The 43850-nt window shown below is 58.9% G+C and carries 33 protein-coding genes and 2 rRNA genes; 31 read left to right on the plus strand and 4 right to left on the minus strand.

The genetic code is table 11. The features are described from left to right. From AB5Z20_RS07740 to uvrB, 5 genes are all read left to right on the plus strand, one after another. Positions 1–128 (plus strand): 23S ribosomal RNA (locus tag AB5Z20_RS07740); the annotation flags it as partial. Between the two features lie 148 nt (positions 129–276). Next, a 5S ribosomal RNA gene (gene rrf, locus AB5Z20_RS07745) occupies positions 277–392 on the plus strand. Between the two features lie 193 nt (positions 393–585). Next, positions 586–1227 (plus strand): dephospho-CoA kinase, encoded by a 642-nt coding sequence (gene coaE, locus AB5Z20_RS07750; protein WP_368156860.1) that lies wholly within the window; start codon positions 586–588, stop codon positions 1225–1227. Then, positions 1220–1801, plus strand: a complete 582-nt coding sequence (locus AB5Z20_RS07755; RefSeq protein ID WP_368156861.1) for a lytic transglycosylase domain-containing protein — start codon at positions 1220–1222, stop codon at positions 1799–1801. The genes coaE and AB5Z20_RS07755 overlap by 8 nt, the downstream gene beginning before the upstream one ends. 51 nt (positions 1802–1852) lie before the next feature. Next, positions 1853–4093, plus strand: a complete 2241-nt coding sequence (gene uvrB, locus AB5Z20_RS07760; protein ID WP_368156862.1) for an excinuclease ABC subunit UvrB — start codon at positions 1853–1855, stop codon at positions 4091–4093. Positions 4094–4158: 65 nt separating this feature from the next. Here the strand turns inward: uvrB and AB5Z20_RS07765 are convergent, their stop codons facing one another. The 4 genes from AB5Z20_RS07765 to AB5Z20_RS07780 all read right to left on the minus strand — a co-directional run bounded on the left by AB5Z20_RS07765 (position 4159) and on the right by AB5Z20_RS07780 (position 10475). Beyond that, entirely contained in the window at positions 4159–5799 is a 1641-nt protein-coding gene (locus AB5Z20_RS07765) for an NAD(P)/FAD-dependent oxidoreductase (RefSeq protein WP_138375034.1), read from the minus strand. 79 nt (positions 5800–5878) lie between these two features. Continuing rightward, the gene (locus AB5Z20_RS07770; RefSeq protein ID WP_138375033.1) at positions 5879–7150 is read right to left on the minus strand and encodes an NAD(P)/FAD-dependent oxidoreductase; all 1272 of its coding nucleotides are present in this window, start codon (positions 7148–7150) and stop codon (positions 5879–5881) included. Then, on the minus strand, positions 7151–7981 hold the full coding sequence (locus AB5Z20_RS07775; protein WP_138375032.1) for an Mrp/NBP35 family ATP-binding protein: 831 nt from the start codon (positions 7979–7981) through the stop codon (positions 7151–7153). It abuts the gene before it with no gap. Positions 7982–8126: 145 nt separating this feature from the next. Continuing rightward, complete coding sequence (locus AB5Z20_RS07780) at positions 8127–10475, minus strand: LTA synthase family protein (protein WP_368156863.1); 2349 nt, start codon at positions 10473–10475, stop codon at positions 8127–8129. Here AB5Z20_RS07780 and uvrA point away from each other — a divergent pair. From uvrA to AB5Z20_RS07910, 26 genes are all read left to right on the plus strand, one after another. Further along, on the plus strand, positions 10474–13353 hold the full coding sequence (gene uvrA, locus AB5Z20_RS07785; protein WP_368156864.1) for an excinuclease ABC subunit UvrA: 2880 nt from the start codon (positions 10474–10476) through the stop codon (positions 13351–13353). The two genes, AB5Z20_RS07780 and uvrA, sit on opposite strands and share 2 nt — an antisense overlap. Before the next feature lie 133 nt (positions 13354–13486). Further along, positions 13487–13987, plus strand: coding sequence for a Cys-tRNA(Pro) deacylase (gene ybaK, locus AB5Z20_RS07790; protein ID WP_368156865.1), 501 nt, complete (start codon positions 13487–13489; stop codon positions 13985–13987). Between the two features lie 3 nt (positions 13988–13990). Then, positions 13991–16294 (plus strand): murein biosynthesis integral membrane protein MurJ, encoded by a 2304-nt coding sequence (locus AB5Z20_RS07795; protein ID WP_368156866.1) that lies wholly within the window; start codon positions 13991–13993, stop codon positions 16292–16294. A gap of 6 nt (positions 16295–16300) precedes the next feature. Continuing rightward, positions 16301–18241 (plus strand): excinuclease ABC subunit UvrC, encoded by a 1941-nt coding sequence (uvrC, locus tag AB5Z20_RS07800; protein ID WP_368156867.1) that lies wholly within the window; start codon positions 16301–16303, stop codon positions 18239–18241. Between the two features lie 365 nt (positions 18242–18606). After that, a complete protein-coding gene (locus AB5Z20_RS07805; RefSeq protein ID WP_368156868.1) occupies positions 18607–20220 on the plus strand; it encodes an ABC transporter substrate-binding protein in 1614 nt (537 codons plus the stop codon). Positions 20221–20375: 155 nt separating this feature from the next. After that, positions 20376–21332 (plus strand): ABC transporter permease, encoded by a 957-nt coding sequence (locus tag AB5Z20_RS07810; RefSeq protein WP_022094871.1) that lies wholly within the window; start codon positions 20376–20378, stop codon positions 21330–21332. A 3-nt stretch (positions 21333–21335) separates the two neighbouring features. Beyond that, complete coding sequence (locus tag AB5Z20_RS07815; protein ID WP_022094872.1) at positions 21336–23351, plus strand: dipeptide/oligopeptide/nickel ABC transporter permease/ATP-binding protein; 2016 nt, start codon at positions 21336–21338, stop codon at positions 23349–23351. Further along, positions 23352–24179: an ABC transporter ATP-binding protein gene (locus AB5Z20_RS07820; RefSeq protein WP_006236159.1), complete on the plus strand. Its 828-nt coding sequence runs from the start codon at positions 23352–23354 to the stop codon at positions 24177–24179. An 80-nt stretch (positions 24180–24259) separates the two neighbouring features. Next, complete coding sequence (locus AB5Z20_RS07825; RefSeq protein WP_368156869.1) at positions 24260–25237, plus strand: acetylxylan esterase; 978 nt, start codon at positions 24260–24262, stop codon at positions 25235–25237. Continuing rightward, positions 25230–26081: an acetylxylan esterase gene (locus tag AB5Z20_RS07830; protein ID WP_368156870.1), complete on the plus strand. Its 852-nt coding sequence runs from the start codon at positions 25230–25232 to the stop codon at positions 26079–26081. Before AB5Z20_RS07825 ends, AB5Z20_RS07830 begins: the two co-directional genes overlap by 8 nt. Before the next feature lie 68 nt (positions 26082–26149). After that, positions 26150–27070 carry a dihydrodipicolinate synthase family protein gene (locus AB5Z20_RS07835; RefSeq protein WP_138375023.1) on the plus strand — a complete coding sequence of 307 codons (921 nt, stop codon included), beginning with the start codon at positions 26150–26152 and terminating at the stop codon, positions 27068–27070. 168 nt (positions 27071–27238) lie between these two features. Further along, the gene (locus tag AB5Z20_RS07840; RefSeq protein WP_138375022.1) at positions 27239–28204 is read left to right on the plus strand and encodes an ROK family protein; all 966 of its coding nucleotides are present in this window, start codon (positions 27239–27241) and stop codon (positions 28202–28204) included. A 140-nt stretch (positions 28205–28344) separates the two neighbouring features. Then, the gene (locus tag AB5Z20_RS07845; protein ID WP_006236154.1) at positions 28345–29031 is read left to right on the plus strand and encodes an N-acetylmannosamine-6-phosphate 2-epimerase; all 687 of its coding nucleotides are present in this window, start codon (positions 28345–28347) and stop codon (positions 29029–29031) included. A gap of 98 nt (positions 29032–29129) precedes the next feature. Continuing rightward, positions 29130–30050 (plus strand): RNase adapter RapZ, encoded by a 921-nt coding sequence (gene rapZ, locus AB5Z20_RS07850; protein ID WP_022094878.1) that lies wholly within the window; start codon positions 29130–29132, stop codon positions 30048–30050. A gap of 6 nt (positions 30051–30056) precedes the next feature. Then, on the plus strand, positions 30057–30986 hold the full coding sequence (gene whiA, locus AB5Z20_RS07855; protein ID WP_368156871.1) for a DNA-binding protein WhiA: 930 nt from the start codon (positions 30057–30059) through the stop codon (positions 30984–30986). 193 nt (positions 30987–31179) lie between these two features. Next, positions 31180–32205: a type I glyceraldehyde-3-phosphate dehydrogenase gene (gene gap / locus AB5Z20_RS07860; protein ID WP_006236151.1), complete on the plus strand. Its 1026-nt coding sequence runs from the start codon at positions 31180–31182 to the stop codon at positions 32203–32205. A gap of 140 nt (positions 32206–32345) precedes the next feature. Next, entirely contained in the window at positions 32346–33536 is a 1191-nt protein-coding gene (locus tag AB5Z20_RS07865) for a phosphoglycerate kinase (protein WP_368156872.1), read from the plus strand. Continuing rightward, a complete protein-coding gene (gene tpiA, locus AB5Z20_RS07870) occupies positions 33529–34296 on the plus strand; it encodes a triose-phosphate isomerase (protein WP_368156873.1) in 768 nt (255 codons plus the stop codon). Before AB5Z20_RS07865 ends, tpiA begins: the two co-directional genes overlap by 8 nt. Positions 34297–34301: 5 nt before the next feature. After that, positions 34302–35855: a 2,3-bisphosphoglycerate-independent phosphoglycerate mutase gene (gene gpmI, locus AB5Z20_RS07875; protein ID WP_368156874.1), complete on the plus strand. Its 1554-nt coding sequence runs from the start codon at positions 34302–34304 to the stop codon at positions 35853–35855. Between the two features lie 282 nt (positions 35856–36137). Further along, a complete protein-coding gene (locus tag AB5Z20_RS07880; protein ID WP_368156877.1) occupies positions 36138–36839 on the plus strand; it encodes a transposase in 702 nt (233 codons plus the stop codon). Between the two features lie 119 nt (positions 36840–36958). Continuing rightward, on the plus strand, positions 36959–37213 hold the full coding sequence (gene secG, locus AB5Z20_RS07885; RefSeq protein WP_368156875.1) for a preprotein translocase subunit SecG: 255 nt from the start codon (positions 36959–36961) through the stop codon (positions 37211–37213). Positions 37214–37508: 295 nt separating this feature from the next. Beyond that, positions 37509–39185 (plus strand): peptide ABC transporter substrate-binding protein, encoded by a 1677-nt coding sequence (locus AB5Z20_RS07890; protein WP_320677802.1) that lies wholly within the window; start codon positions 37509–37511, stop codon positions 39183–39185. Between the two features lie 156 nt (positions 39186–39341). Then, complete coding sequence (locus AB5Z20_RS07895) at positions 39342–40379, plus strand: ABC transporter permease (protein ID WP_368156876.1); 1038 nt, start codon at positions 39342–39344, stop codon at positions 40377–40379. 14 nt (positions 40380–40393) lie between these two features. After that, a complete protein-coding gene (locus AB5Z20_RS07900; RefSeq protein ID WP_022094886.1) occupies positions 40394–41329 on the plus strand; it encodes an ABC transporter permease in 936 nt (311 codons plus the stop codon). 2 nt (positions 41330–41331) lie between these two features. Next, the gene (locus AB5Z20_RS07905) at positions 41332–42423 is read left to right on the plus strand and encodes an ABC transporter ATP-binding protein (protein WP_055251840.1); all 1092 of its coding nucleotides are present in this window, start codon (positions 41332–41334) and stop codon (positions 42421–42423) included. After that, on the plus strand, positions 42423–43451 hold the full coding sequence (locus AB5Z20_RS07910; protein WP_022094888.1) for an ABC transporter ATP-binding protein: 1029 nt from the start codon (positions 42423–42425) through the stop codon (positions 43449–43451). Before AB5Z20_RS07905 ends, AB5Z20_RS07910 begins: the two co-directional genes overlap by 1 nt. The last annotated feature ends 399 nt before the right edge of the window (positions 43452–43850 follow it).

Consider the following 43850-nt stretch of genomic DNA (forward strand, 5'->3'; position numbering starts at 1 on the left):
AAGCCGTTCCAGGGATTAGTTCTCCTTCCGGTAAGGGCCCAGGTAGACTACCTGGTCGATAGACGGCAGGTGCAAGGGCGGCGACGTCCTCAGCCGAGCCGCACTAATCGCCCGAGCTCTTCCGGAACCGCACCTCGCGGCCCGCGGGACATGCGCTCATAGGCGCGGTCCGGGCACGAGGATGCCCCCGAGTCACTCCTCCTATGCGCCATGCGGCCCCCAGGGCACGCAGATATCGACCCAGGACACCGAAGATACGGTGGGCGCCGCCCACCGGTCAGCGGCCAGAGCATGGGGGGCACGCCCGGTCCCGTTCCGAACCCGGAAGCTAAGCCCCATCGCGCCGAGAGTACTGCGGGGTCAGCCCGTGGGAGGCCAGGGCGCCGCTGACCGGTGGACGGCACCGAGCCGTCATCGAGATTGAAGAAGGGGGAGGCCTCGCGGCCTCCCCCTTTTTTGCGTTTAATAGAGAGCTGTAATACAAGAACTCGACTTCGTTTAGCTTGTCTTACTGTTTGGCTGTATTTTGAGTCCTTCTTTTGTATTTGCGCGATAATAACTCCCATTGGCGTTAGGGAGGACTTGATGTTTACCGTTTTTGTCTTGGGCAATATTGCTTCGGGTAAGTCGACTGCCTGCCGTTATCTCAAATCTCATGGCGCCATGCTTATCGATCTGGATGAGCTTGCCAAATCGCTGTATGTGCCAGGCTCCGATATCGTCAATGCCCTCGCGGAAGAATTCGGTTGGGACATTCTGGACGGGGAGGGCGGCATTCGCCGCAATGTCCTCGCCGCTCGAGCTTTCGCCTCTCCTGATACAGTTGCGCGGCTCAATGGCATCGTTCATCCGGTTCTCATCGAACAGCTGTCACTGAGGATTCTCGATCCTGTCTGCTGCGCGGTTTCGTCCCCCCGTTATCCCTTTGCGGTTGTCGAGGTTTCTGCCCCGACTGGTTTTGAGGATGCCTTTGGCCTGGCTGATGAAATTCTGGTTATCAGCGCTCCTTTAGCAGTTCGTCGCGAGCGTGCCATTCATCGTGGTATGGAGTCCTCTGATTTTGATGCGCGCTCTGCATGCCAACCTGATGAGGCTTCGCTTTGCAATCTCGCTACGACGGTAATCGATAATGCGGCGGGCGACAACTCGCTCTTTGAACAACTGGACGCATGGCTTGAGCGCCATGGCTTTGGGGATGTAGTGGATAAGGAGGAGGCCGATGCCTAAGACACGTTTCTTTACGTGGTATCGCGTGGCGCCACTTGCCGTCGTGTTCGTCTTCGGTCTTATTTCGCTCGTCTACTCGTATGCTCCTGCTGCCTTCTTTAAGCCTTTGTATCCGATTGACTACGAGGCGTACGTAAAGCAGTCGAGTATTTCGCACAATCTTGATCCGTATCTGGTGTGTGCTGTCATAAAGTCGGAATCGAATTGGGATCCTGAGGCGGAGTCGAATCAAGGCGCTCAGGGATTGATGCAGCTGATGCCCGAGACTGCCCAGGATATGATTGCCAAGGGTCTTGTCGATGGTAGCGAGTATTCGGCTGACAACCTTAACGATCCCGCTACGAACATCGAGTTTGGCTGTGCGTATCTTTCGTATCTTCTAACGTATTTTAACGGGTCGACTGACAGTGCCATTGCCGCCTATAACGCCGGCATGGGCAATGTCGACGGATGGGCGCAGCAGAGCACGTCGCTTCATAATGCAATCACCTTTCCCGAGACGCAGGCGTATCTGATTCGTGTCAATAATGCCTGGGCTCGCTATAAGACCCTCTATCCCGATTGGTTCGTATAGGACTATGCCTGCCGCCTGCGTATACTGCAGATATATGAGTTAGGAGTATCCATGGCGGAATTTGAAGTTGAGCGTGTTGGAGGAGAGCTCAAACGTTTTGGCGTTGAGGGCTCTGAGGTGCCGTTTAAGGTCGTGTCTCCATACGAGCCCGCTGGTTCCCAGCCTAAGGCCATTGAGTCGCTTGTGCAGGGCGTGAGGGACGGAGATCGCTATCAGGTTTTGCTGGGCGTGACTGGTTCGGGCAAGACCTTCACGATGGCTAAGACTATTGAGGCCCTGGGGAAGCCGACGCTGGTCATGGCTCCCAACAAAACGCTTGCCGCTCAGCTCGCGAGCGAGCTCAAGGAGTTCTTCCCTGACAACGCCGTGGTCTATTTTGTGTCGTACTACGATTACTATCAGCCCGAAGCGTATGTGCCGCAAAGCGATACGTATATCGAGAAGGATTCCTCGATTAACGAAGAGGTCGAGATGCTGCGTCATCAGGCGACTGCATCGCTGCTATCTCGACGCGATGTGATCGTCGTCGCATCGGTCTCGTGTATCTATGGCATTGGCTCTCCCGAGGACTATGCTGGCCTAGCTCCGAACGTCGACAAGAAGGTGCCGCTCGAGCGCGATGACTTTATCCATGCGCTTATCGATATCCAGTACGATCGCAATGACTATGATTTGGCACGTGGCACTTTCCGCGTGCGCGGCGATGTCGTCGACGTGTATCCGCCCTATGCCGAGCATCCGTTGCGGTTTGAGTTCTTTGGCGACGAGGTCGAGCTGATTGCCGAGATCGATGAGGTCACTGGCGAGATGCTGCGTGAGTACGAGGCCATTCCCGTGTGGCCGGCCTCGCACTACGTGACTGAGAAGCCTAAGGTCAAAGCGGCTCTAAAATCAATCAGTGAAGAGTGCGAGAAGCGTGTGGCCGAGCTCAAGGCGACTGATAAGCTGCTCGAGGCACAGCGTCTGCAGCAGCGCACCGATTATGATCTCGAGATGCTCGAGACCATGGGTTTTTGTAACGGTATCGAGAACTACTCGCGTCATCTGGACGGTCGAAAACCGGGCGAGCCGCCGTTTACCCTGATCGATTACTTTCCTAAGGACATGCTCTGCATCATTGATGAGAGCCATGTGACGGTACCGCAGATCCGCGGCATGCACGAAGGTGACCGCTCGCGTAAGGTGACGCTGGTGGAGCATGGTTTTCGTCTGCCTTCGGCACTCGATAACCGCCCACTTCGTTTCGATGAGTTTGAGGCGAGGATTCCCCAGTTCATCTACGTTTCGGCCACGCCGGGCGACTATGAGCTGCGGGTTAGCCAGAACGACGTTGAGCAGATCATTCGTCCGACCGGCCTGCTCGATCCAAAGATTGACGTGCGGCCGGTCCGAGGCCAGATTGACGATCTTGAGGACGAGATTCGCGAGCGCGTGGCCCGCAAGGAGCGCGTGCTGGTGACCACGCTCACCAAGCGCATGGCCGAGGATCTGACCGATCACCTGCTCGACGCTGGCATTAAGGTCAACTACATGCATTCCGATACAGCTACGATGGACCGTGTCGAGATCCTGCGAACGCTGCGCGAGGGAAAGATCGATGTTCTCGTTGGCATCAACCTGCTCCGCGAGGGTCTAGACCTTCCCGAGGTCTCGCTGGTGGCAATTCTCGACGCCGACAAGGAAGGTTTCTTGCGCAATCGCCGTTCGTTGATTCAGACGATTGGCCGTGCGGCCCGTAATGCCGGCGGCGAGGTCATCATGTATGCAGATGTTGTGACCGATTCGATGAAAGAAGCCATCGAGGAGACGCAGCGCCGTCGCGAGATTCAGATGGCATATAACGAAGAGCATGGCATTGTGCCCAAGACAGTCCGCAAGGCCATTAACGACATTTCGAGCTTTATTGCCGAGGCCGAAAAGACTGTGGGCTCGAAGGGGCGCTCGAGAGGCGATTCGCTGGGTCACGGTGCGTTCTATACGCCCGACGAAAACGGCGAGGGCGCCGCGCCGGAGACGGTGGCGCCCGAGCAGACGCTTGCCGAGCAGCTGGAAGGGCTGCCGCATGACGAGCTCGTGCGGATCGTCGAGACCATGGAGGAAGACATGCGTAACGCTTCCGCCGCCATGGACTTTGAGGAGGCGGCACGTCTGCGCGATGCTGTCGTTCAGATTCGGGCGATGCTTGAGGGCGCATCTGAGGACGAAACGATCGAGCGTTTGCGTTCGCAGGCTCGCAAGGGCTCTACCTTTGCTTCGGGCAGAAAACGCCAGGGTGCACGATTCAGGAAGTAGTGAACAGGCCCCGAGTTCCCTGTGGAGCTTGGGGCCTGTGTCGTTCGGACGCGGGAGTTCGTGCACTAGATGTCTGCTATCAGCGCCTTAGCGCAACGGATGCCGTCGGTGGCGGCACTCATGATGCCGCCGGCATATCCGGCACCCTCGCCGCAAGGGTAAAGGCCCGGAGTCGACGCGGCGTGGCATGTTCGATCGCGGATGACGGTGACCGGGGAGCTCGAACGCGTCTCCACGCCAGTGAGGACCGCATCGGGGCGGTCATAGCCACGCAGTTTCTTACCGAGCAGGGGGATTCCCAAACGAAGCGATTCGACGATATGCTGCGGGAGGGCATCGTCGATCGCCGTCCAGGTCACGCCAAGTGGATAGGTCGGTTTTACCTCTCTGGGTGCCGTGCTGGCGCGTCCCGCAAGGAAATCCCCGACGAGCTGTGCCGGCGCGTTCCAGTTGGAGCCACCCAGGCGATAGGCGGCTCGCTCGCAGGCGCGCTGGAGTTCAATGCCTGCGAGCGGATCATCGTCGGGAAGGTCGTCAGGTGTGACGTTAACGAGTAGGGCGGCATTCGCGTTGCGCCCGTTGCGGGCATTGAGGCTGGCGCCGTTGACGCACAGATGGCCCTGCTCGGAAGAGGCCGCGACAACCTGTCCGCCGGGGCACATGCAAAACGAGAACACACTGCGGCCGTTGGGGAGATGGGCGACAAGCTTGTAGGGGGCTGCTCCGAGTGACGGGTGCCCCGCCGAAGGGCCATATTGGGCGCGGTCGATGTCGCGCTGTGGATGCTCGATGCGCACACCCATGGCAAAGGTCTTTTGCGCGAGGGTAACGTTATGTTCTTTGAGAAGCTCGAATACGTCGCGGGCGGAATGGCCGCAGGCGAGAATGAGGTGCTTTGTGGCGATTGTTTCGCTTGTGGTTTCTTGCGGCGGTTTGACATCAACGCCGGTGATGGCGCCAGATCCATCGGTTCGAATATTGACGAGCTTTGTTCGATAACGGACGGTTCCACCGAGCTGCTCGATGCGCTGAGAAATGTTGGTGACGACGGTGGGGAGGATGTCGGAGCCAATGTGCGGCTTGGCGTCCCACAGGATGTCGCGAGGTGAGCCCGCTTCGACGAAGGTCTCAAGAATCAGCCGATGGGCAGGATTCTTGGTTCCCGTGTTGAGCTTGCCGTCCGAGAAGGTCCCTGCGCCGCCCAGGCCAAATTGGATATTGCTTTCGGGGTCGAGGATACGCTCCTTAAGAAAGAGATCAATCGCTTCCGAGCGGCGAAGTGCGGGGTCGCCTCGCTCGATGAGCAGGGGTTTAAGGCCCGCTGCGGCAAGGGTGAGGGCGGCGAAGAGACCGGCGCAACCGGCGCCGACAACGACGGGACGCCCCTTGGGTGCATTCGGGACAGGGTTGGGGAATGAAGGAGCCTCGCCGTCTACTATGCGGATGCGCGAGCGGTCGCGCTCGGCGACGCGGTCGACCACCTCCTGCTCGAGTCGAGAGCTTGTCAGCTCAACTCGAAAGCTCAAAATAAAATGGACATCTCGCTTTTTACGGGCGTCGATTGACTTGCGATGGAGCTCAATGGCTTTAATCTGGGAATCCTCGCATCGCAGGGCTCGTTTGACGGCACGTCTACCAATAGCAAGGCAGGCAGTTTCGTCGCCGGCCTCATCGAGTGACGCGTGGACTTGGGTGATTTCGATCATCGAGGTCTCCTTAGATGCAAGAAAGAGGCCGCCCGGTGTCCCAGACGGCCCGAATGCGTTTAGATTATAGACTGCGCGGCTATAGGCTGCTTGCAGCGCGAATGCCCGAGATCCAAGCCCACGCAAGGTTGAAACCGCCGCAATCGGCATCGATGTCGAGCGCCTCGCCACAGATGTAAAGCGGGGCGCCTGCCGCGTTGCTCACGCAGAGGTTGGGAGCTGAGACGCTCTCGATGGGCACGCCGCCACGCGTGACCTGGGCCGAACGCTCCTCTGTCGTTCCCTCGACGAGCAACTTAAAGTGCTTGAGGATTGAGACTAGATGGATGGGGTCGTGCGACCCGGGGTGGCACTGTTCGAATGCGGCGCAGACAACGTGTGAGAACTGCGGGGCGAGCATGCCGTCGAGCCAGCGGGGGTCGCGGGGCGAAAAGCCGCCGAGCAACTCAACTCGCTGGTTGAGCATATCGAGCAACTCGTCTTTGGAGAGGTCGGGGAAAACGTCGAGCAGAATCGTGTCGCCGCGCTGGACGCGACGGGAGAGGTTAAAGGCGGCAACGCCCGAGATGCCAAAGGTTCGGAAGAGCACTTCGCCGTCTTCGCGCCAGAGCTCCTCGTGATTGCGGGTGAGCGTCAAACGGGCGCGGACGCGCAGGCCATCCAGTGTCTTGAGCGCAGTCTGGTCGCCGAAGACCGATGCCGACACGGGGCAGAGGACGGGGTGCTGCGGTGTGAGGGAAAGATTGAACGTCTTCGCGATGTCGGCGGGGCTGCCGCCCGTAGCGATAATTACGGCCTTTGCCTGCAGCGTCTCGTTCCTGCGAGAGGTGTCGGCGAGCGCCTTCCGAAGCGAGCGGAGTTCCGATTTTCGGTCGTCGTGCTTTTTTGCCTTGAGTGCTCGCGCGGGACGATCTATTTGGAGTGTCCAGCCCTCGGGGGCTTTGAATGCCGAGGCGACGTTTGCTCCACAGATCAAGGTGATACCCAGGTGATTGCAAGCGTTGAGAAGTGCGTCGCGCACCGATTCGGCACGAAGGGAGCGCGGATACAGCCGGCCCTCCTCGGAGGTCGTCATGATGCCCAGCGAGGAGAAGAAACTGCCGAGCTCTTGCTCAGGCTGGGGGCCCATGACGGATTCGACGAATGCGGGGTGGTTGTACCGCTGGAAATCAATTGATTCGTTGGAAAGGTTGCAGCGGCCGTTGCCGGTCGCAAGGAGTTTAAGGCCGCAGGCAACATCGCGCTCAACGATGCAGGTGCTTTTGCCTGCGCGTGCGGCCGTAATGGCGGCGGCGAGACCCGAGGCCCCGCCGCCGATTACCAAGACGTCATAGGAGGCGTTTGCGTTCACTTAGGCCTCGGCGGTTTCGTGCGGGGCAATGGCCTCGACGGCAGAGACGGCCTGGGGCAGCATACGTGCGGGCAGTGCGGTTTCAACCTCGCCCTTATCGCAGGCCTCGGCGAGTGCCGGATTGATGGGAAGCTGCCCTAGGATCTCGAGGTTGTAACGCTCGGCGACCTCGGGGAGCTTGCTCTTGCCAAAGACTTCGATCTTCTTGCCGCAATTGGGGCACTCGATATAGCTCATGTTTTCGACGATTCCCAGAATGGGGACGTTCATCTTCTCGGCCATGTTGACCGCCTTGGCGACGATCATCGAGACCAGATCCTGCGGGCTCGTAACGATGACGATGCCATCGACGGGCAGCGACTGGAAGACCGTGAGGGCGACGTCGCCCGTTCCCGGAGGCATGTCGACCAGCAGGTAGTCGATGGGGCCCCATGAGGTTTCGCTCCAGAACTGCCTGATGGCACCCGCGATAACCGGACCGCGCCAGAGGACGGGGTCGGTTTCGTTTTGGAGCAGCAGGTTAGAGCTCATAACCTTGACGCCGTGCTCGGAGATTTCGGGCAGCATAAGGTTGCCGAGGGCATGGACGTGACGTCCGCTCATGCCGAACATCTTAGGGATAGAGGGGCCGGTAATATCGGCATCGAGGACGCCGACCTTGTGACCGTGGCGGGAAAGTTCCGTGGCGATGGCGCCGGTGACGAATGACTTGCCGACGCCGCCCTTGCCGGAAAGCACGGCGATAACGCGCTTGACCTCGGACAGCGTATTTTCCTCAAATTGCGACGGCGACGTTTGCCCGCCGGCTGCCTGTGCGTGCTCGCAACCCATGTTTGACTCCTTTGTATATGTTGGGGCCGGAGCCCCGCGGTGTGACACGAGCGTCATTGTACCCTCGTTTGCGAGCGGGAGTCATTTGCGATGCATTTGGGCCGAGCGTGCTTGCAATACGATGGACCCAAGCGAATGGGCGGGCTTACTGAACTTTGCTGGCGAACTCGAGGTATTGCATGCGCTGCAGCTTGTCGATCGTCGAGGTGTAGGGGCTGTCTTCAGATTCCAAGTCGTAGCGCAGCCCGTCGGCACCGAGATAGCCGGCGACATTGATGGTGGGCACATCTGACCTTGTTGCAAGCAGGGCCTTTTGATAGTCGGTGAGCGGGGCGCCGATCTTATTTAGGGTAATGGCTGCAATCTCGTTTGCCCCGACGGTGTCGTAGACGTTGAGCTCGGTATTGCCGGCGATTTCATAGTTAGCCCAGACGAAATAGGTCGACTGATAGACACGGAAAGCGTGGCTTGCCGTGTCTTCCTGAGGGTACAGCTCGTCGTTGAGAGTCGTTGCGGCGCTCGGCTGATGGTCGCCAAAAAAGACAAGAACAACCGATCTGCCGATATTGCGGAGCTCGTTGATAAAGTACTCGAGGTCCCGGTCGGATGCGTTGATGCAGGTGAGATAGGTGTTGAGCGCGCTATTGGCGCCCTCACTGGCTCCCTCGACCCAATAGTTTGTCAGCTCTTCGGCGGGAACGGTGCCATAGTCGTAGCCGCCGTGATTTTGCATCGTGACGTCAAAGATGAACTGCGGCGCTTCGTCGGTTCTAAGCAGGTCGAGTATCTTGTCGTAGGTGGCGTAGTCGCATACGCCGGCATGGTAACAGGGCGCACCTTCGAAATCGCCGATTGAAAGAAAGTCTCCAAAGCCCAACTGCTGATAGATTTTATCTCGATGGTAGTTGACGGGGTTTTGCGGGTGCATAGCGGTAGCGGTATACCCAAGCTCTTTAAGGTCCTTTGCCAGGCTGTTGACGCCATTCATCTGATACAGCTGATAGGGGATCTTGCCTAATCCGACAAAGGCCGTTGTCGCTCCGGTCAAAAATTCGAATTCGGAGTTTGCCGTTCCGCCACCGGTGACCGAAGCGAGCATGGTGCCGCGAACAAGTGTGTCGGGAAGCGAGTTGTAGAATGCGGGGCCGGTGTACCCGGCCGCCTGGAGCTGCTCAAAGCACGAAAGGTCGCTAAAACTCTCGTTCATGACGGCAACAATCGTTGGCTTGATTTCATTGAACTGGGCAACGGCAGCCGCGCGCTGCTCGCTCGAGCCATACGTGCTGTCGTAGGCGGCGGCGAGCTCCTGCTCGATGCTCTGCGCCTCATCGGGCGTATAGTCTTCGGGCTTCTCAATGGGCAACTCGTTGACCATTTCGGTGAACGAAGTGATAAAACCCTGAGACGCATATGTGGTGATGGGCTGCCAACGGTCAAATCCAAAATCCAGCGCCTGCTCCAAGTCGATGCTGGAAAAGCCCGAGAGCCCCACAACGGTCACTAGCAGAAAAGCGCAGAGGTTAGCGGCGATTGCGGGGAAGACATGGGTGGACGTACGGAGCTTTCGCGGTCGGATAAGCGAAAGAAGCCCCAGGGAAATCTCCAGCAGGGCGAGAGAGGTTACGATTCCGGCGGTAAAGGTAAACTCGTATCCCTCGCTCACCTCCATTGCGGTGCCAAGGGCCAAGATATCGCTTGGCAGGATGGCTTCGCCTTTAAACGTTATGACGAAGTGCTCGGCAATGCCAAGGATGCAACAGATGATGGGCACGAGGGTCATGACGCCTCCATGACGCTGTCCCAGCAAATAAAGGGAGAGTAGAACCGTCGCGAGCAGCCCGACGGAAAACCCGAATGAGTTGGCGGGAATGCGATAGAACGTTTCGTTGCAGGCAATTTCGAGTGAAACGAACGAGAGCGCTGAAACAGCGGCGATGACAAGGATGTCACGGCAAATACAGGCAACCGTTCCCGTCGCAAGATCGGTTTGGTCGATAAGTCCCGAAACCAAGGGCTCGACAAGAAGTATGACGGCGGCAGCACCGAGTGCCGAATAAGAAAGGACCCATAGGGAACTGTCCTCATTTACGAGCAATTGATTCGTAATCCATGCAGCTACCATGCCGAGCGGGATGAGGAGCGTCGCGCACCAAAGGGCGCGAAAAACAGGCGGCTGTTCCTTTCGTTTGACTGAAACGCATATGCGTGCGATGACAGCGGCCACGATAAGGACGGCGATGAATATGGGCAGATTGGCCATGTCACTCGAAGTGATTTCAAGGGGGATATCTTCGGTCATGGACGTTCCTCTGTTACAGCAAATTAAGTTCAGTATTAGATTACTGTAACCTTTTCCCGGCATTTCGAGAAACAAAGCACCCGATACGCAAAGCAAAACGTCTGCGAATCTTGTATTACGAACATCTGTGCGCGTCGAGTGCGCTAAACTCATCGTCAGTGTGATTTGAAGTTGTAGGAGGCAAGGAGCTTCCATGTCTGATTCTTCTATCGTTATTCGCGGCGCGCGCGAGCATAACCTGCGCGATATCGATGTTTCCATTCCGCGTGACCAGCTCGTGGTCATAACCGGTCTTTCCGGATCGGGCAAGAGCTCACTGGCGTTCGATACCATCTATGCCGAGGGCCAGCGCCGTTACGTCGAGAGCCTTTCGAGCTATGCGCGTCAGTTTTTGGGCCAGATGGACAAGCCCGATCTGGACTCGATTGACGGTCTGTCGCCGGCTGTGTCGATCGATCAGAAGACGACGTCCAAAAACCCACGCTCGACGGTGGGCACCGTAACCGAGATTTATGACTATCTGCGTCTGCTGTTTGCTCGCGTGGGAACGCCGCACTGTCCTGAGTGCGGTCGTGTCATTGAGCGTCAGACGACCGATCAGGTCGCCGACAAGGTGCTGGCGGCGGGGGAGGGCCGCCGCGCGTTTGTGTTGGCGCCGGTGGTTCGTGGACGCAAGGGCGAATACGCCAAGCTGTTTGAGGACCTGCGTGCGGAGGGCTTTAGCCGTGTGCGCGTCGACGGCGAGGTGCGCTCGCTTGACGACCCTATCGACCTGGACAAGAAGTTCAAACACGACATTGAGGTCGTGGTCGACCGTATCGTGATTCGAGAGAACTCCCTGGGTCGCATTGCCGAGTCCGTTGAGCAGGCGACGGCACTGGCGCACGGTAACGTGAGCGTGTACATGCTGCCCGACCGCGACGCTCCCGAGGGAACCGAGGGCGAGCTGCTGGAGTATTCGCTGGCACTGGCGTGCCCGGAACATGGGCATTCCATCGACGACCTGCAGCCGCGCGATTTCTCGTTCAACGCGCCCTATGGTGCATGTCCCGAGTGCGATGGCTTGGGCTTTAAAAAGACGGTCGATGCCGAGGCGCTGATTGAAGACCCCTCAAAGTCGATTGCCGATGGAGTCTTTGGCAGCCTGTTCGGCAATTCCAACTATTATCCGCAGATTTTTGCTGCGGTCTGCAAACACTTTAAGGTGAGTGCCGATACGCCATGGGAGGACCTGCCCCCGCGGGTGCGTCGTGCGTTTTTGGATGGCATGGGCGACACGAAGATTTCGGTCGACTATCAAAAGCTCGATGGGCGTCGCAGCCAGTGGGACACTAAGTTCTCGGGCGTGCGCAACATCCTGTACGAGCGCTACAGCGAGACGACGAACGAGAACACCAGGGCTCGCTTGGAGAAATACATTCGCGAAGAGCCATGCTCGAGCTGTCACGGTGCTCGCCTGCGTCCCGAGATGCTTGCCGTCACCGTGGGCGGCAAGTCCATTTACGATGTCTGCTGCCTGTCGTGTCGCGAGTCGCTCGAGTTTTTTGAGGGCCTGGAGCTTACCGAGCGTCAGCAGTTTATCGGCGGGCGCATTGTCAAGGAAATCCTGGAGCGCCTGCGTTTTCTGGTCGATGTCGGACTCGACTATCTGACGCTCGATCGCGCCTCGGCGACGCTTTCCGGCGGCGAGGCGCAGCGCATTCGCCTGGCAACGCAGATCGGTGCCGGCCTCATGGGCGTTCTGTACATTCTGGACGAGCCGTCGATTGGCCTTCACCAACGCGACAACGAGCGCCTGATCAAGACGCTCGAGCGCTTGCGCGATATCGGTAATACCGTTATCGTCGTCGAGCACGACGAAGATACAATTCGCGCTGCAGACTACGTGATCGATATGGGTCCCGGTGCGGGCGTTAACGGCGGACACGTGGTCGCCGCGGGAACGCCTGCCGATATCATGGCATGCCCCGATTCCATGACGGGTGCCTATTTGACCGGCAAGCGGATGATCCGCGTGCCCGATGAGCGCCGCAAGCCCGGCCGCGGCTGTCTTAAGATCACGGGTGCCCGCGCTAATAACCTCAAAAACGTTACCGCCAAGATTGAGTTCGGTACGCTCACGGTCGTTACCGGTGTTTCGGGATCGGGCAAGAGCTCCCTGGTCACCGATACGATTGCGCCCGCGCTTACGAATGCCATCCATCGTTCGACGCGTCCCGTGGGGCCGTACAAGAAGATTGAGGGCATTGAGTGCATCGATAAAGTAATCGATATCGACCAGTCACCGATCGGTCGCACGCCGCGCTCGAACCCTGCGACCTATATTGGCCTGTGGGATGATCTGCGTGCGCTATTTGCAAGCACGCCGGAGTCGAAGGCGCGCGGCTACTCGCCGGGACGTTTCTCCTTTAACGTAAGCGGCGGTCGCTGCGAGGCGTGCAAGGGTGATGGACAGATTAAGATCGAGATGCACTTCCTTCCCGATATCTATGTCCCCTGTGAGGTATGTGGCGGCAAGCGTTATAACCGCGAGACGCTCGAGGTTACCTACCGCGGCAAGACGATCTCGGATGTGCTCGACATGAGTGTCACCGAGGCACTGGCTTTCTTTGGGAATATCCCGCAGATTAAGCGCAAACTGCAGACCCTATATGACGTGGGTCTGGGCTACGTGAGCTTGGGCCAGCCCGCTACGACGCTTTCGGGCGGCGAGGCGCAGCGCGTGAAGCTCGCCAAGGAGCTTCATCGTCGTCAGACAGGCAAGACGTTCTACATTTTGGACGAGCCCACAACCGGCCTCCATTTTGAGGATGTTCGTCAGCTGCTCGACGTTTTGCAGCGCCTGGTCGATGCGGGCAACACGGTTCTGGTGATCGAGCACAACCTTGATGTCATCAAGGTTGCCGACCGCCTGATCGATATGGGCCCCGAGGGCGGCAATGGCGGCGGAACCGTCGTGGTCTCGGGCACGCCGGAGCAAGTCGCGGCATGTTCGCAGAGCTACACGGGCAAGTTCTTGGCGCCGCTGCTCAAGCGTGACCGTGAGCGTCAGGCGCAGCTCGACGCGCAGTAAAGAGACGTTGTAGTACCGACGCGCCACCGATTCCTTCTGATTCGGTGGCGCTTCTGTGTGTCGAGATGGCATATGCGACGGAATTGGCCCTATACTTAATCCTTGCGTCGCTCTGCGAGGGAAAGGATGTGCCATGGCAAAGGCTGTTAAGACGCCAAAAACCAATGCGATGCGCGAGCTGGAAAGCGCCGGCATCTCCTATGTTCTCCATACGTACGAAGACGATGGCGACGAATCGTCGGGGCTGGGCGTCGCGATTTCCGAGCAGCTTGGCGAGGAGTCCGGTCAGGGATTTAAGACCCTGGTCTGCACGACGCCGTCCAACGACCATGTCGTGTGCTGCATTCCCGTTGCCGACGAGCTCGACCTCAAGGCCGCCGCGCGTGCCGCAGGCGAAAAGTCGCTGACCATGATGCATGTCAAAGATCTGCTTGCCGCGACGGGGTATGTCCGCGGCGGTTGCAGCCCGGTCGGTATGAAAAAACGCTTTCGGACGCTGATCGATGAGACATGCGTCCTTTGGGATACCATTTTTATCTCGGGTGGCAAGCGCGGCTATCAGCTTGAGCTTGCTCCCGATGACTTAGTTGCATTTTGCGGGGCGACGGTTGCCCCGATCACGAGAGAGGACTGAGCGATGCCGCAGGAAGAATCAAAGCGCGGAGCTCACTTTGCAAAAGGGTCGGCTCCTCAGGCGCCCGCGCCCGAGGCCACTTCGTTCGATAACGAGATTCGAAACGCTTGGTCCGCTGCCGCTGACCCGGGCGAGACGGCCGTGTACTTGCGTGCCGCCGGTGCCGGCACGGCGCTTCCCCGTACGGTTCTTTCTTCGGCTCGTCCCGATGAGACGGCTGTCTTTTTGGCCGCCGCTCAATCGAGCGCCAGCGTGAAGCCGATCGCCTCCGAGGCTCCTCGTGCGCCGCGTCCCGATGAGACGGCGGTGTTTTTGATGGCAGCCCAGGGAAAGAGCACACCGCAGAGCGCTCCTGCCGCTCGTTCCGCCAAGCCCGCGGCTCATGATGATGGCGAACCGCTTCTTTCGGATGACGAATGGTCGCCGCTTGGTTCGACCGATCCCGTCGAGGGCGTGGCCATCGACGGTGATGACGACTGGGACCCTCTGTCGTTTTCTGCCCGAACCGTCGCTGCCAAAGAAGTTGACACGGTGTTTGGCGACCATGCCATATTCGATGATGATGCCGTATCCGGAAACAACATGCCGAACAGCGATGACGTCGCACCTGCTGATGACGCCGTTTTGGTTGACGATCCCTTTGCGATGACCGGCTCCTTTGCCGTCGTGGACGATTTACTGCCACAAGATGAGGTTCATGAGGACTCTCAGGACGACGTAGACGATATGGGTTCGTCGGACTACTCCACGGTTGGTCGTTCTGCTGGCCTCATGACCGTGCTGACCATCGTGTCGCGCGTCACCGGGTTTATCCGCACGTGGGCCATGGCGGCCGCCATCGGCATGTCGCTGCTCTCGTCCTCCTATCAGGTTGCCAACAACCTGCCCAACATGCTCTACGAGCTCGTGATGGGCGGCATGCTCGTTACGGCGTTTTTGCCGGTGTATATGGGCGTGAGGCGCGAGCAGGGCCGTGAGGCATCGAACGAGTATGTCGGCAATCTGCTCGGTATTCTGCTTCTGCTGCTGGGCGGTATCTCGCTGCTGGGCACCGTGTTTGCTCCCGGCTTTATTTGGACGCAGTCGTTCCTTTCGGGCGATGGCGGCAGCATGGATACCGCTGCGTTCATGTTCCGCTTCTTTGCTATCCAAATTCTGTTTTATGGCTTGGGCTCGGTGTTCTCGGGCGTTCTCAACGCACATCGCGACTACTTCTGGTCGACGTTTGCCCCGGTTCTCAACAATGTCATCGTCATCGCCAGCTTTATGGGCTTTGCTCCCGTGTCTGCACAATTTGGCGGGCAGGCCGGTATTATCTTGATCGCAGCTGGTACGACCCTCGGCGTCTTTGTCCAGATGGCCTGCCAGATTCCCGCGCTTGGCAAGCATGGCGTGCATCCTCATATCCATATCGACTTTAAGGATCCCGCGCTGCGACAGACGATCGCGCTTGGTATCCCGACGCTGCTCGCCACGGTGTGCATGTTTGTCTCGACCTCCATTACCAATGCCGCCGCGCTGGTGGTGCAGCCCGAGACCGGCCCTTCCGTCATCGCATATGCGCGCCTGTGGTACACATTGCCCTATGCGCTGATCGCCGCCTCGCTTTCGACGGCACTCTATACCGAACTCTCTCACGATGCGCAGGAGAAGGATTACGACAGCGTCCGCACGGGCATTTCGCGCGGTGTCGCCCAGATGCTCTTTTTCCTGATTCCGTTTGCGATGTATCTGATCGTCTTCGCCCGTCCGCTCAACATGATCTACTGCGCCGGCAAGTTCGATGAATCCGGTGTGGCGCTGGTGTCGGAGTTCCTTATCTATCTGGCACTTTCCCTGCCGCTCTACGGCGTGGTCGTGCTGATGCAGAAGAGCTTTTCGGCCCTGCTCGATATGAAACCTTATAGCCGCTATTGCCTGTACTCCGCTATCGGTCAGGCCGGTTCGGTGCTGCTGTTTGGCGTGGTGCTGGGCTACGGTATGCCGGCAATTGCGCTTTCGTACGTCGTTGACTACGTGGTCTTGGTCGGATGCTCACTGTGGTGGCTGCGCCGTCGTCTGCATGGCCTTCAGGTCAAGTCTATCCTGCATGGCGGTTTCTTCGGCCTACTGTTCGGTGGCTTGGGCGCTGCCGCGGGCGCCGGCGTCATGTGGGCACTTGAGCACTTTGTCGGAGCGCTTGGCAGCTCGATCCTCATTACCCTGGGCTACGTTTGTGTTGCAGGCGTCATCTCGCTCGCTGTAACTTTTGGCCTCGCCTTCGTCTTTATGATGCCCGAGGTCTCGGCGCTGCTTCGTCGCAAGTAGGTGCGCGTGGCAGGTCACGACAACATTCCAACACTTGCCGAGCAGGTTTCGCGCGTTCCCACGCAACCCGGCTGCTACCTTTGGAAAGATGCCAAGGGCGATGTCATCTATGTGGGTAAGGCGAAAAACTTGCGTGCCCGTATGCGTCAATACGTGACGCTGCAGGACGAGCGTCAAAAGATCCCGCTCATGATGCAGCTGGTGGCGAGCTTCGACTATATCGTGGTGGAGACCGAGCACGAGGCATTGGTGCTCGAGCGCAATCTGATTGGCCAGTACCATCCGTACTTTAACGTCGATCTCAAAGACGATAAAAGCTATCCCTTTATCGCCATTACCAAGAGCGACTTGTTTCCGGCTATTAAATACACGCGAGAGCGTCATAAACCGGGAACGCGCTATTTTGGCCCCTATACCGATAGCCGTGCGGCGCGTGAGACCATCGATACGCTACGCAAGGTTATTCCTATTTGCTCGGTATCCTGTGCGGAGTGGCGCCGCTGCCGCCGCATCGTCGAATCTCATAAGGGCGAAGAAGACATCGTCAATATGATTTGCGCGCAAAACGGGCGTCCCTGCTTTGACTACCATGTCGGGCGCGGGCCGGGCGCATGTGTCGGCGCAATTTCCCCTGCCGACTATGCCAAGAACGTCAAGCGTGTCGAACGTTTCTTGTCGGGCCATCGCAAGGATGTCGTCGACGAGCTTACGTCCGAGATGACGGAGGCAGCCGAGACGCTCGATTTTGAACGTGCGGCGCGCGTCAAGCGTCGTCTGGAAGTCATTAGGGGCCTGGACGATCGCCAACAGGTCGTTTTTCCATCAAGCGTCGATATCGACGTCATCGGCTTCTATCGCGAAGAGACTATCTCTGCCGCCTGTGTCTTTGTCGTTCGCGAGGGCCGAACGGTTCGAACTTGTGAGTTCATCCTCGATAAAGGCCTGGATGTCGACGAGGAAGAGCTTCAAGCGGGTTTTCTTAAGCGCTATTACGACGAGACGGCCGATATTCCAGCCGAGATCAATCTCTCTGTCGAGCTTGAGGATGCTGAAGCGTTGGGGGAGTGGCTTGCGGGCAAGCGCGAACGCTCTTGCCATCTCCATAGGCCGCAGCGCGGCGAAAAGCACCGCCTGCTCGATATGGCTTCCAAAAATGCGCGCCATGCCCTCATGCGCTACATGATGCGCACGGGGTATGCTGACGATCGCACCAATCAGGCGCTCCTGGAGCTCGAAAGTGCGCTGGCGCTGCCTGCGCCGCCGTTGCGCATCGAGTGCTTCGATATCTCGACGTTGCACGGCACCTTTACCGTCGCTTCGATGGTGGTATTTACCAACGGCCGTGCCGACAAGGGCCAGTATCGTCGCTTTAAAATTCAGGCCGAATTGGACGAGGCGAACGACTTCGTATCGATGTCCGAAGTTCTGGGGCGTCGCTATGCTCCCGAGCGCATGGCGGACGAGCGCTTTGGCTCGCGCCCCGATTTGCTCGTTGTCGATGGCGGCAAGCCGCAATTGACCGCTGCAATTAAGCAACTTGAGGTGCTTGGCCTCGATATACCAGTCTGTGGCTTGGCAAAGGCCGATGAGGAAGTTTTCGTGCCGTGGGACGAGACTCCCGTCGTGCTGCCGACCGGCTCCGCTTCGCTTTATCTGATCAAGCAGGTTCGCGATGAATCCCACCGATTTGCGATTACGTTCCATCGCGAGTTGCGCGATAAGGCTATGACGGTTTCGGTGCTTGACGACGTTCCGGGCGTGGGACCCACCAGAAAACGTGCCATTATGCGCCATTTTGGCTCGATGAAGCGTTTGCGCGCAGCAAGCGAGCAGGAGATTGCAGAAGTTCGAGGCGTTCCGGCTGATGTCGCCAAAGCGGTCCACGAGGCACTTGTTGCATGGAATGCCGAACGCGCCCAGGCATCGGCCAACCAATCCGAAAACTAAACGCGCTTCTAAACAACTGATATACATGATTGGTCAATTTTCAATCATTTGTTTCGCGGTGATTACCTGCCGATTTCGGGTTTTATTAGCGCTAAAACGTTTGACTAGCCATGGTGAACAACACTGCTATCCTGCGGGTTGACGAAGACTGATATCTCACCTCGTCGATACATACTGTCTGTCGGATCATTTGTCAATGAATTCGGTGAACGGTAGTAAATACCGTTCAAGCGTATGTATGTATCGGTCGCCGAGCGCGGCACCTCAGTTGGGTTCGTCGGTAGGTAAGGTATATATCGTCCGCAAGTTGCGCGGGGGCAAGTCTAGGTGCTCCCGGGTAAGATTCTCTATTGATAGGAGAAGACATGGCCATCATCAACAAGGGTATGTCCAGGCGTTCGTTCCTCGGCCTCACCGGCAGCGTCGTTGCTGTCGCAGGGCTTGGTCTCACCGGCTGCGGTGGCAGCTCTAGCGACGAAGGTTCCGCTTCCGGTTCCACTGATTCCGCCAACCGTGGCGGCGGCGTGATCACCGCTGGTTCCGCTTACGCTCCGTCCAGCTTCGACCCCGCCAGCACCGGCTCCGCTGTGGGCCTGGGTGCTAACTGGCACGTCATCGAGGGCCTCTACGGCATCGATTACCACGACTACAGCACCTTCAACGAGCTCGCTACCGACGATCCCAAGTCCGTGGACGACACTACCTTCGAGGTCACCATCCGCAAGGGCGCCAAGTTCTCCGATGGCACCGAGGTCACCGCTGACGACGTCGTTGCCTCCTACACCGCTTGCGCTGCCTCCGCTACCTATGCTCCGTTCTTCCAGCCCTTCGAGTCTATCGAGGCCAAGGACGCCAGCACTGTAACGGTCAAGACCAAGGTCCCCAACTTCTCCCTGCTCAAGGATCGTCTGGCCATCATCCGCGTTACCCCGGCTACCCAGGCCGAGGAGGATCGCGCCAAGCAGCCGATCGGCTCCGGCCCCTGGATGTATGACTCTATCTCCGATACCGAGATCACCCTGGTTCCCAACCCCGAGTACAACGGTGAGTATGCTGCCGAGGACGAGAAGATCCAGTACAGCATCCTGACCGACCCCACCGCTCGCGTTACCGCCCAGCAGGAGGGCTCCACGCTCGTTATGGAGCTCGTCACCGCTGACGCCGTCGACCAGCTCGAGAGCGCTGGCTGCAAGATCGACAACGTCCAGGGCTTCGGCACCCGCTTCATCATGTTTAACGTCGCCAAGGAGCCTTGGAACAACGTCAAGGTCCGTCAGGCCGTCATGTACGCGCTCGACACCGAGAAGATGATCACCAACACCTTCGCCGGCCTTGCCACCGCTGCCAGCTGCTACCTGCCCAAGAGCTTCACCAACTATCATGAGGCTTCCACGGTGTACAAGACTGACGCCAAGAAGGCCAAGAAGCTCATCGAAGAGTCTGGCATCACCCCGGGCGCCATCACCCTGCGCACCACCGACAATGAGCAGATCAAGGGCATGGCCGCTCAGGTCAAGAACGACCTCGACGCCCTCGGCTTCGATGTGACCATCCAGACCGATACCTCGCCGGCCACCTACGCTGCCATCGACGGCGGCGAGGCCTACGATATCCTTCTCGCTCCTGGCGATCCGTCCTGCTTCGGCGCCGATCCCGACCTGCTGCTCAACTGGTGGTATGGCGACAACGTCTGGATGCAGACCCGTTGCCCGTGGAAGGAGTCCGCTGAGTGGGAGAAGCTCCACGGTCTCATGGACGAGGCTCTTGCCGCCGAGGGCGACGAGCAGCAGAAGAAGTGGAACGAGTGCTTCGATATCATCGCCGACAACGCCGTTCTGTACCCCGTTGTCCACGTCAAGACCGTTTCCGCTTCCTGGGACGATCCGTCCACCGCGCCCAACGGCGAGGCCCTCGATGGCTTCAAGGGCATCGGCACGACGAGCATGTCCTTCAGGGGCGTCGCGACCGTCAAGGCCTAAGACTCGCTTGAGTCATATGTGGGGCGTCGGTCGTAAGGCAACGTCCTCATAGTTGAAACAAAGACCCGGGCGGCCTCGATGTCGCTCGGGTCTTGTAATGAGTATCCATACTCATATACCAGTTGGTCCTACCGACAAAAGAAAGGGGAGAGAACGTGAACAACTTTCTACGTTTGATTGGAAGGCGTCTCGTGGCGCTGCCGATCATGGCATTGGGCGTCACCGTCCTGGTGTTCTTCCTTATGTCGTTCTCCAAGACCGACCCCGCCTATACGGCGTTGGGTGACGGCGCCTCGCCCGAGGCGGTTGCCGAGTACCATGAGAAGTATGGTCTGGACGATCCCTGGCCCGTGCGCTACGTGCGCTACATGGGCGATCTGATCCATGGTGACATGGGCACCTATGGTGCTGCTCGCAACTCTGTTGCCAAGCGCATCTCCACGGCCCTGCCCGTCACGATGCAGCTGACCTTCATCGGTCTAGCCATCGGTGCGGTCGTCTCGTTTTTGCTCGGCGTCATCGCGGCACTGTATCGTGATAAATGGCCGGACCAAGTGATCCGCGTCTTCTCCATCGCCGGCTTGGCAACCCCGTCGTTCTGGCTTGCCGTTCTGTTGATCCTGCTGTTCTCTTCCTACCTTAAGGTGCTCCCGGCGTCCGGTGCTCTGCCTCACTTCACCACCAACCCGGCTGGCTATCTGGGACGTATGATCATGCCCGCTATCGCTCTGGCATTCCCGCTGACGGGCCAGATGACTCGTATCGTGCGTACGGCCATGGTCGAGGAGCTCGATAAGGACTACGTCCGTATGGCCCGTGGCGCCGGCGTTCCCGAGAAGGTCGTCGTCGGCATCAACGTTCTTCGCAACGCGCTGATCACCCCGGTCACCACCCTCGGTCTTAAGATCGGTTACCTTATGGGCGGCGCCGTCGTCATCGAGGTCATCTTCAACCTCCCCGGCATGGGTACTGCGATTCTGCAGGGCGTTCAGGGCAACGAGGCGAACCTGGTTCAGGGCGTCGTCATCGTCGTTGCTCTTGCCTTCATCATCATCAACATCGTGGTTGACATGCTCTACCTGCTCATCAACCCGCGCATCAGGACGGTGTAGATTATGGTAAAGATTCGAGAGAAGCAAACCGAGCAGCTCGAGAAAGCTGCCTCTAAGGGGCTCAAGCTCGGTGGCTGGAAGAAGATGACGCTGTCTTCTAAGATCGCCGCCGTCGTGCTGGTGCTGGTCGCCCTGACCGCGATTCTGGCGCCTCTTCTTGCCCCCTATAGCCCGGTCGAGATTTTCACTGCTCGCCAGGCTCCCGGCAACGGATTTATCTTCGGTACCGACGATAAGGGCCGCGACATTCTGTCGCGCATGCTCTACGGTGGTCGTTACTCGCTGATCATCGGCTTTGGCGCCACTGCCATGGCTCTGGTCTGCGGCTCGGTCGTGGGCGCCCTCGCGGCGGTTTCGCGCAAGTCTGTTTCCGAGGCGATCATGCGCATCCTGGACATCATCATGTCCATCCCGGGCATCGCCCTTGCTGCCGTCTTCGTCTCCATCCTGGGCAACTCCGTGCCGTCGATCATCTTCGCCATCGGCTTTATGTACACTCCGCAGATTGCCCGTATCGTGCGCGCCAACATCGTGTCCGAGTACGGCGAGGACTATGTCCGCGCGGTCATCGTTTCCGGCGCCAAGGCTCCGTGGATTTTGATCAAGCATGTTCTGCGTAACTGCATCGCCCCGATCATGGTCTTCACCGTTACCCTGGTCGCCGACGCCATCATCTTCGAGGCCTCGCTGACCTTTATCGGCGCTGGTATCCAGGAGCCCACCGCTACCTGGGGCAACATCCTCGCTGACGCCCGCGGCGGCGTGCTCGCTGGCCGTTGGTGGCAGGCGCTGTTCCCGGGTCTGGCCATCATGATCACCTGCCTGGCACTCAACATCCTCTCCGAGGGCATTACCGACGCCATGGCCGCTGCTCCCTCCGCCGCCCTGGATCCGACCGACTCCTCCAAGCGCCGCGAGGCCGACCTGCTGGTCTCCGATCCCGTTCGCGCCTACAAGGAGCAGGCTCAGTCCCTGTCCGCCCGTCTTGGCGCCCTGCGTGATGTCGAACTCAAGCGTAACGACCGCCATGTGCCCGATGAGTCCGTTGAGCCGATCCTTTCGGTCCGCGATTTCTGCATCCAGTTTGAGCACCACGGTGACATCAACGTCGTCGACCACGTTAACTTTGACGTCCGTCCCGGCCAGACCATGGGCCTGGTAGGCGAGTCCGGCTGCGGTAAGTCCATCACCACGCTGGCCATCATGGGCCTGACCGACGATGACGAGCACCTTTCCGGTGAGGTTCTCTGGGAGGGTCGCGACCTGCTCAAGATGAGCAAGAAAGAGTGGTTCGGCCTGCGCGGTACCGATATCGCCATGGTCTATCAGGATGCCCTGTCCTCGCTCAACCCCTCCATGCTCATTTCCGCCCAGATGAAGCAGCTCACCAAGCGTGGCGGCACCCGTAGCGCCGAGGAGCTCCTGGAGCTCGTGGGCCTCGACCCCAAGCGTACGCTCGAGAGCTATCCGCATGAGCTTTCCGGTGGTCAGCGTCAGCGCGTTCTGATTGCTATGGCCCTTACCCGCGACCCCAAGCTGGTCATCTGCGACGAGCCCACGACCGCTCTGGACGTTACCGTCCAGAAGCAGGTCATCAAGCTGCTTAACGACCTTCAGGCCAAGCTCGGCTTTGCCATGATCTTCGTTTCGCACGACCTGGCACTGGTCGCTGAGGTCGCTCATAACATCACGGTTATGTACGCCGGCCAGGTTATCGAGCAGGCGCCCACCAAGGAGCTGCTCACCAACCCGATCCACGAGTACACCCGCGGCCTTCTGGGTTCCGTCCTGTCCATCGAGAGCGGTTCGGGCCGCCTGCACCAGGTGCCCGGCGCCGTTCCGAGCCCGCGCGATTTCCCCAAGGGCGATCGCTTCGCGCCCCGCTCGAGCCATCCGCGCATTGGCCTGGACACCCGTCCGGTCTTCAAGCGCGTGCCCGGCACCGAGCACTTCTATTCCGAGCTCCCCGACGAGGTGCTCAAGGCAAATGGTTTGACCCCTCACGCGGAGGTGATGTAGATGAGCGAGACCGCAGTCAACGGCGTCGAGCCGATCATCTTCCTTGATGACGTCCACGTCACCTTTAGGACCCGTACCGGCTCGATTCTGCACCCCAACCTGGTTCACGCCGTCCAGGGTGTAACGATTAAGCTCATGCCCGGACAGACCATCGGCATCGTCGGCGAGTCCGGTTGCGGAAAGTCCACCACCGCCAACGTCATGTGCGGCCTGCAGGCCCCCACGAGCGGCAAGGTCTACTTTAAGGGCAAGGACGTTACCAAACGTACCGCTGAGGACCGTCGCCACATGGGTCGCGTCATCTCGGTCGTGTTCCAGAACCCGGCCACGGCGCTCAACCCCCGCATGGTCGTTCGCGAGCAACTGCTCGACCCCATGCGCGTCCACAACCTGGGTACCGAGGCCGAGCAGGAGAAGCGCGTCAAGGAGCTCTTGGAGCTCACTGGTCTGCCCAGCTCCGCCGCCGAGGTTCTTCCCGGCCAGCTTTCGGGCGGCCAGCGCCAGCGCGTCGCAATTGCCCGTGCCCTGTCGCTGAACCCCGATGCCATCATCGCCGACGAGCCCACCTCGGCTCTGGACGTTTCGGTCCGCGCGCAGATTCTGAACCTGCTGACCGACCTTAAGAAGGAGCTCGGCCTGGCCATGGTGTTCATCAGCCATGACATCCAGACGGTCCGCTATATCTCTGACGACATCATCGTTATGAATGGCGGCAAGATCGTCGAGCAGGGCGAGGCCAAGCAGGTCTTCCAGCACCCTCAGGACCCCTACACCAAGATGCTGCTTGGCGCTGCGCCGTCGCTGCTGCATCCCAAGCTCGGCGAGTAGCCTCGCTTTCCCTCCCGTGCGCCCGGTTCCCTTACCGGGCGCACCTCCGTTGCGATTTCGAAAGGCTGGGTTCACGAGCCATGCCAAGTGCTCAGGAGCTACAACAGCAATTTGGTGAATATCGAGGCGCTATGCCCCGTCCATCGGATTTCGATCTCTTTTGGAAGGACCGCATGGCCGAGGCCGACGCCGTCGAGCTCGACTACGCGATTGAGGCGGCTTCGGTTGCGGATTCCGCGACCTGTCGGTTTTTCGACCTCTGGTTTACCGGCATGTGTGGTGCACGCCTGCATGCCAAGTATCTCAAGCCGGTCTCGGAGGAGCCCGTGCCGCTGGTGCTTCAGTTCCATGGATATCCGGGTGCGAGCCGCAGCTGGTTTGAGCAGGCGTCGTTTGCTGGCATGGGCATGGCGCTCATTGCTCTCGATTGTCCTGGCCAAGGAGGCCCCTCCGAGGACATTGGTGGATTTGCGGGCACGACGGTCGCGGGCCATATCGTCGCCGGTATCGACGGCGATCCGGCCAACCTCTACTATGTCCGCCTGCATCAGGATATCCGCATTCTGTGCCGTATCGTTCGCGAGCTCGAGGGCATCGATCTTACCCGCGTGTATGTAAACGGCGCATCGCAGGGCGGCGGTTTGGGTATTGCGACCTGCGCGCTCAATAGCGATTTAGTTGATCGCGCGGCTATCCTCTATCCCTTCTTATCGGACTTCCGCCTGGTTTGGGATCTGGACGCCGACGATATTGCCTACGAGGGCCTGCGCTATTGGTCGCGTTGGTTTGACGAGGACTCGACTCGTATCGAGGAAGCCTATGCCAAGCTGGCGTACTTCGATTCCAAGAATTTTGCCCCCATGGTCAAGTGCCCCGTGCTGTTTGGCACGGGCACGGCCGATATCGTCTGTCCGCCGGCAACGCAGTTTGCGGTGTACAACAACCTGTCCTGCGACAAGCGTCATGAGTTCTTTGAATGCTTTGGTCACGAGGAGATTCAGGATTTTGACGATCTGATCATTCCGTTTTTCTGTGAGGGAGGGGAGGCTCATGTCTAAGTGCGAGAGCAATGTTGACGAGCTGATAGTCCCCGGGCTCGTGGGAATTCCTGGAACGGTTTCGTCAAGGCTCGCAGAATATCGGGACTGGCACGGTGATGTCCAAGCAGATGTTTCTGATTTAGAGACATGCGCTTCGAATCTTGAGATTCAAGGCCTGGCCATTACGGCAATTGACTTTGTTAACCCCTGCGCCCGTTACTCGGAGGTTTCCTTTAAGCTCGGTGACGATGCGGTCCACGCTCGTTTGATTGAGCCTGTTGGTCGTGCCCGAGTATCTGAGCGCGTGCCGCTGTGCCTGATGTTCCACGACATCGATCGGCCTGTGCGCGGCTGGCATCACATGACGAGATTTGCCGCCATGGGATATGCCGTGCTTGCACTGGACGATGAGGCGATTGGACTCAGCGATCTGCAGCAGGGGATTACCTCGCCTGCTTTTGTCAGGCGCGTTCGTTGGGGCTGCGCGTTGGCGAAGGTTGCGCGCAATCTTGATGGCATGGACCCCGACCGCATCTTTGCATGGGGCGAGGGCCTTGGCGGCGGAGTCGCGCTGGCGGTTTCTGCTTTGGATGAGCAGGGCCTCGCCTGCACGGCGGTCGCCAATCCGATTCCCGGTGGCCTCGAGGCGCTGTCGTCTCAGGTGCGCGGCTCGGTGCTCATGGGCACTTCGCTCATGGATACCGTGAGCGACCCCAAGGGTCAGTTTGCCGTGTTCAACGGTCTTGAGTGTGACCGGAGGCATATCATCTATGCCAAATACGCTCACGAGCGCATCAATGCGTTCGAAAACGAAGTCGTCGACTTCTTTAACCAAACGTTCTACCCGTGTTCTTTGGCCTAGACGGCCTGGACACTGCCAACAAGAGTGGGTGGCATAGGGTCGCCCGCCAGACAACTAAGGAGATTCTTGTGGCAACTCAGAAATTCACCGGCGTTATCCCTCCCGTCGTTGTTCCCGATACCGAAGACCACCAGCTCGACGTTGCCTCCTTTGAGCGCAGCATCAACCGCATGATCGATGCCGGCGTCGATGGCCTGTTCTTCCTGGGCTCCTCGGGCGAGGTCGTCTTCTCCACCGACGAGCGTCGTCGCCAGATTGTCGCCGAGGCTGTGCGCATCGTCGATCACCGCGTTCCCGTTCTGGTCGGCATCATCGACACCGAGACCGAGCGCATGATCGAGCACGGCAAGGTCGCCCAGGAGCTGGGCGCCGATGCCCTCGTCGCCACCTGCCCGTTCTATGCCCTGCAGGGCATGACCGAGGTCGAGGAGCACTTCCGCATCCTGCACGAGGAACTCGACCTGCCCATCTTCGCTTACGACATCCCCGTGTGCGTCCACACCAAGCTTCCCTGGAAGCTCCTTGCCAAGCTCGGCGCCGAGGGCGTCCTGGCCGGCGTCAAGGATTCCTCGGGCGATGACATCTCGTTCCGCTACCTCGTTCAGGAGAATGAGAAGAACGGCCATCCGATGAGCATCCTCACCGGTCACGAGGTTGTTGTCGATGGCGCCTACCTCGGTGGCGCCGACGGTTCCGTCCCGGGTCTCGCCAACGTTGAGCCCGAGGGCTACGTGCGCCAGTGGAAGGCCGCTCAGGCCGGTGACTGGGCTACCGTCAAGGCCGAGCAGGATCGCCTCAATGAGATTTCGCACATCTGGGATGTCACCTCGGGCGTCCAGGGCTATGCCGGTGGCGTCGGCGCCTTCAAGACCGCTATGAACCTCATGGGCATCTTCGACAGCCCGACCATGCCGCGCCCGGTGAAGGCCATGACCGGCGAGAACGTCGAGGCGATTAAGAAGGTCCTTCAGGACAACGGTCTCCTGTAAAGCTTCCCCAGGCACCCGACCTCGCCGTTCAGCCTCGTGGCCATGACCATTAGGTCAATGGCCGCGAGGCTTCACGGCGATCTCGGGCACCTCGGAAACCTTTACCGTGCGGCGGGGTTAAATCCGACCGCATTTCCTGTAGTTGTTTTGTCTCCGAAGGAGAACGACATGGAGAACAAGTACGTCTGCTCTGTCGATATCGGCGGAACTAAGATCGCGACCGCCATCATGGAGTACCCGGCTGACGGCAGTGCGCCCCATCCCGTATTTGAGGCCGAGGTTCCTACCGAGGCCCAGGAGGGCGGCGAGGCCGTCTTCCAACGTATCGAGGCGTCCATCAAGGCCGCTCTTGAGGCGAATCCCGATGTCGAGGTCCTCGGTGTCGGTATCGGTGCCGCAGGCGTCGTCGATCCCAAGACGGGCGCCATCGCGTATGCCAACGAGATCATGCCCGGCTGGTCCGGCGTTCAGTTGGGGCCGCGTCTGCGCGAAGACCTTGGTCTTCCCGTTGCCGTGGTGGGCGACGTGCAGGCTCATGCTCTGGGCGAGGCCCACTGGGGCGTCGGCAAGGGCAAGTTCTCCGTCTTGTGTCTGGGCATCGGTACGGGCATCGGCGGCGCATATGTCGAGAACGGCCGCGTGATGCAGGGCTTCCATGGTGCTGCCGGTCATATGGGCCACATCGAGTGCTCGGCTGCCGCTGGCATTCCCTGCGCCTGCGGACGTTCTGGTCATCTTGAGTCGGTTGCTTCGGGCACTTCCATTGGTCGTATGTACGATGAGCGCTTCGGTCGCGTCGACCCCAGCCGTCCTTCGGTCGGTCGCGACGTGAACGACCTGTGCCGTGCGGGCGACGCAAAGGCGACCGAGGTCATCCATGACGCCGGCTTTGCGCTGGGTGCCAGCTTGGGCTCGCTCGCTAACATTCTGGACCCTGAGGTCATCGTGCTTTCGGGCGGCGTGATTCACCAAGGTCCCGATTGGCGTTCGCAGACGTGGAAGGATTCGGTGCACGAGGGCTATGCCAGCCAGGCGCTCGATCCGCTTCAGGACACGCCGATCCTTATCGGTTCTCTGGAGGGTGATGCTCCACTCATCGGTGCCGCCGAACACCTTCTTGCATCGTTGAAGTAAACATAACTACCAAGTGCGCCTTCTGAGGTGCCGCAGATTGACGTGAAAGAGGAGCGAAGCGTACTTCGGTACGTGAGCGACGGTTTGAACGTCAAGGTGCGGTGTCTCAGAAGGCTGTTTTTAGAAAGGTTGAGTCGAACATGACCGTCGATCCTTTGATTCAATCCCTGAAGGGCAAGCTCGTCGTGAGCGTTCAGGCGTATATGGGCGAGCCGCTTCGTACGCCCGAGACCATGGCTCAAATGTCTCGCGCTTGCGAGCTCGGCGGTGCCGCCGCCATTCGCTGCCAGGGCCTTGCCGACATTGCCGCCATTAAGGGTCGCTGTGAGGTTCCTGTTATCGGCCTGTGGAAGGATGGGCACGAGGGCGTTTACATCACGCCGACGCTGCGCCACGCTCGCGCCTGCGTTGCTGCGGGTGCCGATATCGTGGCGATTGACGCCACCGATCGCCCACGTCCCGATGGCAAGTCGGTCGAGGATACCTTCCGCCCGCTGCACGAGGAGGGCGTGCTCCTGATGGCCGACTGTGCCACCATCGAGGATATTCGTCGTGCTGTCGACATGGGCTTCGACCTGGTGTCCACCACGCTTTCTCATGGTGTTGCCGCTATCGACTGCACCATGGCCGATGGCCCCGATCTGCCGCTTCTGCGTCAGGCGACCGAGGAATTCCCCGGTCTTCCCATCATCTGCGAGGGCCGCGTGCACACGCCCGAGGAGGCCCGCGCCGCGATTGATGCGGGCGCCTGGGCCGTTGTCGTCGGCACCGCCATCACGCACCCCACGAGTATTACAAGTTGGTTCAAGGCTGCGCTTGAGGCGTAAGACAGGCCTCGTATCCGCTTGGGGCGGTATACTCAATAAAGGCAATTGATCGCGCGGGATCCGCTGGCCGGGTCCCGCGCTTGTTTTAGGAGGCACACATGCAAAAGGGAGATGCCATGGATGCGGCGGAGCGCTCGGAGCGCATCCCCGATATCGTCATCATCACCGGAATGTCCGGATCGGGCCGAACGCAGGCCATGCATGTGTTCGAGGACATGGGCTATTTTTGCATCGACAACTTGCCTCCGCGTCTGATCGCCCAGCTTGCCGAACTCGTCGGCATCAATACGGGCGTGGGCAGGCATCTTGCCGTCACCTGCGACCTGCGCAGCCAGGGCTTGTTCGATGAGCTGCTCGATGCCGTTGCCGCGCTCGAGGAGCGCGAGATGAGCTGTGACATCGTGTTTCTCGAGGCCTCTGACGAGGTGCTGATCCGTCGTTATAGCGAAAACCGCCGCCGCCATCCCATTGCCAAGCCGGGGGAGACTACGGCCGATGCGATTCAGCGCGAGCGCCTGCAGCTGCAGGGCGTTCGCGACCGAGCTGACATGATTATCGATACGAGCCGCTTGCGCACTTCTGCTCTGCGCAATAAATTGCGCATGGCGTTCTCCGAGCTGTCCGACCAGCAGCTCATGGACGTTCACGTGTTCTCGTTTGGCTTTAAGCACGGCATGCCCGTCGAGGCGGACATTATGATCGACGTCCGCTTCCTGCCCAATCCGTTCTACGATCCCGAGATGCGCACCATGACCGGTCTCGATAAGAAAGTCTCCGACTTTGTTCTGGACCATCCCAAGACCCAGGAGTTCTGGAAGGCCTGGACGCAGCTGCTCGATACGGTCATGCCCGGCTATATCGCGGAGGGCAAGCCACAGCTTTCTATTGCCATCGGCTGCACGGGCGGTCAACACCGCAGCGTTGCCATCGCCGAGGCCACGGCACGTTATTTAGAAGGTGCCCAATATCATGTGAGCATTTCCCATCGCGACCTGTCGCGCGCCAACACGAAAGCATAGGCCTGCATGTCGTTTACCGCCGAGGTGCGTGACGAGCTCGCGCGCTGCGAACCCGAATGTGAATACTGCGATTTGTCGACGCTTGCCGCCCTGACGCGTGTGAGCGGTACACTTTCGCTGGCCGGCTCCGGGCGGTATCGTTTGACGGTCGCGACCGAGACGGGTGCCGTCGCGCGCACGATGATCACGCTGACGCATCGCATCCTTAAGCTCAAAACGGAATTCACCGTTCGTAAATCGGTCTTGCATAAGGTCCGTAACTATCTCATTACCCTGCCCGATCAACCCGACCTGGACAAGGCTCTGGTGCTGCTGGGCATTCTCGACCGCAGGGGAGGGCTCGTCGCCAGTGTTCCCCGGCACATCGTTGCCCGTCCCTGCTGCAGGCTTGCCTACATCCGCGGCGCGCTCATCGCCGGCGGTTTCGTGGCCGATCCCCGCGGCGACTTTCATTTGGAGATCGCGGTGCAGGGCGAGCAGTATGCCCGGGGACTTTGCGATCTATTGGAGCAGATTGGGGTCCATGCGCGCGTTAACGCGCGGCGCGGATCCTTTGCTGTCTACATTAAGAGCGCCGAGGAGATCGAGCAGCTCCTAAAGCTGATTGGCGCCAAGCGCAGCGTTGCCGAGATCGAGGAAGCGCGCGCGGTCAAATTGGTTAAGAACGACGTAAACCGTCGCGTGAATGCCGAGCTGGCCAATCAGACCAGAAGTGCGGGTGCCGCGCAGCATCAGCTTGCGTTGATCGATGAGCTCGAACAGCGGGGTTTGCGCGACGCGCTTCCGGACGCCTTGGCAGTCTTTTGCGACCTGCGCGAGCGCTATCCCGATCTGTCGCTGCGCGATCTGGGCGAGATGGCTGACCCTCCCTTGTCGAAGTCTGCCCTGTACCATCGCGTTTTGAGGCTTGAAAAGCTCATTGAAGCAAACAAGTAGTTTGAAGTATCGACTTATATACGGATTTAGCTGCTATTTTATTCTTTAAAACGTTTTAACGTAAATTTGATTTTCAATTTCGAGCATTCTCGTGAAATTCAAGTCAAAAAAAAGGTATATTAGGCGAGTGGTTAGTTTGTGGGCCTCAACGGCGGGCGCTGTAGCTCGCGGGGGCCTTACGAAAGGAGACACAATGGCAGTAAAGGTTGCTATTAACGGCTTCGGTCGCATCGGTCGTCTGGCTTTCCGTCAGATGTTCGGTCATGAGGGCTCCGAGATCGTCGCTATCAACGACCTCACCTCTCCCGATATGCTCGCTTACCTGCTGAAGTACGACTCCACGCAGGGCAACTACGCTCGCGATCACGAGGTCGTTGCTGGCGAGGATTCCATCACCGTTGACGGCAAGGAGATCAAGATCTACAAGGAGGCCGACGCCAACAACCTGCCTTGGGGCGACCTCGACGTCGACGTCGTTCTCGAGTGCACCGGCTTCTACACCAGCAAGGCTAAGGCTCAGGCCCACATCAACGCTGGCGCCAAGAAGGTCGTCATCTCCGCTCCGGCCGGCAGCGATCTGCCCACCATCGTGTACAACGTCAACCATGAGACGCTGACCGCTGAGGACAACATCATCTCCGCTGCTTCCTGCACCACCAACTGCCTTGCCCCGATGGCCAAGGGTCTCAACGACTTCGCTCCCATCGTGTCCGGCATCATGACCACCATCCACGCCTTCACCGGCGACCAGATGCCGCTCGACGGCCCGCAGCGCAAGGGCAACTTCCGTCGCTCCCGCGCCTGCTCCGAGAACATCGTCCCGAACACCACGGGCGCTGCCAAGGCCATCGGCCTGGTTCTCCCCGAGCTCAACGGCAAGCTCATCGGTGCCGCCCAGCGCGTCCCGACGCCGACCGGCTCGCTGACCAACCTCTACGCCGTCGTTGACAAGAAGGTCACCGTCGACGAGGTCAACGCTGCCATGAAGGCCTACGCCGAGACCATCCCCGATACCTTCGCCTACAACGAGGACCAGATCGTCTCCCGCGACATCGTCGGCGAGACCCACGGCTCCATCTTCGACGCCACGCAGACCATGTGCTCTGACCTCGGCAACGGCCAGACCCTCGTTCAGGTCACCTCTTGGTACGACAACGAGAACTCCTACACCTCTCAGATGGTCCGCACCATCAAGTACTTCGAGAAGTTCGTTGCTTAATTTAGCTTTTAGCGAATAGCTCGTTGAGCGTCTAAAGAAGGGCGCGGCCTTATAGGGCTTACACCCTAGGGTCGCGTCCTTTTTATAAGAAATCGTCTGCCGTAATGGAAGGCAGACACGTACGAAAGGTAGAAGCAAACATGGCCTTTACCAAGAAGACCGTCCGCGACATCGATGTCGACGGCAAGCGCGTTCTCGTCCGCGTTGACTTCAACGTGCCTATCAAGGATGGCGTCGTTGGCGACACCACCCGTATTAAGGCTGCCCTGCCCACCATCAACTACCTCGTTGAGCACAACGCTCGCGTCATCCTCATGAGCCACCTCGGCCGTCCTGAGGGCACTGGCTTCCAGCCCGAGCTTTCCCTCGAGCCTGTCGCCAAGAAGCTCGCTGAGCTCTCTGGCCTTGACGTTGCTTTTGTTGCCGACACGTATGGCGAGAAGGCCGCCGAGGCTGTCGCCGCCGTCGAGCCGGGCAAGGTCCTCGTTCTCGAGAACGTCCGTTTTGACAAGCGTGAGAAGAAGAACGATCCCGAGATCGCCAAGAAGCTCGCTTCCTATGGTGACGTCTTCGTTCTCGATGCCTTCGGCACCGCTCACCGCGCCCAGGGTTCCGTCGTGGGCCCCGCCGCTTACCTGCCTGCCGTCGCCGGCTTCCTGCTCGAGAAGGAGGTCGACACGCTGACCGGCATCTTCGCCGAGCCCGAGCGCCCCTTCGTCGCCATCGTCGGCGGTTCCAAGGTTTCCTCCAAGATCGGCGTTCTCGATCACCTCATCGACTCCGCTGATACCCTGATCATCGGTGGCGGCATGGCCTACACTTTCTTCCTGGCTCAGGGCCTGTCCGTCGGTCAGTCCCTCAAGGAAGAGGACTGGGTCGAGCGCGCCGGTGAGATGCTCAAGAGGGCCGAGGAGAAGGGCGTCAAGATCCTGCTCCCCATCGACAACCGCGTTGCCGATCACTTTGGCGAGGACGCTGTCCCCGAGGTTGTCGCTTCCGATGCTATCCCCGACGACCGCGAGGGTATGGACATCGGCCCCAAGACCGAGGAGCTTTACGCCGAGGCCGTCAAGGGCGCCAAGACCGTGTTCTGGAACGGCCCCATGGGCGTCTTCGAGTTCGACAACTTCGCTCACGGCACCCAGGCTATCGCCGAGGCTGTCGCCGAGGCCGACTGCACCTCGATCATCGGCGGTGGCGACTCTGTCGCGGCTGTCAACAAGTTCAACCTGGCCGACAAGATGAGCTGGATCTCCACCGGCGGTGGCGCTTCCATGGAGCTCGTCGAGGGTAAGGCCCTGCCCGGAGTGGAGGCGCTTCTCGATGCCTAACCGCACCCTTCTTATCGCTGGTAACTGGAAGATGAACAACGACGTCGCCGAGGCTGCCAAGCTCGCCGACGAGCTGGCCCAGGCTCTGCCCGAGGTTCCGGCTGGCGTCGAGGTGCTCGTCTGCCCTCCGACCATCGACATCACTACGGTCCATGACCGCATTCAGGCTGCCCCCATCGCCCTCGGTGCACAGAACGTGTACTGGGAGGCCAAGGGTGCCTTCACCGGTGAGTCCTCTTGCGACATGCTCAAGTCCGCTGGCTGCACCTACTGCATCATCGGTCACTCCGAGCGTCGCGACTACTTCCACGAGACCGACGAGGACCAGAACAAGAAGGCCAAGGCCCTCGTTGCCGCCGGTCTTGTTCCCGTCTTCTGCTGCGGCGAGTCCCTTGAGGTCCGCGAGGCCGGCACCTATGTCGAGCACGTCGTGAACCAGGTCAAGGCTGGCCTTGCTGGTCTTGAGATCACCTGCCCCAAGCAGGTCGTCGTCGCCTACGAGCCCATCTGGGCCATCGGCACCGGCAAGACCGCTACCGCCGAGGACGCTCAGGAGGTCTGCGGCGCTATCCGTGAGACCCTCAAGGAGATGTTTGGCGAGGAGCTCGCCAACGGCATCCGTGTCCTGTACGGTGGTTCCGCTAAGCGCGGCAACATTGCCGAGCTCGTCGCCAAGCCCGACGTTGACGGCGCCCTCGTGGGCGGCGCTTCGCTCAAGGCTGCCGACTTCGCCTCTATGGTCGTCAAGGCAGGCGAGTAGGACATATGGCACAGCGTCATCTTCCTGCACTCCTGATCATCATGGACGGCTGCGGCCTTGCTCCGGCCGATGGCGAGAACGCCGTCGCCGCTGCCAAGACGCCCTTCCTCGATGGCCTGTACGAGAAGTACCCCCACACCACGCTCGGTGCTTCGGGCGAGGACGTTGGCCTTCCCGACGGCCAGATGGGCAACTCCGAGGTAGGCCACCTCAACATCGGTGCAGGCCGCATCGTGTTCCAGGAGCTTTCGCGCATCAACAATGCCATCAAGGACGGCTCCATCGCCAAGAACGAGGTTTTCGTCAAGGCTATGGACGATGTCAAGGCTGAGGGAAAGACCCTTCACCTCATGGGCCTTATGAGCCCTGGCGGCGTTCACTCCCACATGAACCACGTCGAGGCCCTGGTCAAGATGGCTGCCCAGCATGGCGTCAAGACCGTTCGCGTCCACGCCTTCATGGATGGCCGCGATGTTGACCCGCAGTCCGGTGCCGGCTACATGAGCGAGTTCTGCGCCTTCCTGGCTAAGATTTCCGAGGAGACCGGTTGCGACGCTCGCGTCGCCACCGTTTCTGGCCGCTATTGGGCCATGGACCGCGACAACCGTTGGGAGCGCATCCAGCGTGCCTACGACGTCATGGTCAATGCGTCCGATGCCGATGTCGACCCCGTTGCCGGCATCAAGGCCTACTACGAGAAGGACCCGCGCGGCGACGAGTTCGTCGAGCCCTTCGCTGCCCACAACGAGGGCATCCACGAGGGCGACGCGGCCATCTTCTTCAACTTCCGTCCCGACCGCGCCCGTCAGATGACCCGCGTGTTCACGGACAAGGAGTTCGACGGCTTTGAGCGCAAGCAGATCAAGCTTTCGCACTTTGTGACGATGACCGAGTACGATCCGACGTTTGATGTCGAGGTCGCCTTCCCCAAGACGTTCCCCGAGAACGTCCTGGCCGACGTTATCGCCGCCAATGGCCTGAAGCAGCTGCACACCGCCGAGACCGAGAAGTACGCCCACGTGACGTTCTTCCTCAACGGCGGCATCGAGGAGCCCAAGGAGGGCGAGGAGCGCGTGCTCGTCGCTTCCCCCAAGGTCGCTACCTACGATCTGCAGCCTGAGATGAGCGCTCCCGAGGTTACCGAGAAGCTCGTCGCTGCCATCAACGAGGATCGCGCTGATTTCTACATCGTGAACTTCGCAAACTGCGACATGGTTGGTCACACCGGTGTCTTCGACGCCGCCGTTAAGGCCGTCGAGGCTGTTGACGATGCCCTGTCCAAGGTTGTCCCGGCGATTCTCGCCAAGGGCGGCTTTGCGCTGATTACCGCCGACCACGGCAACGCCGATCACATGTTTGACGTTGCTTCTGACGGTTCCAAGCATCCGTTTACGGCTCACACCACCAACCGTGTACCGTTCATCATCGTTGATGAGAAGGCACAGCTCACCGGTATCGAGGACGGTCGTCTTTCCGATATCGCTCCGACCATGCTCACTATGGCTGGTATTGAGCCTTCCGCCGAGATGACGGGTCGCGTGCTCGCCACCGAGGCCTAAGAGAAAACAAATAACGTTTTCTAGTAAGGGGGTTGTCCACAATCGGACAACCCCCTTTTTCTGCCATTTGGGGACGGGGTAGAAATGGTAGAAATATTTTTCCTCTAAAGCTTGACTTCCCGTTTGCCTGTGATGGTTTGCCGCTGACTAGTTTTCTTTCGTTGCCAACCTTGTATTAATGCCTATCTGGGTAGAGTTTGACGCAAACATGCATGCGGATTGTGAGGTCCAGCAATGACAAGGCAGGCCAGAGTAAAGTCCCCCTACGGCTATTACCATGTGATGATGAGAGGCTGTGGCAAGCAGTACCTATTCGAAGAGGATTATCAACGCAGGTTTTTCATGTCCGTAGCGGGTGAAGCATGCACGCAGTACAAGGCTTCGTTATGCGCCTGGTGCCTCATGGACAACCATGTGCATATGCTGCTTTCTGATCGCGAGGACCATATGTGGGAGGTCGTCCATTACATAGGAACCCTCTATGGTCAGTTTTTCAACAGGGTGACCGGACGCTGCGGCCCCGTATTTCAGGATCGCTATAAAAGTAAGCCTATTGAGTCTAATGACTATTTTATGCAGGCAATTCGCTACATTCACGATAATCCGATTGAGCTTGGTTGCCGCCCGGAGGCCTACCAATGGAGCAGCTATCAAGCCTACCTTGGTGAAGGCGGCCACCTGGATCGGAGCATCCTATTTAGTCTAATCGGCGGACGGGGAAATTTTGAATCCTTTAGCAAATCGGGCCGCAAGGATACCTATGTATTGAATTCTGGCCGTTCGATGACGGTATTTGAGCAGGAGCGCAAGGCTAGGGGAGTCCTAGACGGCATGGATCCCCATGATGTTATGGGGCTTCCCGGTCCATTTGAACGTGCCGAAGCTGTTCGCAGGCTGTATGAGGCTGGCTTTAGTGAACGACAGATTGGCCGTCTTACGGGGCTTGGACGCTATGTCGTTCGAAATGCCCTCAAATCACTTTAATAGATGAAAATCAAGAGCTATTTCTGCCATTTCTACCCCGTCCCCGAGTGGCGGGTAGGGGAGAGCGGAGGTTGTGGTACAGTACTGGAGTTTGAATTGTTCTATTAAGGAGCTTATCTATGGGTCCGTTCCAGATTTTTCTGTTTGTCGTTTGGGCTGTCTCTGCCGTGGCGCTGACGATTCTCGTCCTGATGCATTCCGGTAAGGGCACCGGCGTTTCGGATATGATCGCTAGCTCGCTGTATAACTCCAGCTCTGCCACGGGCGTCATGGAGCAGAACCTCGATCGCCTGACGGTAATTATGGCCGTCGTTTTTGCCGTGTGCGTCGTCCTGTGCATGTTCTTCTTCCCGCAGGGCATCGTCGGCTTCTAAGCACGAGCCGCATAAAATAATTGAAAAGGGTTCCGCAAGTGCGGGACCCTTTTTGTTTACAAATTTGTAACAGAGTCAAAATATCCCCACATACTTCGCCCAACTAAAGAAATTCTTGACCGTTGACCGGAATTAGCCCCAAATCGTGCATAAAATGCGCTACTGTATTGCGAAACGTTGGTCCGTTGTGCATAACCAGCCATAGCGACGGGCGACGTTTTTATGGTTCGGATCGGATTGTTTCGACATGTGTCCGACTGAACATTTCTTTGTCCTATCTCATAAGGAGGATGGCATGGCTGATTCTATGTTCCACCAGCCCGTTATGGGTCGTCGCGCCTTTGTTGGCGGCACCCTTGCTGCGAGCTCCATGGCTTTTCTTGCCGCATGCGGCAAGAAGGGTGGCGACGCTTCCGGTTCTGAGTCCGGTTCGACGCTGAACTTCTACATCAACAACCCGGTCTGCATCGACCCCTACAATGTCCAGGAGGACCAGGGCACTCAGGTCGAGTACCAGCTCTTTGACGCTCTGACCTCTTATGACGCCGAGAAGGGCGAGATCGTTCCGCTGGCTTGCGAGTCCTTTGAGGCCAACGACGACGCCACCGAGTTTACCTTCAAGATCAAGAAGGCCAAGTTCCACAACGGTGACGACGTTACCTCCAAGTCCTTCAAGCTCGGTTGGGAGCGTCTGGTCAACACCAAGTCGGCCATCGCTACCGAGTATGGCCCTTCCGAGGTCTCCTATCACCTTTCCATGGTCGAGGGCTATGACGATCTGCTTGCCGGTAACGCTACCGAGCTCAGCGGTGTTACCTGCCCCGACGATGAGACCCTCGTCGTCAAGCTGTCTTCCGCTTACGCCGACTTCCCCTTCGTCGCCTCTCACCCGGCTCTGGCCCCGGTTCCCGAGTGCGCCGAGTCCGATGCCAAGAGCTTCTATCTTGCACCGGTCGGTAACGGCCCGTTCATGATGGACGGCAAGTGGGAGGATGGCCAGGAGATCAACCTCAAGAAGTTCGACGATTACTATGGCGACAAGGCCAAGATCGATGGCATCCACTTCCAGGTCATCAAGGACATGGAGACTGCTTACAAGGAGTTCCAGGCCGGTAACCTCGATGTCTGCGACGTTCCCGTCGCTCAGATCGATGCCGCCAAGAAGGATCGCGGCGTGTCCAAGGACGGCTACACCATGGGTGACGGCGAGCGCATGCTGCTCGGCGCCGAGCCTTCCACGTACTATCTGACCTGCAACACCACGGCCGAGCCGTTCAACAACGCCGACCTGCGCAGGGGCATCTCCCTGGCCATCAACCGTGAGGCCATCTGCAAGACCATCTATAAGGGTACCCGTACCCCTGCCGACGGCATTGTTCCTCCGGGCATCGATGGCTACAAGGAGGGCGCATGGGAGTTCTGCGCCTACGATGTCGACAAGGCTAACGAGTACCTCGACAAGGTTGCTCCCGCTGGCGCTAACGGGGATCGTGGCATTAGCGTGACCCTTTCCTACAACCAGGACGGCGGTCACAAGGAGATCATGGAGTCCATCATCGGCGACCTCGCCAAGGTTGGCGTTACCGCTGTCTCCGATACCCCTGAGTGGTCTGCCCTGCTCGAGCAGTATCAGAACTTTAACTATCAGTTCGGTCGTCTGGGTTGGATTGCCGACTACCCGATCATGGACAACTTCCTGTATCCGCTGTTCCACTCCGACTCCCTCGGTGGCGATAACCGCTCCGGTTACAACAACCCCGAGTTCGACGCCAAGGTCGACGAGGCTCGTACTATTGTTGACGACGAGGAGCGCGTCGCTAAGATGCAGGAGGCCGACGCAATGGTCGCTGCCGACTGCCCGGTCATCCCGATTATGTTCTACACGCACACCATCGTCGGCTCCGATCGCATCAAGCACCTCTATGTCGATCCGCAGAAGCATGCCGAGCTGGGTACCGCTGAGCTCGCCTAAGAGTTTGCAGCTTCCGTGAGGGTCAAGTATTTACGTAGACCTCATGGGAAACATACAGTTCTCCCTAACCTGGGGTAAACTGGCTGATGGTAATTTTGGGATGCCGGTCTGGCGATCGGCATCCCATTTAGGTTAATCCCTAGATAGGGGAGTGGTATGGGTAAGTACATCGTTAAACGTGTGCTTCAGTTCATCCCGGTGTTTTTGGGCGTTACGCTGATTCTGTTCGCCCTCCAGAATATCGTGCCGGGAGATCCGATCAAGCTGATCGGTGGAGACAAGGCTCTGTCCCCCGAGGTGGAGCTTCAGCTTCGCGTCCGCTATCACCTGGTCAAGTCGGACGAGGACGGCAACGCGATCCTTGACGAGAACGGCGACCCCGTTCAAACGTCGCTCGTGGACCGTTACTTGTATTACATGAACGGCCTGCTTCATGGCGATCTGGGCAATTCGTATCAGCGCAAGCTGCCGGTTACGGAAATCTTTGCCCAGAAGTATCCGTATACGGTCAAACTTGCCGCGTGCGCCATCGTGCTCGAGGCAATCATGGGTATCGGTGCGGGTATCATTTCGGCGGTTAAGCGTTATTCCTTCTGGGATATTTTGGTAACGCTCACCACGTCGATTCTCGTTGCCGTCCCGGCTTTCTGGCTCGGTATGTTGCTGCAGCTGTTCTTTGGCGTCATTCTCAAGGACGCCACGGGCGGTGCATTCTCCATGCCGATTTCGGGTGCCGGCGGTTCCAGCTCTCAGTATCAGGATTGGATGCACTATGTGCTTCCGACCATTACGCTGGCTTCGGTTTCGACCGCTTATGCCGCCCGCATTATGCGCTCGCAGCTGCTTGACGTCATGAACCAGGATTACATCCGTACGGCAAAGGCGAAGGGTCTCTCCAATCGCGCGATCATCGTCAAGCATGCGCTTAAGAATGCACTCATCCCCGTCGTTACCTATATTGGTGTCGACTTTGGTGGCATGCTTTCGGGCGCCATCCTGACCGAGACGGTCTTTAACTGGCCCGGTATCGGCTATGAGGTCTATCGCGCCATTAGCATGCGTGACTGGCCCATCGTTATGGGCGGCGTTACGCTCATCGTCGTCGTCGTTATGGTGATCAACCTGCTCGTCGACATTAGCTATGCATTCCTCGACCCGCGCATCCGCCTTGGCGGTCCGTCGGATAAGGCCTAAGGGAGGTACGTCTCATGCAGGAAACTGATTCTCAGTCTCAGGAGCAGGCTACCGCCACCAAGGCCGCATCTGCTCCCGCCAAGTCCCGCACGCTGTGGGGCGACGCTTTTAAGCGTCTTCGTAAGAACAAGCTCGCCGTTATCGGTGTTTGCTGGATCATCATCGTCGTTGTGGTTGCCCTGACCGCAGATCTGTGGGCTAAGCCCTGGCTCGGTTCGCCGACGGCTTCCGACTCGACCACCATGGCTCAGACGTCGCTGCTGGCTCCGTGTGCCGAGCACCCGTTTGGCACCGACGCCCTAGGTCGTGACATTCTCGTCCGCGTTATCTACGGTGCACGTGTTTCGCTGTCCGTCGGCATTATGGCCACCGCGATCTCCACGCTGATCGGTCTGGTCATGGGTGCTCTGGCGGGTTTCTACGGCGGCATCTGGGATACGATCATCATGCGCTGTGCGGACATTTTCCTGGCGTTCCCGTACGTGCTGTTCGTTGTCGCCATGATCGCCGTTATCGGCCGTGGCCTTCAGAACGTCTTTATCGCCATCGGTATTCTCGGCTGGCCTTCGATTGCGCGCGTCTTCCGCTCTGCAATCTTGACGGTCAAGGAAAACGACTATGTTGACGCTGCGCGCGCGATGGGTGCATCCGATGCTCGTATCGTCGTGCGTCACATCTTCCCGAACTCCGTCGCCTCTATCGTGGTCTACGCAACCATGAACATTGGTGGCGCCATTCTGACCGAGTCCGCTCTGTCCTTCCTCGGCATGGGCGTTATTCCGCCTACGCCTTCGTGGGGCTCCATGATTCAGGACGGTCAGCAGTATCTTCTGACCGCTCCCTGGATGATGATCATGCCCGGTCTGGCAATTCTCTCGACGGTGCTCGCCTTCACCCTGCTGGGTGACGGTCTGCGCGACGCCCTCGACGTCAAGATGAAGGACGCATAAGGATGAAGAAGAACAAGAACTATGTGGACCTGAAGGACCAGCCGGTTCCCGAGGGCCAGCATCTGCTCGAGGTCGATGACCTTAAGATGTATTTCCATACCGAGGATGGCGTCGTTCGCGCTGTCGACGGTGTGTCCTACACGCTCGATCGCGGCGAGACCCTTGGCGTCGTCGGTGAGTCCGGCTCCGGTAAGTCCGTGACCGCCATGACCATCATGGGCCTCATCTCGATGCCTCCGGGAAAGATCGAGGGCGGTGACGTTCGCTATCGCGGCCGCTCCATCCTCGAAATGACCGAGGAAGAGATGCAGCACATTCGCGGCAACGATATCGCGATGATCTTCCAGGATCCTATGACCTCCTTGAACCCGGTCTATAAGATCGGCAGGCAGGTGGGCGAGGGTCTTCGTCTGCACCGTGGCTACTCCAAGCAGGAGGCGCTCAAGCGTGCCACCGAGCTTTTGGACCTCGTGGGTATCCCCGAGCCCGAGAAGCGCGTCAATGAGTATCCGCACCAGTTCTCTGGCGGTATGCGTCAGCGAGTCATGATTGCCATGGCCCTTGCCTGCGATCCCGATATTCTGATTGCCGACGAGCCCACGACTGCCCTGGACGTTACCATCCAGGCTCAGATTATCGAGCTCATGCAGGAGATGCAGGAGAAGAACGGCAACGCCATCATCATGATTACCCATGACCTGGGTGTTGTCGCCGATATGGCCGATAAGATCATGGTTATGTACGCCGGCCGCCCCGTTGAGTTCGGTACTGCTGAGGAAATCTTCTACGAGAGCCGCCACCCCTACACCTGGGGCCTTATCCGCTCCATCCCGGAGCAGGCCATCGAAGAGAAGAAGCCGCTTACGCCGATTCACGGCAACCCGCCTTCGCTCATGAACCTGCCTGAGGGCTGCGTCTTCTCTCCTCGTTGTCCCTATGCGACGGACAAGTGCCGCAAGCAGCGCCCCGAGCGCGTTGTCACCGAGTCTGGTCACTACTCTGCGTGCCACTACTCCGGTGACCCCGAGTTCCTCAAGAACGCTCCTGAGACGTCCCGTACACGCAAGGATTCCAAGAAGGGAGGCGAGGCGTAATGGCAGATACCAACGAGCGTACTCCGCTGCTGAAGGTCGAGCACCTCTCTAAGGAGTTTCCCGCTGAGTCCGGCATGTTCGCCAAGCGCTTCTCTAAGCGTGTCGTCTCTGCTGTGAATGACATTTCGTTCGAGATTTATCCGGGCGAGACCTTTGGCCTGGTCGGCGAGTCTGGTTGCGGTAAGTCCACCACGGGCCGCACCATCATGCGCCTGACCAAGCCGACCGCCGGTAAGGTGTTCTTCCAGGGTAAAGATGTTGCCGAGATGAGCAAGCATGAGATCAAGGACATGCGTCGCGAGATGCAGTTTATCTTCCAGGATCCTTATGCTTCGCTGAATCCCCGTATGACCATCGGCGAGATTGTCTCCGAGCCCATGACCATTCACGGCGTGGGCACCAAGGAAGAGCGCATTGAGCGTGTCCGCGAGCTGCTGGACGTCGTCGGTCTGAACCCCGAGCACATTAACCGCTATCCTCATGAGTTCTCCGGCGGTCAGCGTCAGCGTGTCGGCATTGCCCGCGCGTTCGCTCTGAAGCCCAAGCTGATCATCTGCGACGAGCCTGTCTCTGCACTTGACGTTTCCATTCAGGCCCAGGTTTTGAACCTGCTGAAGGAGCTTCAGGATAAGTTCGGTACTGCTTATCTCTTCATTGCTCACGACCTCTCCGTCGTGCAGCACATCTCCGATCGCGTTGCCGTTATGTACCTGGGTAAGATGGTTGAGGTTTCGGACTGGAAGACGCTCTACAGCGAGCCTCACCATCCGTACACGCAGTCGCTGCTGTCTGCCGTGCCGGTGCCCGATCCTGATATCCAGAAGACCCGCAAGCGCATCATCCTCGCCGGCGATCCGCCGTCACCGTTGGATCCGCCGACCGGTTGCCGTTTCCACACCCGCTGCCCGATCGCGCAGGGTATTTGCTCTGAGAAGCTTCCCGAGTTTAAGGAAGTCGCACCGGGTCACTGCTGCGCGTGCCACTTCGCGGAGCCGTTCCCGATCAAGGAATCGCACATCGACCTGTAGTCGGTTGTTTGTCCGGGCCCGCTCTGGTGTTACTTTTCAGAACGTCCTCGGACATGCAAGTAACCCCCGCTGCGCACTTCGTGCGGCGGGGGTTTCTTGCGTCCTGCGGAGTGTTCTGAAAAGTAACACCAGGGCGGGCCCTGCGGTAACTCGGCAGGTGGAGTGCGATTCCTTAATCGCTCACTTAATCTGATGAGAAATTGAGTGAGGCCGGAGCTTTGGCTCCGGCCTCCTTATATAAGGGCTCGGCTTTGCCGAGCCACCAAATTTACATCAGCCCCCAGAACATGTTTGAGAACTGTGCCTGAAGTATGTATTTGCAGGCCCCGAATCGGTGTTGCCTCCCGGCGCATTCCGCAGGGGGAGCGATATTTTGCAGCACGAAGTGCGCAACAAAAT

It is taken from the genome of Collinsella aerofaciens, assembly GCF_040910245.1.
Taxonomy (GTDB): Bacteria; Actinomycetota; Coriobacteriia; order Coriobacteriales; family Coriobacteriaceae; genus Collinsella.

Coding starts and splice junctions, on each gene's coding strand:
- AB5Z20_RS07795 (WP_368156866.1), top strand. CDS start 13,991: ATGCCGCAGGAAGAATCAAAGCGCGGAGCTCACTTTGCAAAAGGGTCG.
- whiA (WP_368156871.1), top strand. CDS start 30,057: ATGTCGTTTACCGCCGAGGTGCGTGACGAGCTCGCGCGCTGCGAACCC.
- AB5Z20_RS07905 (WP_055251840.1), top strand. CDS start 41,332: ATGAAGAAGAACAAGAACTATGTGGACCTGAAGGACCAGCCGGTTCCC.
- AB5Z20_RS07840 (WP_138375022.1), top strand. CDS start 27,239: ATGGAGAACAAGTACGTCTGCTCTGTCGATATCGGCGGAACTAAGATC.
- gpmI (WP_368156874.1), top strand. CDS start 34,302: ATGGCACAGCGTCATCTTCCTGCACTCCTGATCATCATGGACGGCTGC.
- ybaK (WP_368156865.1), top strand. CDS start 13,487: ATGGCAAAGGCTGTTAAGACGCCAAAAACCAATGCGATGCGCGAGCTG.
- AB5Z20_RS07830 (WP_368156870.1), top strand. CDS start 25,230: ATGTCTAAGTGCGAGAGCAATGTTGACGAGCTGATAGTCCCCGGGCTC.
- AB5Z20_RS07755 (WP_368156861.1), top strand. CDS start 1,220: ATGCCTAAGACACGTTTCTTTACGTGGTATCGCGTGGCGCCACTTGCC.
- coaE (WP_368156860.1), top strand. CDS start 586: ATGTTTACCGTTTTTGTCTTGGGCAATATTGCTTCGGGTAAGTCGACT.
- AB5Z20_RS07775 (WP_138375032.1), bottom strand. CDS start 7,981: ATGGGTTGCGAGCACGCACAGGCAGCCGGCGGGCAAACGTCGCCGTCG.
- AB5Z20_RS07825 (WP_368156869.1), top strand. CDS start 24,260: ATGCCAAGTGCTCAGGAGCTACAACAGCAATTTGGTGAATATCGAGGC.
- AB5Z20_RS07895 (WP_368156876.1), top strand. CDS start 39,342: ATGGGTAAGTACATCGTTAAACGTGTGCTTCAGTTCATCCCGGTGTTT.
- uvrA (WP_368156864.1), top strand. CDS start 10,474: ATGTCTGATTCTTCTATCGTTATTCGCGGCGCGCGCGAGCATAACCTG.
- AB5Z20_RS07805 (WP_368156868.1), top strand. CDS start 18,607: ATGGCCATCATCAACAAGGGTATGTCCAGGCGTTCGTTCCTCGGCCTC.
- AB5Z20_RS07765 (WP_138375034.1), bottom strand. CDS start 5,799: ATGATCGAAATCACCCAAGTCCACGCGTCACTCGATGAGGCCGGCGAC.
- AB5Z20_RS07880 (WP_368156877.1), top strand. CDS start 36,138: ATGATGAGAGGCTGTGGCAAGCAGTACCTATTCGAAGAGGATTATCAA.
- AB5Z20_RS07900 (WP_022094886.1), top strand. CDS start 40,394: ATGCAGGAAACTGATTCTCAGTCTCAGGAGCAGGCTACCGCCACCAAG.
- secG (WP_368156875.1), top strand. CDS start 36,959: ATGGGTCCGTTCCAGATTTTTCTGTTTGTCGTTTGGGCTGTCTCTGCC.
- rapZ (WP_022094878.1), top strand. CDS start 29,130: ATGCAAAAGGGAGATGCCATGGATGCGGCGGAGCGCTCGGAGCGCATC.
- AB5Z20_RS07865 (WP_368156872.1), top strand. CDS start 32,346: ATGGCCTTTACCAAGAAGACCGTCCGCGACATCGATGTCGACGGCAAG.
- tpiA (WP_368156873.1), top strand. CDS start 33,529: ATGCCTAACCGCACCCTTCTTATCGCTGGTAACTGGAAGATGAACAAC.
- AB5Z20_RS07815 (WP_022094872.1), top strand. CDS start 21,336: ATGGTAAAGATTCGAGAGAAGCAAACCGAGCAGCTCGAGAAAGCTGCC.
- AB5Z20_RS07820 (WP_006236159.1), top strand. CDS start 23,352: ATGAGCGAGACCGCAGTCAACGGCGTCGAGCCGATCATCTTCCTTGAT.
- AB5Z20_RS07910 (WP_022094888.1), top strand. CDS start 42,423: ATGGCAGATACCAACGAGCGTACTCCGCTGCTGAAGGTCGAGCACCTC.
- uvrB (WP_368156862.1), top strand. CDS start 1,853: ATGGCGGAATTTGAAGTTGAGCGTGTTGGAGGAGAGCTCAAACGTTTT.
- AB5Z20_RS07845 (WP_006236154.1), top strand. CDS start 28,345: ATGACCGTCGATCCTTTGATTCAATCCCTGAAGGGCAAGCTCGTCGTG.
- AB5Z20_RS07890 (WP_320677802.1), top strand. CDS start 37,509: ATGGCTGATTCTATGTTCCACCAGCCCGTTATGGGTCGTCGCGCCTTT.
- AB5Z20_RS07780 (WP_368156863.1), bottom strand. CDS start 10,475: ATGGAAGCTCCTTGCCTCCTACAACTTCAAATCACACTGACGATGAGT.
- gap (WP_006236151.1), top strand. CDS start 31,180: ATGGCAGTAAAGGTTGCTATTAACGGCTTCGGTCGCATCGGTCGTCTG.